General features: G+C 64.2%; 55 protein-coding genes (2 of these 55 only partly in view). 34 read left to right on the top strand and 21 right to left on the bottom strand.

The features are described from left to right. From EAE28_RS06315 to EAE28_RS06295, 5 genes are all read right to left on the bottom strand, one after another. Window positions 1-348: the 5' portion of a type 2 periplasmic-binding domain-containing protein gene (locus tag EAE28_RS06315; RefSeq protein WP_127104984.1), read on the bottom strand. Its footprint begins 21 nt before the window's first position; 348 of the gene's 369 nt are visible here — the first part of the coding sequence; its start codon is at window positions 346-348; the stop codon falls past the left edge of the window. 89 nt (window positions 349-437) lie between these two features. Further along, on the bottom strand, window positions 438-848 hold the full coding sequence (locus tag EAE28_RS06310; protein ID WP_127104983.1) for a LysR family transcriptional regulator: 411 nt from the start codon (window positions 846-848) through the stop codon (window positions 438-440). Window positions 849-1040: 192 nt separating this feature from the next. Further along, window positions 1041-2048, bottom strand: coding sequence for a LacI family DNA-binding transcriptional regulator (locus EAE28_RS06305; RefSeq protein ID WP_246022291.1), 1008 nt, complete (start codon window positions 2046-2048; stop codon window positions 1041-1043). A 44-nt stretch (window positions 2049-2092) separates the two neighbouring features. Continuing rightward, window positions 2093-3085: an ABC transporter permease gene (locus EAE28_RS06300; protein WP_127104982.1), complete on the bottom strand. Its 993-nt coding sequence runs from the start codon at window positions 3083-3085 to the stop codon at window positions 2093-2095. 16 nt (window positions 3086-3101) lie between these two features. Further along, the gene (locus EAE28_RS06295) at window positions 3102-3842 is read right to left on the bottom strand and encodes an ATP-binding cassette domain-containing protein (RefSeq protein WP_127104981.1); all 741 of its coding nucleotides are present in this window, start codon (window positions 3840-3842) and stop codon (window positions 3102-3104) included. A gap of 184 nt (window positions 3843-4026) precedes the next feature. Here EAE28_RS06295 and EAE28_RS06290 point away from each other — a divergent pair, with 184 nt between their 5' ends. The 16 genes from EAE28_RS06290 to EAE28_RS06215 all read left to right on the top strand — a co-directional run bounded on the left by EAE28_RS06290 (window position 4027) and on the right by EAE28_RS06215 (window position 19985). Beyond that, window positions 4027-5007, top strand: a complete 981-nt coding sequence (locus EAE28_RS06290) for an NAD-dependent epimerase/dehydratase family protein (RefSeq protein ID WP_127104980.1) — start codon at window positions 4027-4029, stop codon at window positions 5005-5007. Window positions 5008-5056: 49 nt separating this feature from the next. Further along, window positions 5057-6043, top strand: coding sequence for a substrate-binding domain-containing protein (locus EAE28_RS06285; RefSeq protein ID WP_127104979.1), 987 nt, complete (start codon window positions 5057-5059; stop codon window positions 6041-6043). Between the two features lie 130 nt (window positions 6044-6173). Then, window positions 6174-7121: a sugar-binding protein gene (locus EAE28_RS06280; protein WP_127104978.1), complete on the top strand. Its 948-nt coding sequence runs from the start codon at window positions 6174-6176 to the stop codon at window positions 7119-7121. Window positions 7122-7212: 91 nt separating this feature from the next. Next, the gene (locus EAE28_RS06275; protein ID WP_127104977.1) at window positions 7213-8709 is read left to right on the top strand and encodes a sugar ABC transporter ATP-binding protein; all 1497 of its coding nucleotides are present in this window, start codon (window positions 7213-7215) and stop codon (window positions 8707-8709) included. 10 nt (window positions 8710-8719) lie between these two features. After that, the gene (locus EAE28_RS06270; protein ID WP_127104976.1) at window positions 8720-9712 is read left to right on the top strand and encodes an ABC transporter permease; all 993 of its coding nucleotides are present in this window, start codon (window positions 8720-8722) and stop codon (window positions 9710-9712) included. A 168-nt stretch (window positions 9713-9880) separates the two neighbouring features. Beyond that, complete coding sequence (locus tag EAE28_RS06265) at window positions 9881-10384, top strand: DMT family transporter (protein WP_220443896.1); 504 nt, start codon at window positions 9881-9883, stop codon at window positions 10382-10384. After that, on the top strand, window positions 10381-10797 hold the full coding sequence (locus EAE28_RS06260; RefSeq protein WP_127104974.1) for a DMT family transporter: 417 nt from the start codon (window positions 10381-10383) through the stop codon (window positions 10795-10797). Before EAE28_RS06265 ends, EAE28_RS06260 begins: the two co-directional genes overlap by 4 nt. A 325-nt stretch (window positions 10798-11122) precedes the next feature. Continuing rightward, the gene (locus tag EAE28_RS06255; RefSeq protein WP_127104973.1) at window positions 11123-12226 is read left to right on the top strand and encodes an ABC transporter substrate-binding protein; all 1104 of its coding nucleotides are present in this window, start codon (window positions 11123-11125) and stop codon (window positions 12224-12226) included. 64 nt (window positions 12227-12290) lie between these two features. Further along, entirely contained in the window at window positions 12291-13160 is an 870-nt protein-coding gene (locus EAE28_RS06250) for an ABC transporter permease (protein ID WP_127104972.1), read from the top strand. Next, window positions 13157-13939, top strand: a complete 783-nt coding sequence (locus EAE28_RS06245; protein WP_127104971.1) for an ABC transporter permease — start codon at window positions 13157-13159, stop codon at window positions 13937-13939. Before EAE28_RS06250 ends, EAE28_RS06245 begins: the two co-directional genes overlap by 4 nt. Then, entirely contained in the window at window positions 13939-15015 is a 1077-nt protein-coding gene (locus EAE28_RS06240; protein ID WP_127104970.1) for an ABC transporter ATP-binding protein, read from the top strand. Before EAE28_RS06245 ends, EAE28_RS06240 begins: the two co-directional genes overlap by 1 nt. 133 nt (window positions 15016-15148) lie before the next feature. Further along, on the top strand, window positions 15149-15847 hold the full coding sequence (locus EAE28_RS06235) for a VIT1/CCC1 transporter family protein (RefSeq protein WP_127104969.1): 699 nt from the start codon (window positions 15149-15151) through the stop codon (window positions 15845-15847). A 47-nt stretch (window positions 15848-15894) separates the two neighbouring features. Continuing rightward, the gene (acuR, locus tag EAE28_RS06230; protein WP_127104968.1) at window positions 15895-16563 is read left to right on the top strand and encodes an acrylate utilization transcriptional regulator AcuR; all 669 of its coding nucleotides are present in this window, start codon (window positions 15895-15897) and stop codon (window positions 16561-16563) included. Further along, the gene (acuI, locus tag EAE28_RS06225) at window positions 16545-17537 is read left to right on the top strand and encodes an acrylyl-CoA reductase (NADPH) (protein ID WP_127104967.1); all 993 of its coding nucleotides are present in this window, start codon (window positions 16545-16547) and stop codon (window positions 17535-17537) included. Before acuR ends, acuI begins: the two co-directional genes overlap by 19 nt. Before the next feature lie 9 nt (window positions 17538-17546). Continuing rightward, the gene (locus tag EAE28_RS06220; protein WP_127104966.1) at window positions 17547-18230 is read left to right on the top strand and encodes a dimethylsulfonioproprionate lyase family protein; all 684 of its coding nucleotides are present in this window, start codon (window positions 17547-17549) and stop codon (window positions 18228-18230) included. A 111-nt stretch (window positions 18231-18341) separates the two neighbouring features. Continuing rightward, on the top strand, window positions 18342-19985 hold the full coding sequence (locus EAE28_RS06215) for an alpha-glucosidase (RefSeq protein ID WP_127104965.1): 1644 nt from the start codon (window positions 18342-18344) through the stop codon (window positions 19983-19985). Window positions 19986-20030: 45 nt separating this feature from the next. Here EAE28_RS06215 and ggpS read toward each other — a convergent pair whose 3' ends face one another. The 3 genes from ggpS to EAE28_RS06200 are packed head-to-tail and all read right to left on the bottom strand — an operon-like array spanning window position 20031 to window position 23473. After that, window positions 20031-21542, bottom strand: coding sequence for a glucosylglycerol-phosphate synthase (gene ggpS, locus EAE28_RS06210; RefSeq protein ID WP_127104964.1), 1512 nt, complete (start codon window positions 21540-21542; stop codon window positions 20031-20033). 9 nt (window positions 21543-21551) lie between these two features. After that, on the bottom strand, window positions 21552-22334 hold the full coding sequence (locus EAE28_RS06205) for an HAD family hydrolase (protein WP_127104963.1): 783 nt from the start codon (window positions 22332-22334) through the stop codon (window positions 21552-21554). After that, entirely contained in the window at window positions 22331-23473 is a 1143-nt protein-coding gene (locus EAE28_RS06200; RefSeq protein ID WP_127104962.1) for an NAD(P)H-dependent glycerol-3-phosphate dehydrogenase, read from the bottom strand. Before EAE28_RS06200 ends, EAE28_RS06205 begins: the two co-directional genes overlap by 4 nt. Before the next feature lie 383 nt (window positions 23474-23856). Here EAE28_RS06200 and EAE28_RS06195 point away from each other — a divergent pair, with 383 nt between their 5' ends. After that, entirely contained in the window at window positions 23857-24744 is an 888-nt protein-coding gene (locus EAE28_RS06195; RefSeq protein WP_127104961.1) for a UTP--glucose-1-phosphate uridylyltransferase, read from the top strand. Here EAE28_RS06195 and EAE28_RS06190 read toward each other — a convergent pair whose 3' ends face one another. Continuing rightward, window positions 24745-25191, bottom strand: a complete 447-nt coding sequence (locus EAE28_RS06190; protein WP_127104960.1) for a winged helix-turn-helix transcriptional regulator — start codon at window positions 25189-25191, stop codon at window positions 24745-24747. Window positions 25192-25287: 96 nt separating this feature from the next. Here EAE28_RS06190 and EAE28_RS06185 point away from each other — a divergent pair, with 96 nt between their 5' ends. The 7 genes from EAE28_RS06185 to EAE28_RS06155 all read left to right on the top strand — a co-directional run bounded on the left by EAE28_RS06185 (window position 25288) and on the right by EAE28_RS06155 (window position 31115). Then, the gene (locus EAE28_RS06185; RefSeq protein ID WP_127104959.1) at window positions 25288-25818 is read left to right on the top strand and encodes a PaaI family thioesterase; all 531 of its coding nucleotides are present in this window, start codon (window positions 25288-25290) and stop codon (window positions 25816-25818) included. A gap of 4 nt (window positions 25819-25822) precedes the next feature. Continuing rightward, complete coding sequence (locus EAE28_RS06180) at window positions 25823-27211, top strand: MATE family efflux transporter (RefSeq protein ID WP_246022290.1); 1389 nt, start codon at window positions 25823-25825, stop codon at window positions 27209-27211. Between the two features lie 11 nt (window positions 27212-27222). Next, window positions 27223-27669: a MaoC family dehydratase gene (locus EAE28_RS06175; RefSeq protein ID WP_127104957.1), complete on the top strand. Its 447-nt coding sequence runs from the start codon at window positions 27223-27225 to the stop codon at window positions 27667-27669. A 136-nt stretch (window positions 27670-27805) separates the two neighbouring features. Beyond that, window positions 27806-28363 (top strand): DedA family protein, encoded by a 558-nt coding sequence (locus EAE28_RS06170; RefSeq protein ID WP_127104956.1) that lies wholly within the window; start codon window positions 27806-27808, stop codon window positions 28361-28363. Window positions 28364-28599: 236 nt separating this feature from the next. Beyond that, the gene (locus EAE28_RS06165; protein ID WP_127104955.1) at window positions 28600-30018 is read left to right on the top strand and encodes a cytochrome ubiquinol oxidase subunit I; all 1419 of its coding nucleotides are present in this window, start codon (window positions 28600-28602) and stop codon (window positions 30016-30018) included. Window positions 30019-30021: 3 nt separating this feature from the next. Further along, on the top strand, window positions 30022-31026 hold the full coding sequence (gene cydB / locus EAE28_RS06160) for a cytochrome d ubiquinol oxidase subunit II (RefSeq protein WP_127104954.1): 1005 nt from the start codon (window positions 30022-30024) through the stop codon (window positions 31024-31026). Then, window positions 31026-31115: a DUF2474 family protein gene (locus tag EAE28_RS06155; RefSeq protein ID WP_127104953.1), complete on the top strand. Its 90-nt coding sequence runs from the start codon at window positions 31026-31028 to the stop codon at window positions 31113-31115. Before cydB ends, EAE28_RS06155 begins: the two co-directional genes overlap by 1 nt. Here EAE28_RS06155 and EAE28_RS06150 read toward each other — a convergent pair whose 3' ends face one another. Further along, entirely contained in the window at window positions 31116-31436 is a 321-nt protein-coding gene (locus EAE28_RS06150; RefSeq protein ID WP_127104952.1) for a YidH family protein, read from the bottom strand. A 66-nt stretch (window positions 31437-31502) separates the two neighbouring features. Then, window positions 31503-32606, bottom strand: coding sequence for a patatin-like phospholipase family protein (locus tag EAE28_RS06145; RefSeq protein ID WP_127104951.1), 1104 nt, complete (start codon window positions 32604-32606; stop codon window positions 31503-31505). 297 nt (window positions 32607-32903) lie between these two features. Here EAE28_RS06145 and EAE28_RS06140 point away from each other — a divergent pair, with 297 nt between their 5' ends. The 5 genes from EAE28_RS06140 to EAE28_RS06120 are packed head-to-tail and all read left to right on the top strand — an operon-like array spanning window position 32904 to window position 38463. Beyond that, complete coding sequence (locus EAE28_RS06140) at window positions 32904-34577, top strand: amidohydrolase (protein ID WP_127104950.1); 1674 nt, start codon at window positions 32904-32906, stop codon at window positions 34575-34577. Then, a complete protein-coding gene (locus EAE28_RS06135) occupies window positions 34574-35659 on the top strand; it encodes an ABC transporter ATP-binding protein (protein WP_127104949.1) in 1086 nt (361 codons plus the stop codon). The genes EAE28_RS06140 and EAE28_RS06135 overlap by 4 nt, the downstream gene beginning before the upstream one ends. A 4-nt stretch (window positions 35660-35663) precedes the next feature. Beyond that, entirely contained in the window at window positions 35664-36596 is a 933-nt protein-coding gene (locus EAE28_RS06130) for an ABC transporter permease (RefSeq protein ID WP_127104948.1), read from the top strand. Then, window positions 36589-37389, top strand: coding sequence for an ABC transporter permease (locus EAE28_RS06125; protein WP_127104947.1), 801 nt, complete (start codon window positions 36589-36591; stop codon window positions 37387-37389). The genes EAE28_RS06130 and EAE28_RS06125 overlap by 8 nt, the downstream gene beginning before the upstream one ends. 42 nt (window positions 37390-37431) lie before the next feature. After that, window positions 37432-38463, top strand: coding sequence for an extracellular solute-binding protein (locus tag EAE28_RS06120; protein WP_127104946.1), 1032 nt, complete (start codon window positions 37432-37434; stop codon window positions 38461-38463). A gap of 54 nt (window positions 38464-38517) precedes the next feature. Here the strand turns inward: EAE28_RS06120 and EAE28_RS06115 are convergent, their stop codons facing one another. Further along, complete coding sequence (locus EAE28_RS06115) at window positions 38518-40425, bottom strand: FAD-binding monooxygenase (protein WP_127104945.1); 1908 nt, start codon at window positions 40423-40425, stop codon at window positions 38518-38520. A 167-nt stretch (window positions 40426-40592) separates the two neighbouring features. Between EAE28_RS06115 and EAE28_RS06110 the strand changes: the two genes are divergently transcribed. Beyond that, window positions 40593-41015, top strand: a complete 423-nt coding sequence (locus EAE28_RS06110) for a MarR family winged helix-turn-helix transcriptional regulator (RefSeq protein WP_127104944.1) — start codon at window positions 40593-40595, stop codon at window positions 41013-41015. Window positions 41016-41021: 6 nt separating this feature from the next. Here the strand turns inward: EAE28_RS06110 and EAE28_RS06105 are convergent, their stop codons facing one another. Beyond that, window positions 41022-41924, bottom strand: coding sequence for a LysR family transcriptional regulator (locus EAE28_RS06105; RefSeq protein ID WP_164736561.1), 903 nt, complete (start codon window positions 41922-41924; stop codon window positions 41022-41024). Between the two features lie 107 nt (window positions 41925-42031). On the opposite strand from EAE28_RS06105, the gene mdlC reads away from it, so the two are divergent. Continuing rightward, entirely contained in the window at window positions 42032-45151 is a 3120-nt protein-coding gene (gene mdlC / locus EAE28_RS24320) for a benzoylformate decarboxylase (RefSeq protein WP_281279578.1), read from the top strand. 150 nt (window positions 45152-45301) lie between these two features. Further along, window positions 45302-45652 (top strand): DMT family protein, encoded by a 351-nt coding sequence (locus EAE28_RS06090; protein ID WP_127104942.1) that lies wholly within the window; start codon window positions 45302-45304, stop codon window positions 45650-45652. A gap of 23 nt (window positions 45653-45675) precedes the next feature. Here the strand turns inward: EAE28_RS06090 and blaOXA are convergent, their stop codons facing one another. The 4 genes from blaOXA to EAE28_RS06070 all read right to left on the bottom strand — a co-directional run bounded on the left by blaOXA (window position 45676) and on the right by EAE28_RS06070 (window position 49458). Continuing rightward, window positions 45676-46482 carry a class D beta-lactamase gene (gene blaOXA, locus EAE28_RS06085; RefSeq protein ID WP_127104941.1) on the bottom strand — a complete coding sequence of 269 codons (807 nt, stop codon included), beginning with the start codon at window positions 46480-46482 and terminating at the stop codon, window positions 45676-45678. Window positions 46483-46545: 63 nt separating this feature from the next. Beyond that, window positions 46546-47841, bottom strand: a complete 1296-nt coding sequence (locus tag EAE28_RS06080) for a TRAP transporter large permease (RefSeq protein WP_127104940.1) — start codon at window positions 47839-47841, stop codon at window positions 46546-46548. 1 nt (window position 47842) lies between these two features. Beyond that, window positions 47843-48355: a TRAP transporter small permease gene (locus EAE28_RS06075; RefSeq protein ID WP_246022289.1), complete on the bottom strand. Its 513-nt coding sequence runs from the start codon at window positions 48353-48355 to the stop codon at window positions 47843-47845. 80 nt (window positions 48356-48435) lie between these two features. Continuing rightward, on the bottom strand, window positions 48436-49458 hold the full coding sequence (locus EAE28_RS06070; RefSeq protein WP_127104939.1) for a TRAP transporter substrate-binding protein: 1023 nt from the start codon (window positions 49456-49458) through the stop codon (window positions 48436-48438). Window positions 49459-49921: 463 nt separating this feature from the next. On the opposite strand from EAE28_RS06070, the gene EAE28_RS06065 reads away from it, so the two are divergent. Both EAE28_RS06065 and EAE28_RS06060 read left to right on the top strand, forming a co-directional pair. Then, window positions 49922-51577 (top strand): thiamine pyrophosphate-requiring protein, encoded by a 1656-nt coding sequence (locus tag EAE28_RS06065; RefSeq protein ID WP_127104938.1) that lies wholly within the window; start codon window positions 49922-49924, stop codon window positions 51575-51577. After that, window positions 51574-52950 (top strand): FAD-binding oxidoreductase, encoded by a 1377-nt coding sequence (locus EAE28_RS06060; protein ID WP_127104937.1) that lies wholly within the window; start codon window positions 51574-51576, stop codon window positions 52948-52950. The genes EAE28_RS06065 and EAE28_RS06060 overlap by 4 nt, the downstream gene beginning before the upstream one ends. A gap of 1169 nt (window positions 52951-54119) precedes the next feature. Here EAE28_RS06060 and EAE28_RS06055 read toward each other — a convergent pair. The 4 genes from EAE28_RS06055 to EAE28_RS06040 form a co-directional block, all read right to left on the bottom strand. Further along, window positions 54120-54683, bottom strand: a complete 564-nt coding sequence (locus EAE28_RS06055; protein ID WP_246022288.1) for a chemotaxis protein CheD — start codon at window positions 54681-54683, stop codon at window positions 54120-54122. Further along, window positions 54680-55513, bottom strand: a complete 834-nt coding sequence (locus EAE28_RS06050) for a CheB methylesterase domain-containing protein (RefSeq protein WP_164736560.1) — start codon at window positions 55511-55513, stop codon at window positions 54680-54682. The genes EAE28_RS06055 and EAE28_RS06050 overlap by 4 nt, the downstream gene beginning before the upstream one ends. Before the next feature lie 178 nt (window positions 55514-55691). Then, on the bottom strand, window positions 55692-56837 hold the full coding sequence (locus EAE28_RS06045; protein ID WP_164736559.1) for a methyl-accepting chemotaxis protein: 1146 nt from the start codon (window positions 56835-56837) through the stop codon (window positions 55692-55694). Beyond that, on the bottom strand, window positions 56794-57016 hold the end of the coding sequence (locus tag EAE28_RS06040) for a HAMP domain-containing protein (protein ID WP_127104934.1). It continues 1058 nt past the right edge of the window; the window shows 223 of its 1281 coding nt (coding positions 1059-1281); its start codon lies beyond the right edge, outside the window — the gene reads right to left on this strand; its stop codon occupies window positions 56794-56796. Before EAE28_RS06040 ends, EAE28_RS06045 begins: the two co-directional genes overlap by 44 nt.

The raw sequence follows: 57016 nt of genomic DNA, 5'->3' as shown, positions 1-57016 counted from the left end.
ATGGTCGCCGCATTCGTGGGGTTGTTCAGCGCGACCGCGATATTCTATCTGCTGTTCGGCGCGTGTCATGGACCGATCGTCGGCATTCTGCCCGCACTTGGTGGCGCTGCCTGACTGTCGCTGCTGATCCCTGTTATCTATGGCATGGACCAGCCGCCCGCTTACCAGATCGTTCAGCGCCAACTCGACCTGCGCGATGGCGACGCCAGGCCCAGACAGCGCGGATTCGTACACCAGCGTCGAGTTCGAGAGCGCCAGCATCGGCCGCTGATCAATCTGGGGATCGCCCGCAGCATCCAGCCATTGCTGCCAATCCGGCATCCGGTTGCGCGAGGCGATGCGGGCCACCTGCGCCAGATCTTCGGGTTACGACATACGCGCCGCAAGGATCGGGGCGCACACCGGCGTCAGGCGCGGCGTCATGATTTGTCTGCGCCTCAGCTTTCGCGTTGGCGCCGCCTGCACGGACAAAGCCAGATCCGCGTCTGTGCGGCTGAAATCCACGGCCTCGATGCCGGTCTCAGTCTCGACCGCGACATCGGATGGGTGCGTGTGAAGCTTTCCAGCCGCGGCACCAGACAACGGTTCGGCCAGGTCTGATACAGCCGGATCTTGACCGATTGCGCGCCCCCGTCGGTCATCGCCTGTCGCACCCCGGCTTCAACCAGCGCGAACGTTTCTGACAGCGCATTGCTCAGGCTGTCTTCGATGCGCTTGATCTGCTGGCTGACCGCGCTCGGCGTGACATTCAGTTCCTGCGCGGCCAGATCAATCGAACCGAGCCTGACCGAGGGCTCAAGATACCGCAACGAGCGCAAGGGTACTCGTACAGGGGTGTCGGATTTCATGGCTGAGGTTAGCAGACCTGAATCAAGGAATGCATGCACAGATTGCCGGGCGTCTCCGCTTCACAGCCTTGCGCGCGCACGCGCTGTCGCCAGCATTTTGGCATGACTGAACCGAGACAGCATGTGGCTGCGCGACTGGAAAGCTTAGTTGCCCACCGCCTTTTTTTGCCGCGGCCGCGTGTCGTGGCCTGCTCAGATCGACTCGCGCTCGATCAGTTCGCATTCGACCTTGATCTGGTTGTGCCGTGGCGTGAGGCCGGCTGCGATGTCGAGGATCTGATCCGCCGCCGTGGCGCCCATCTCGTAATGGGGCAGGATGAGCGAGGTGAGGGGCGGGCGCATGAACTGGGCGATCTCGCGGTTATCGAACCCGATCACGGCCATGTCCTGCGGTATCCGCAGTCCGGCCTCTTTCAGCGCGTCGTAGCACCCGGCAGCCATCATGTCGTTGGCGCAGAAGATCGCATCGGGCGGTGTGTCGAGCGCGAGGAACGCCCGCGTGCCGTCATACCCCGATGGCGGTTCCCACGAGCCGTTATAGACAAGCGCGGGGTCGAAGCTGATGTCATTGCTTGCCAGCGCCTGCCGGTAGCCGCGCAGCCGGTCGCTGGACGCGTCAATTCCTTCCTGGCCGTTGATGAAGCCGATCCGTTTGCGCCCGGAATCAATCAGCTGTTGTGTCGCTGTGCGTCCGCCCTCGAGATCGCCGGGCATCACCGACGGAAGCCGCCGTTTCGCGTCATAGCAATTCAGCAGGACCGTCGGTGCCTGCGGGAAAACGGCCTGCGACGAAATCTCGCGGGTGAGCATGGTGCCATAGATGAAGCCGACGACGGGAATCTGGCTGTATTGGCGCACCAGATCGTCGTCGATGACATTGGCGTTGCGGCAGACGGCGAGGGACATCGACACCCCACGTTCAAGCGCACGCTCGCGCGCACCCTCGAACGCAAGGGCCATCCATGGATCGCTGGTCAGTTCATCGACCACAAAGACGATGAGATTGGCCGCCGAGGTCATTTGCACCGGGCCGCGCTGCGTCAGGCGATAGCCTAGGGCCTGCGCCGCTTCGCGGACTTTCAGGCGGGTTTCCTCGCTGAAGCGAGCGCCCGGGCTGCCGTTCAGGATCAGCGAGACCGTCGCTTGCGACACGCCAGCCTTGGCGGCAACATCCATCATCGTCGGCTTCGGCAACTTCATGTCAGAACTTCCGCTTCCTGATCCTTTCGTCATCGTCGCCACGTTCAGGCGCTTCTCCGGTTTCTGAACCTGTCGAATGCAACGGCGACGATTATGAAGGTTCCTATGAACATGCCCTGCCAGAATGTCGAGATGCCGAGCAGGATAAGGGAGTTGCGGATTACCTCGATCAGGAAGGCTCCGACCACGGCTCCGACGGCTGTTCCCTCGCCGCCGGCAAGGTTGGCGCCACCGATGACCGCCGCTGCGATCACGGCCAATTCCATCGACTGGCCAAGGTTGGTGGTGACCGATCCCAGCCAGCCGGTCATCAGGATGCCGGTCAATCCCGCGGTGAAGGCCGCGAACATGTAGATCGTCACCTTCTGAAACTTGACCGATATCCCGTTGAGAATGGCCGCCTGTTCGTTGCCGCCAATGGCAAAGACATACTGCCCCCAGCGCGTCCATCGCAGGATCAGCGCCATCGCGACCATCAGGCCTGCAAGCACAAAGGTTGGATGCGGGATGCCCAGACTCGAGCCGCCGCCCAGCCACAGCAGCAGGGATTGATCGGGGCCGAATTCGTAGATCATCTGGTTGTTCGACAGCACCATCGCCAGCGACCGCGCGCCGGACAACGTTCCGAGTGTCACCACAAAGGGCGGCATACCGGCATAGGCGATCAGCACACCATTGAACGCACCGACCGCCAGCGCCGCGAGCAGGGCGACGAAGGCCGCCGCCGGAAAGCTCCAGCCTGCGGTCATCAGCACGCTGAGAACCATGGCCGTCAGCACCACGGTCGAGCCGACCGACAGGTCGATGCCCCCGGAGGCAATGACAACGGTCATGCCAATCGCGATGATCGCAACAAAGGTAAAGTTGCGCATCACATTGAAAACGTTGCGCTGGGTGGCGAAGGTATCGGTCAGCAGCGTCAACGCCACGCAGGCGGCGATGGCGGCAAGGATGACCCAGAAGACGGGGACCGAGGTGATGCGGTTGGCGGCGCTCTTGTGCTCAGACCGGCCGATGATGTCGTCGAGTGTCGTCATGTGATCTCTCCCTGCCTCACGCGGTCTCAATGGCGCCGGTGATCAGTCCGGTGACTTCTTCGGGTGACGAGGTTGCGGTTGCTTTGCTTGCAACCAGTTCTCCGCGCCGCAATACGGCGATCCGGTCGGCGACGCCGAAGACATCGGGCATCCGGTGGCTGATCAGGATCACGCTGATGCCGCGGTCACGCAGGCGTCGGATCAGGTCGAGAACTTCGGCCACCTGCCGGACCGAGATCGCCGCAGTCGGTTCGTCCATCAGCACGATCTTGGGTTCGGAGAGCAGGGTGCGCGCAATGGCGACAGCCTGCCGCTGCCCGCCGGACATCCGTCGCACAACGTCGCGGGCACGGGTTTCTGACTTCAGCACCTTGAACAGCTCGCCCGCCCGCCGGTTCATCGTCGGATAGTCCAGCAGCCGGAGCGGCCCGAACTTGCGCATCGCCTCGCGGCCCAGAAACACGTTCGAGGCCGCTGTCAGATTGTTGCAAAGCGCCAGATCCTGGTAAACGACCTCGACCCCGCCGGTCTGGGCGTCGCGCGGCTTGTGAAAGACGACAGGCGCGTCGTCGATCATTATCTGGCCCGAGGATGGGCGGAAGTTGCCGGCGATGATCTTCACCAGCGTGGATTTTCCTGCGCCGTTGTCGCCCATCAGTCCCAGAACCTCGCCGGGTGCGACGTCGAGCGTGACGCTGGACAGCGCCTGAATTGCTCCGAAATTCTTTGATATTCCCGTCAGTTTCAAGCGAGACACGTCTGTTTCCCCCCTCTCGTCGATCCCCGGTGTGGCGCAAAAAAGTGGCGCTGGCCGGGTTTGGTACGCCCAGGGCCTCCCGCCCCTGCATCCTCAAAGGCGTACTTGACTTAATATTATTAGTAAATATGAATTGAGGATATTATTAGCAAATATGAATCGGTCTTATGCCCGGGGAGGGGACATGAAACTGCTGATCACGGGGGCCACCGGCAAGGTGGGGCAGCATCTGCTGTCGTCGCTGCTTGCGGATCCGCGTCATGCGGAAACGCAGATGGTGGCCCTGTGTCACAATCGCAGCGTGTCGCAGGTGGACCGGCTGCGTGTGGTGCGCGGATCCATCGCCGATCCTTCCATCGTTGCGGAGGCGATGGCGGGCGTGACCCATGTGCTGCACCTTGCTGCCGTCAAGGAATCCCCCGATCTGGCCATCGACGTGTCGGTCAAGGGCATGTTCGTGCTGCTCGAAGCTTTTCGGGCCAATCCGACGGCCAAACGGTTCGTCCTGCTGAGCGGCGACTGCTCGGTCGGGCACATCTTTCAGGACTATCCCGCGCCGATCACCGAAACCGACCCGCGCCGTGCCTATCCGGGCTGCTACGCGCTGACCAAGGTGATCGAAGAGGTGATGCTCGAGCAATACGGGCATCAGTACGGCCTGGACGGCTGTATCCTGCGGGCGCCGTGGATCATGGAAAAGGACGATCTGCGCTATGCGATGAGCTTTGGTGAGGATCAGTTTGGCGGGCCTGCGTGGTCCGACCTGATGCCACCCGAGACGCTGGCGGCGGCGCGCGCGGGCGATCATGTGCCGTTGATACGCGACGTGAACGGCGCGCCCCTGCGGCGCAACTTCGTTCATGTGGATGATGTTGTCTCCGCGCTTCTGACCGCGCTCGACCATCCCGCCGCGGCACGGCAGACCTTCAACATCGCGATGGCTGAGCCGCTCGACTATGGGCAGTTCGCCGCGATCATGGGCCGCCGCACGGGCGCGCGGCCCGTCGATATACCCACATCGTTTCACAGCAACTGGCTCGACTGTTCCAAGGCGGGCTTGCGGCTGGGATGGCGACCAACGGTGGATCTCGAAACGCTCATCGAGCGGGCATGGAGTTACGAACGCGCGGCAAAAGACCCGCGTGTCGTGTGGTATCCCGGCTGACCGCGGGAGGCGGCTGGCCGGTGCAAGTCTTCAACAGGGAGAGAGAAGAATGACCTACAAACTTGGAGTGACGGCGCTTCTGGCGACAATGACGGCAAGCGCTGCGATGGCGCAGGACGCCAACACGCTGGCAATCGTCGTGAAGGGCCTCGACAACCCCTTCTTTGAACAGATCAACCTTGGCTGCCAGCAATGGATGGCCGAGAACCCGGACAGCCAGTACAATTGCCTCTACACCGGGCCTGCGTCCTCGTCGGACGAAGCCGGTGAGGTCCAGATCGTGGACGATCTGATCGCGGCGGGTGTTGCGGCCATTGCGATTTCGCCGTCGAACGCACCTGCCATGGCCAACCGCATCCGGGCGCTGGCCCCCGACATCCCGATCATGACCATCGACGCCGATTTCCTGCCAGCCGATGCCGATCTGCGCGCGACCTATCTGGGCACCGACAACTACCTGATGGGCGTGCAGATGGCCGAACAGGCGATGGCGCTCAAGCCCGACGGTGGGACGATCTGCCTGCAGCTTGGCAACGTGGCGGCGGCGAATATCAACGCGCGGGCACAGGGGTTCCGTGACACGGCGGGTGGCGCGGAAGGGCTGGACCGCCTGACCGGTGAAAACGGCTGGACCGAGATCGAGGGCTGCCCGGTCTTCACCAACGATCAGGCCGATCTGGCCAACCAGCAAATGTCGGACGTCTTCACCGCCAATCCTGACCTGGATGCGTTCATCCTGATCGGCGGCTGGGCGCAGTTCGCGCCGCAGGCCTATGCGCAGGTGACCGATCAGGTCATGGACCGCATGCAGTCCAATGAGCTGATCGTCATCGCTGGCGACACCCTGCCGCCGCAGACGCAGGCCTTCCGCGAGATGCGCAGTCACGCGCAGGTCGGACAGCGCCCGTTTGAGATGGGCCTGCGGGCGCCCGACGTGATGATCCAGTTGCTGAACGGCGAGACCGTCGAGGATCCGCTCTTCACCGGCCTTGACGTCTGCACCCATGCCGAACCCGGCTTCTGCGCCGACAACTGAGCTTGTCTCGGGCCGGACCTGAGCGTCCGGCCCGTCGCTCCCCATCCCCTTTTCGATCAGCAAGGCGACGCCGGTTCCGGTGCCGCACAGCATCTTACGGCCTTTCGGGGCCGCACAGAGGAGTACCGAAATGAAACGCTCATCCTTATTTCTGGCGTCCGTGGCGCTGTGCCTCGGGGCCGGGGCCGCTCGGGCGCAAGAGCAAACCTCGATGGCTTTCGTGGTGAACGCGGCGTCCGATTTCTGGAAACTGGCCGAGGCCGGGGTGCAAGCCGCGCAAGCCGAGATGCCGGACTATGACATGCAGTTCCGCTATCCGGCGCAGGGCACGGCGGCGGGTCAGAACCAGCTGATGGACGACCTCGTGGCCTCGGGCGTCGATGCCATCATGATTTCCTCGGTCGATCCGGGCAACTCGATCGACGCCTTCAACCGCATCGCGGCACAGATCCCGCTGTTCACCACCGACAGCGACGCCCCGCAGAGCAACCGCATCGCCTATCTGGGATCGTCAAACACGGCGGCGGGCATTCAGGCGGGCGAAATCGCCGTGGCGGCGATGCCCCAGGGCGGGCGCTGCATGGGCTTCGTCGGCTTCCTTGGCGCTGACAATGCGGTCGAGCGGATCGCGGGCTTCCGGCAGGCCGTTGAAGGCTCGGGCATCGAGCTGGTCGATGTGCGCGGCGATGACGTGGATTTTGCCCGCGCGCGCTCGAATGTCGATGACGTGCTGGCCGCCATGCCCGATATCGACTGCATGGTCGGTTTCTATTCCTACAACCCGCCCAAGATCTACGAAGCCCTGCAAGCGGCGGGTCAGCTGGGCGAGATCACGGTCATCGGCTTCGATGAAGACCCCATCACCCTGGGTGCCGTGCGCGAGGGCAGCTTTGCCGGCACCGTGGTACAAGACCCCTATCAGTGGGGCTATCAGGGCATGCATCTGATGGCGGCCTATTTGGGGGGTGATACCTCGGGCGTGCCTGAGGACGGGCTGATCATCGTGCCGACCGTGATCATCAACCAGAGCAATGTGGACGCCTTCGAAGCGCAATTGCGTGAGCGTCTCGGAGGCTGAGCGGACGTTCCTCCCTCCGCTCGGTCGAGCCGCACCGGTGCACCCTGTACCGGTGCGGTTTCGTCGCACTACCGGCAAAGGCTGACCCACGTTGACCCATGATCCGATCACCCTGACACTTTCGGGCATCACCAAGATTTACCCCGGCGCCGTGGCGCTCGACTCCGTCGAGCTGGGCATCCGGGGCGGGGAAGTCGTGGGGCTGGTCGGTGAGAACGGCGCGGGCAAATCGACGCTGATGAAGGTGCTCGGCGGGACGATCACGGCCGATGCGGGGCGGATCACCATTGACGGCGTGTCCCACGCCGCGCTGACCCCCGCGCAGGCCGCAGCGCTTGGCATCGCCTTTGTGCATCAAGAGCTGAACCCTTTCACCAATCTGGACGTGGCGGGCAATGTGTTGCTCGGGCGCGAGATCCGGCGCGGGCGTCTGGGCCGGATTGACCGCAGGGCGATGTCGCGCAAGGTCGCAGGCATCCTTGAGACGCTGGGCACGCGGTTTGGCCCCGACGATCCGGTGCTGGGCCTGTCGCTGGCCGATCAGCAGATGATCGAGATCGCCAAGGCGCTGTCGATGGACGCGCGCCTGATCATTCTGGATGAGCCGACCTCAAGCCTGACGCTGTCCGAAACCGAGCGGCTTCTCCAGGTCGTCTGCGACCTCAGGGCCCGGGGCGCGGCGGTCTTGTTCATCACCCACCGTCTGTCCGAGATCGAAGCGGTGGCGGACCGCGTGGTCGGTCTGCGCGACGGGCGTAACGCGGGTGGGCTGCCGCGAGACGATATTACCCGCGACGCCATGGTCCGGCTGATGATCGGTCGTGACGTGAAACGGGTGTGCCAGCCGCTGGATCATGCGCCCGGCAAGCCGGTGTTAGAGGCGCGGGGCATTCGCACCGAAGCCTTCCCTGAGCGTGACGTAGATCTGACCCTGCATGGCGGCGAAATTCTGGGCCTTGCCGGGCTGGTCGGCGCAGGCCGGTCCGAGCTTGCTCGGGTGCTGTTCGGCATCGACGGCGCGCGGGGCGGCACGATCACGGTGAATGGCCACCCTTTGGCGCGCCAGTCGGTGGCGGAGGCCATCGCCGCCGGTGTGTGTCTGGTCCCCGAAGACCGCAAGGGCCAAGGGCTGCTGCTGGATTTCCCCATTTGCGACAACATCGCGCTGCCCAGCCTGTCGCGCCTTGCGCCCGGCGGACGGCTGAGACCCAGGGCCGAAACGGCGCTGGCCGAGGCCTCGCGCGAGCGGTTGCACATCAAGGCCAGCAACCTGCGGCGCGCGGTGGCCGAGCTTTCGGGGGGCAACCAGCAGAAGGTCGTGCTGGCCAAGTGGCTGGCGATGGACCCCAAGGTGCTGATCTTCGACGAACCGACCCGCGGCATCGACGTCGGCTCGAAAGCCGAAGTCTACGCGCTGATGCGCGCGCTTGCTGACCGGGGCGTCGCGATCCTGATGATCTCGTCCGACATGGAGGAAGTCATCGGCGTGTCGGACCGCGTGGCGGTGATGTGCCGGGGGCGCATCGCCGGAACGCTGGATCGCGCCAAGGTGTCCGAAGAAGCAATTCTGCATCTGGCAGTGGAATAGGGAGACGATGATGGGGCGCAAGGATATCGGACTGCTGATGCTGGTCCTGACTGTCGGGGCGGTGGTGGCGCTGATCAATCCGCGCTTTCTGTCGGCGGTGAACCTTGCCAATACGGCCAATCTGATCGGGCTGTTCGGCCTGTTCTCCATCGCCGAAGCCTTTGTGATCGTGACCGCAGGCATCGAGTTGTCCGTCGGGTCGGTGATCGCGCTGCTGGGGGTGCTCTTTGTCGATATGGTCGCGCAAGGCGTGCCCTGGCCGGTGGCGGCACTGATCGTGCTGGCGCTGGGTGCGGTGATCGGCCTGACGCACGGCTGGCTTATCACCCGGCTGCGCCTGCAACCCTTCGTTGTCACACTCTGCGGGCTGTTGATCTATCGCGGCATCGCGCGGTTTTACACCAACGACGGCACGGCGGGCTTTACCTTCGGATCGCATTTCCCGACGCTGGAGTACCTCACGACCGGACGCACGGCGGGCGTGCCGCATTCGGTCGTGGCCTTTGTGATCGTGGCGGCGGGCGCGTGGTATCTGCTGCATCGCACCGTGTTCGGGCGCCACCTGTTCGCCGTGGGCAAAAATGAAGAGGCGGCGCGCTATTCGGGCATCAACACCAGCCGGGTCATCGTGCTCGCCTATATCCTATGCGCCGTCCTCACCGCCTTGGCGGCGATTTTCTTCGCGATGTACACGCGCTCGGTCCAGCCGTCATCGCATGGGAATTTCTACGAACTCTACGCCATTGCCGCCGCCGTGCTGGGCGGGTTTTCCCTGCGTGGGGGTGAAGGGTCGATCATCGGCGTTTGTCTGGGGGTCGTGCTGTTGCAGGAGCTGCAGAACCTCGTGAACCTCCTCGGCATCCCGTCGTCGCTGAATTTCGCGGTGATGGGCAGCGTTATCCTGATCGGGGTGATCGCCGACACCCAGTTCGAGCGCTTTCGCACGGCGCGACGGCAGGCCGCGACCCGGGCTGCGGTCGATGCGACATCAGCGAAGGGTTAGCCATAGAGACGCACAGAGTCGGGACATATGCCGATGGCCCCGCACCTTGTCAGCGGTTTTCCGTCTATCCAACCGGACCAGCCATGCGGGTGTTGCCTTGACGAAAGAAGTTGGGCATCACGACCGGGCTTTGGGGGCATAAGTGCCCTCCTGATCCAAGGACATCCCGTGGCTGTCACGCTTGCACCTTCTGAAGTGCCACCCAAGCGCCTGCGCGCGCTGGAAATTGTTCTGGCGTTGGCGGCGGGTAGCCTGTTGAGCTTCATGCTGCTGTGCAACAGCAGCCTCGCGGCCTATGGCACGCCTTTGTTCTCTTCGCTGACGGCGCATGGCGTCGGAACGGTGGTGGCGGGTCTGACGGTGGCCGGGCTGTGGCGCTGGCGCGTGCGGCCGGTGGGCCGTCGCGGTCGTGCGCCGCTTTGGGCGTATCTGGGTGGGTTGTCGGGGGCGTTGACCGTGCTGGCAACCTCGATCGCGGCCAATTCCCCGCTTGCACTGACCGGCACGCTGGCGCTGGGTATCGCAGGGCAGGTGTTTCTGGCCTTGGTGTTCGACGCGATGGGGGCGATGGGGCTGACCCGCCGTCTGCCCAGTCTGCGCGATCTTGCGGCGCTGGCGGCGATCCTTGCGGGCACCGGGCTGATCATTGCCGCGCGGGGGATGGGCGCATGATGGCGGCAGTGATATTCGCCCTTGGTGGGGGCATGCTGATCGCGCTGTCCCGGCAGGTCAACGGACGGCTGGCGCTGCAAAGCTCGGCGCTGGAGTCGTCATTTTGGAACCATCTGGTGGGTTTTGCCGCGCTCATCGCGATCACAGCCGCGGTCGGCAGCTTCTGGCCCGACGGCGTCGAAAATGCGCCGTGGTACGCTTGGGCCGGGGGCGCTGTGGGGGTGGTGTTCGTCGCTGCCGGCAGTTGGCTGATCCCGCGACTGGGGGCGACGATGACCGGCGCGTTGCTGGTGGCCGGGCAGATGCTGTCAGGCGTCACGCTGGATGTGCTGCGCGGTGTGGATGCCGTGTTGTGGATGCAGATCGGCGGCGTCGCGCTGATCCTCGGCGGGGTGCTTCTGGCCCGGCGTTAAGGGTGAACGCTTTACCCGGTCTGCCTGCCGTTGGCCGGGGCAGGGCGCTCGTGTCAAACCAAAAGCTCTCCTGACGTTACGGAAGGATCCGACCCGTCGCGGCCGTTTTGCCGGTCCGCAGCGGTCGATCTGACCCGTCAGCCGCGAATTTGGTCGTTTTTCGACAGGAATCCCGCAACTGAACGAAAAATTACAAAAACGAGGCGGTCCGCGCATCAGAATGATTGTCACGAATCTGTTTCCGATGTTCAGTAGCTGGTGTCAGTCGCGTCGCACCGGGCCCTCCGGGGCAGAAATGCGGCGGCTTTGCCAACAGGAGGCTACGATGAAAACGACGACCGCGCTGGCCGCGTCGGCCAGCATTCTGGCCATGATGACCACCACGCCGGGCATGGCCCAGAGCATGGACGACCTGATTGCCGGTGCCCGTGCCGAAGGCATGCTGACCACCATCGCGCTGCCCCATGACTGGTGCGGCTATGGCGCCGTCATCGATGGGTTCCGCCAGATGTACCCGTTCCTTGAGATCAACGAACTGAACCCCGACGCCGGTTCCGCCGACGAGCTGGAAGCGATCCGCGCCAACCGCGACAACACCGGCCCGCAAGCGCCCGACGTCATCGACGTGGGTCTGGCCTTTGGCCCGACCGCTGCCGCCGAAGGGCTGATCACGCCCTATATGGTCTCGACCTGGGACACGATCCCCGAGGGTGCGCGCGACGCCGAAGGCCATTGGTACGGCGACTATTACGGTGTGATGTCGTTCATCGTGAACACCGATCTGGTCGAAAACGTGCCGACCTCGTTCGCCGATCTGCTCAAGCCGGAATACGTGGGTCAGGTCGCGCTGGCGGGTGATCCGCGCGCCTCGAACCAGGCGATCCTGGCGGTAATGGCCGCAGGCATGGCGCAGGGTGCCGAGCCGGGTACGGCGGCCGCCGAGGCCGGTCTTGAGTATTTCGCGCAGCTGAATGCCTCGGGCAACTTCGTGCCGGTCATCGGCCGCACGGGCACGCTGGCGCAGGGCACCACGCCGATCCTGATCCAGTGGGATTACAACGCACTGTCCGCCCGCGACACGCTGGCCGGAAACCCGCCGGTTGAAGTGGTCGTGCCGACCGACGCCGTTCTGGCCGGTGTCTACGTGCAAGCGATCAGCGCCTTCGCGCCGCACCCGAACGCTGCGCGTCTGTGGATGGAGTACCTCTATTCGGACGAGGGTCAGCTGGGCTGGCTGGCAGGTTATTGCCACCCGATCCGCTTCAACGATCTGGCCGCACGCGGCGTGATCCCGCAGGACATGATGGACGCCCTGCCGCCGGCAGAAAGCTATGCCGCCGCTGTCTTCCCGACGCTGGATCAGGTGAACGCGAACCGTGATGCCGTTGTGGCGAACTGGGACGCTGTCGTCGGCGCCAACGTCAACTGATCGACGCATACGAACGGGGCCTGCCGCCACTGGCGGGTCCCTCTTTCGCTACCAAGGATCGCCGATGCCCGCCTCGCGCCCTGCACGCCGTCCCTTGCCGCTGACATGGCTGGGCGTGGCTCCGTTCTTCGTGTTCGTGGGTCTCTTTCTGCTGCTGCCCACCGCCTATATCGTCGTCGGCGCCTTCCGCACCCCTGAGGGTGGTTTCACCTTCGATAATATCCTCGCGCTTAACACGCCGACGATCCTGTCGGCCTATTGGGTGTCGATCAAGATCAGCTTCTGGTCGGCGCTGATCGGCTGTGTCGTGGGCTTTGCCATCGCCGCGGCACTGACCGTCGGGGGCCTGCCACGCTCGGTCCGCAACCCGATGATGACCTTCTCGGGCGTCGCGTCGAACTTTGCCGGGGTGCCGCTGGCCTTTGCCTTTATCGCCACGATCGGACCGGCCGGGATCATCACGCTGTACCTGCGCAGCGAGTTCGGCATCAACCTGCGTCTGATGGGCTTTAATCTGCTCTCGACCTTGGGTCTGGTGATCACCTACCTGTTCTTCCAGATCCCGCTGATGATCCTGATCATCACCCCCGCGCTGGACGGGTTGAAACGCGAATGGCGCGAAGCTGCGGCGATTCTGGGCGCAACCGGGTTGCAATATTGGCGCATGGTGGCGTTCCCGATCCTGTTTCCGTCAATCTTGGGCACGATGGCGCTGCTCTTTGCCAATGCGTTCGGCGCCGTGGCCACGGCGATCGCGCTCACCGGCCCCTCGCTGAACATCGCGCCGATCCTGCTCTATGCGCAGATCCGGGGTGACGTGCTGGGCTCGCCCAACCTTGGCTACGCGCTGGCCTTTGGGATGATCGTCATCACCGGCCTTGCCAATGCACTCTACATCGTGCTGCGCGCTCGCTCGGAAAGGTGGCTGAAATGACCAAGCTCTGGTCCTGGGGCGCGCTGCTTTTCGGCGTTCTGTTCTTCCTGATGCCGCTCTATGGCATGACCGAATTCTCGCTGAAAATGCGGCGCGGCGAGTATTCGCTGGACGCCTATACGGCGGTGATCAACAACCCTCAGTTTCAGGCGACGTTTTCCTATTCGGTGATCATGGCGCTGGTGACGATTGCCTTTGGCGTGCTGCTGGTGGTGCCAACCGCGTTCTGGGTGCGGCTCAAGATGCCGTGGCTGCGCCCGTGGGTCGAGTTCATCACGCTGTTGCCGCTGGTCATCCCCTCCATCGTCGTCGTGTTCGGCTATATCCGGCTCTACAACACCTCCAGCTGGCTGCCGCTGACGGGCACGGCGCTGGGCACCAATATCCTGCTGATGTTCGGCTATACCGTGCTGGCGCTGCCTTATATGTACCGCGCCGTGGACACCGGGCTGCGCACCATCGACGTTGCCACCCTGACCGAAGCCGCGCAATCGCTGGGCGCAGGCTGGGTGACGATCATCGCCCGGGTGATCCTGCCCAACGTGCTGGGTGCGGTGCTGTCGGGGGCCTTCCTGACCTTCGCCATCGTGATCGGTGAGTTCACCATGGCAGCACTTCTGGACCGTCCCGCCTTTGGGCCGTTCATGCAGCTGTTGGGTGCCAACCGCGCCTATGAACCCGCCGCTTTGGCGGTGATCGCCTTTGGCATCACCTGGGCCTGCATGGGGTTGATCCAGCTGGTCACCCGCTTTTCGAAACATAACAGACTGGCACGCTGATGGCTTTCCTCGATATTTCGCACCTCGAAAAAGCCTTTGGCACCATGCGGGTGGTCAAGGATTTCAATCTGGGGATCGAGAAGGGTGAGTTCATTTCGCTGCTCGGCCCCTCGGGCTGCGGCAAGACGACGGTGTTGCGCATGGTCGCCGGGTTCGAGCGCCCGGACATGGGCGCGATCACCATCGACGGCAAGGACATCACCGGGCTGAAATCCAACCAGCGCAATGTCGGCATGGTGTTTCAGTCCTATGCGCTGTTCCCCAACCTGACCGTGGCCGAGAATGTCGGCTTTGGCCTGAAGGTTGCCGGGGTCGCCCGTGATGAAGCCGCTGAGCGCGTGCGTGAGATGCTGGCACTGATCGGCCTGCCGGATCTGGGCGCGCGCTATCCGTTCCAGCTGTCGGGCGGCCAACAGCAGCGCGTGGCGCTGGCCCGCGCGCTGGCCCCGCGCCCGCAGGTGTTGCTGCTGGACGAGCCGCTCTCGGCGCTGGACGCCAAGATCCGCGTCAGCCTGCGCACCGAGATCCGCGAGATCCAGCAACGTCTTGGCATCACGACGATCTTCGTCACCCATGATCAGGAAGAGGCGCTGTCGATCTCGGACCGTATCGTGGTGATGAACGGCGGCATTGCCGAACAGGTCGGCGCGCCCTTTGACATCTACAACCGCCCCGAGACGCGCTTCGTCGCGAACTTCGTCGGCACGCTCAGCATGCTTGACGGCACGGTCATGCAGCCGGACACCGGCCAAGTGCGCCTTGGCGACACCGGGATCACGCTTGGCCGTCCGCTCACCCAAAAGAGCGGCAGCACCGTGACGCTGGCCTTGCGGCCCGAGACGGTGCATCTGGGCCGCGCGCCGGGCTGCGAGATCATCCTGCCCGCGCGTATTCTGGAAGTGCATTTCCTCGGCTCGGTGATCCGCATCCGGGTCGAGGCGGCGGGCACCCAACTGTCGCTCGACACCTTCAACCGCGCCGACATGCCCCCGCCGCCGGTCGGGGCTGCGACCGAAATCAGCCTCGCGCCCGGCGATATCATCGTGCTGGGCGACCGTCTTCCGGGCGGTGACTGAGGGAGCTTGCATCAAGCGAGGTTCACCGATTGCCGCGCGTTCCGAAAGGTGACAGGCTTGGCGGGCTCGCGTGATCCGAGCGCGTCGATCTGGCGGCTGTTGATCACACGCACAGCCCGAAAGGCCCCATCCCATGCGCAGATCGTTCCATGCCGAAACCCACCGGGTGCACCGTATCGGCTGGCTGCGCGCCGCTGTTCTGGGGGCGAATGACGGCCTCGTCTCGACCGCCAGTCTGGTGGTCGGGGTTGCGGCGGCCGGGTCAGGACGGCCCGAGATCCTGATCGCCGGGCTTGCCGGTCTGGTTGCGGGCGCGATGTCGATGGCGGCGGGCGAGTATGTCTCGGTCAGTTCGCAAACCGACGCCGAACAGGCCGATCTGGCGCGCGAAACCAAGGAACTGGCCGAAACGCCCGAGGCTGAGCTGGACGAGTTGACCCAGATCTACGTCGCGCGCGGGCTGGATCAGGGGCTGGCACGGCAGGTGGCGGTGCAGCTGACCGAAAAAGACGCGCTGGGCACGCATGCCCGCGACGAGCTGGGGATCTCCGAGACGGTGACTGCGCGGCCCATTCAGGCGGCGCTGGTGTCGGCGGTGACCTTTGCCGTCGGGGCGGTGATCCCGGTGGTCATCGCGCTGCTCGCCCCCGCCACGCTGATCAGCGCGGTCGTTGCTGTTACCACGCTGATCGCGCTGTCGGTGCTGGGCGGGCTTGGCGCTTCGGCCGGTGGCGCAGGGGTGGTCAAGGGCGCGATCCGCGTGACTTTCTGGGGGGCGCTGGCGATGGCGGCGACGGCGGGCGTGGGGCTGATGTTTGGTGTGGCCGCCTGAAAATACAGGCTTTGACATTAATGGACGGTTTGGTCTATTAATGCCGCATGACGGCAAATCACGCCCCCACTCCTGAACCCAAACGCCGGGGCCGGCCCAAGGCCGATCCGGCGACCTCGGACACGCGGGCGCGGCTTTTGCGCACCGGGATGATCCATCTGACCGAACGCGGTTATGCTGCGACGGGGGTGGACGAGATCCTTGCAAACGCTGGCGTGCCCAAGGGCAGCTTTTACCATCACTTCGGCTCAAAGGCCGCCTTCGGCGCTGCGTTGATCGAGGCGTATCACCTCTATTTCGTCGCCATACTGACCCGCGCGCTGGACGACACCGGCGTGCCCCCGTTGGACCGTCTTCGCCGCTTTACCAAGGACGCCGAGGCGGGCATGGCCCGGCACGGCTTCACGCGTGGCTGCCTGATCGGCAATCTGGGGCAGGAAATGGGCGCGCTGCCCGAAGAGTTCCGCGCCCGGCTGATCGAGGTGCTGGCTGACTGGCAGGCGCGCACCGCCACCTGCCTGCGCGCAGCTGAAGACGCGGGCGCGCTGAAACCCGCCATGAACCCCGACGCGCTCGCCGCCCTGTTCTGGACCGGGTGGGAGGGGGCCGTGCTGCGCGCCAAGCTGGAACGCAGGCCGGACCCGCTGCACCACTTCGCCGACACCTTCTTTGATCTTATCGCAACCGAGAGGCCCTCATGTTCGACGCCATCCTGATCGACAAAACCGGCGACGCGCAAACCGTGTCGCAAACCACCGTGTCCGAGGGCGATCTGCCCGAGGGCGACGTGCTCATCGACGTCGCCTATTCGACGTTGAACTACAAGGACGCGCTGGCGATCACTGGCGCGGCCCCGGTGGTGCGCCGCTTCCCGATGGTGCCGGGCATCGACTTTTCCGGCATCGTGCGTGAGAGCAGCCACCCCGACTACGCCCCCGGCGACGCGGTCATCCTGAACGGCTGGGGTGTGGGCGAGACGCATTGGGGCGGCTTGGGCAAAGTGGCGCGGGTCAAGGGCGACTGGCTGGTGCCGCTGCCCAAGGGGATTTCCCTGCGCCAAGCGATGGGGATCGGCACGGCGGGCTATACGGCGATGCTGTGTGTGATGGCGCTGGCGCAGCAGGGCATCACGCCGGACCAAGGCGAGATCGCCGTGACCGGCGCTGCCGGGGGTGTTGGCTCGGTCGCGACGGCGCTGCTGGCCTCGCGCGGCTATGACGTGGCGGCGGTCACTGGGCGCGCATCCGAGGGAGACTACCTGAAAGACCTCGGCGCCAAGACCATCGTGGACCGGGCCGAGCTGTCGGGCAAACCCCGCGCGCTGGGCAAAGAGCGTTTCGCCGGTGGCGTCGATGTGGCGGGCAGCACTGTGCTGGCCAACCTCTTGTCGATGACCCGCTATGGCGGTGCCGTGGCGGCCTGCGGTCTGGCGGCGGGGATGGATCTGCCCGCCTCGGTCGCGCCCTTCATCCTGCGCGGCGTCACCTTGGTGGGTGTCGATAGCGTCATGTGTCCGGCGGCGCGGCGACGCGAGGCGTGGCTCCTGCTGGCCAAGGAGCTGGATCTGGCCAAACTGGACGCGCTTTGCGTCGAGCTGCCCTTCGATCAGGTAATCGACACCGCGCCGAAATTCCTGGCCGGACAAGTGCGGGGCCGGGTGATCGTGCCCGTCTCGCCCGAACTGGGGTGAGCGAGCGCCATGTCCGAGACCGAGAGCCGGCTGTTCGAGCACCCCTCATGGCTCTATCTGCTGCGCGAGTTCGACTCGCTCTACCGGCACGGCTCGGCCGGGGGCAGTCGGCTGATCCGCGCGCATCGCAAGCGGGTGCGCGACACGCTGTCGATGGTGATCGATGCGAACCCCGCAATCACCCTGCGCGCACCTGAGGTGAAGCCGGTGAGCGCTCATTTGCCCCGCGCGCTGGATCTGGGCGAGCGGGGCGTTGTCGGCAGCATGGCCCGCGCGCTGTCGCGGGTCGCACCGCTGCTGACGTGGGAATACGGGTACGAGAAAGTGCCCAAGGCGCTGGCCCAGAAATACGCCTATTGCGAGGTTCTGGGGCCGCGTGGTCCGGTCCGTTCGGAACGGCTGGTGCTGGGGTTCGTGCTTTTTGCGCCCCGCACGACGTATCCGCAGCACAGCCATAAGGAGATCGAGGAAAGCTATATCTCGGTCGCTGGGGCGTGGTCTGAGAATGACACGGCGGTGCATGCGCCCGGCTCGCTGATCCTGAACCGCCCGGATCACGAGCACCGCATCACCACCGCTGATCTGGACCCCTGCCTGCTGGCCTATGCCTGGGTCGGGCCTGAGGAACGCCTCAGCGCGCCGGGCATGAAGCTGAGCGCCAGCCGCAAACAGCGGATGAGCGAAGGGATCTGAGCGGGCAGGGGTGCCGCATAAGGCGGCACTCCGGGACTGCATCGGCGCTAAACGGCCCGGTCGCCTTGCATCTGGGCGACCGGGCCCTACACTTGACCCATGTTGACACAAATGAATGAACCCGCCGGGCTTGTGAAAGCTCAGGACCGGGATTGGTGGCGCGGCGCGGTAATTTACCAGATTTACCCCCGCAGTTTTCAGGACTCCAATGGCGACGGGATCGGCGATCTGGCCGGGATCATCCAGCGCCTGCCGCATATCGCCGAGCTGGGCGTTGATGCGATCTGGATCAGCCCGTTCTTTCGCTCGCCCATGGTCGATTTCGGCTATGACGTCAGTGATTACCGCGATGTGGACCAGATTTTCGGCACGCTGGGCGATTTCGACGCGCTGATCGAGCGGGCGCATCAGCTGGGGCTGAAGGTGCTGATCGACCTCGTGCTCAGCCATACGTCGGAACAACACGCGTGGTTCCGCGAAAGCCGCTCTGGCCAGGATAACGCCAAGTCAGACTGGTACGTCTGGGCCGATGCCAAGCCCGACGGGACGCAGCCGAACAACTGGCTGTCGATCTTTGGCGGCCCGGCGTGGGAGTGGTCGACCGAACGGCAGCAATATTATCTGCACAATTTCCTTGTCGAACAGCCCGATCTGAACTTGCACAATCCCGATGTTCAGGACGAACTTCTGAACATCGTGCGTTTCTGGCTGGATCGTGGGGTTGACGGTTTCCGGCTGGATACGGTGAACCTGTATTTCCACGATCCCGAATTGCGCAATAATCCGGTTTTGCCAATTGGCGAGCGCAACGAGATCCTGACGCCCAGCGTCAATCCCTACAACTGGCAAGACCACCTCTACGACAAGAACCGGCCCGAGAATCTGGCGTTTCTCAAGCGGTTGCGGGCGGTTCTGGATGAATATCCGGCGACCACCAGCGTCGGCGAAGTGTCGGATGCGCAGCGCGGACTGGCGATCCAGTCGCAGTATACGTCCGGTGACGATATGTTGCATATGTGCTATGACTTCGCCTTTCTGTCGGGCACCTACCCGACCGGCGACCGGGTGGCGGATGTGCTGGACACGTTCGGCGAACTGGGGCCGGAAAGCTGGGCCTGCTGGGCTTTTTCCAACCATGACGTGATGCGCCACATCTCGCGCTGGGAGCTGCCCAAGCCCGCCATCCGCACCTTCGCCGCGCTGCTCCTCAGCCTGCGGGGCAGCGTGTGTCTCTATCAGGGCGAGGAGCTGGGGCTGAGTGAGGCCTACGTTCCCTTCGAGGAACTGCAAGACCCCTACGGCATCCGCTTCTGGCCCAAGTACCACGGGCGCGACGGCTGCCGCACGCCGATCCCGTGGGTGCATGACGGGGTGAACGGTGGTTTCTCGACGGCAAAACCATGGTTGCCGCTGCCGGTCGATCATCTGGAACATGCAGTTGCCCGGCAGACCGACGACTGGGACAGCATGCTGCGGTTCTATCGCAAGATGATTGCCTATCGCCAAAGCCGCGAAGCGCTGCGCACCGGCTCGTTCGAGGTGATCGAGCGACGGCCCGAGATGCTCAGTTTTATCCGCCGGTCAGAGAATGAAACGCTGTTTTGCGCCTTTGCGCTCAGCGACGAGCCGCAGGCGATCAGCCTGCCGCCGGGCCGGTGGCAGGCCGACGACAGCGCGCCATTCCGCGCAACGCTGCTGGGCCCCGAGCGGACGCTGGAGCCGTGGCAGGTGCTGTACGCGCTTAAGAAGGACTGAAGAAAAGCGGGGCGTTCGGAGCAAATATCCGAACGCCCCCGGCTTTTACGCGGCGGTTTGCGGCACCGAACGGACCGAAGCGCCCCCGGCGTGGTCATGGCTGTCGCGCACGGCGTTGCCCCAAGCCTTGACGTCATAGGTGCGCACCGTTTCGCGCAACTGGCGCATGCGCGACACGCGCTCTTCGGCGGGCATGGTCAGCGCGTGCAGGATCGCCGTGTCCATCGAGCGGTTCGAGAACGGGTTGGTGATCACCGCCTGATGCAGCTCGACCGCTGCCCCCGCGAATTCCGACAGCACCAGAACCCCGTCGTCATCGGTCCGCGCGGCGACAAATTCCTTGCACACAAGGTTCATGCCATCGGCCAGCGGGGTGATCCATGCCACATCGGCGGCGCGGTAATACGACACCAGTTCCTCGAACGGAATCGCTTGCGAGATCAGCGCGACAGGCTGCCAGTCCAGACGGCCATACCGCCCGTTGATCTGGCCTGCAGCCTGTTCAATCTCGCCCTGAATGTCCGAGTAGATCGTCATGTTCTTGTTGGCACTGACCGAAACATGCATGAGGCGAACCTTGCCGTGCAGCTCGGGATGCGCTTCGAGCAGGCGGCCAAAGCTGGCCAGCTGTTCGACGCCGCCCTTGGTGTAATCCGTGCGGCCCACCGACAGGATCAACTGTGCCTCGCCCAGATCCTCGCGGATTTCCTTGACGCGGGCGTCGGTCTCGGGCCGGCGCGCGCGGTCTTCGATGAAGCCGACATCCACGCCAACCGGCGTCACGCTCAGCGTGACCTGACGGCCCTCATAGCTGAGCGCCTTGGGCACGCCCCGTTCGGACAGCGCAGTGCCGTCGGAATAGAGATGCGGCGGCACTGGCGCGCGGGCCGCGACCACAACGTCGCATAGGCTGCGCGCGACCGAGGCGAAATTCTCGGCGTACCGAGGGATGTGGAAACCGACATCGTCGCAGGCCAGCAGGCTTTCGACGATCTCGCGCCGCCAGGGCAGCACGTTGAACATATCCGCCGCCGGGAAGGGCGTGTGGTGGAAAAAGGCGATGCGCACATCGGGGCGCAGTTTGCGCAGATAGCCCGGCACCAGCCACAGGTTGTAGTCATGCACCCAGACCAGCGCGCCATGCGCCGCTTCGCGCGCGGCGGCTTCGGCAAAGGCCCAGTTCACTTCGCGGAAATTGGGCCATTCGACCCGGTCGTAGTTATACTTTTCCTTGAAGCTGTGCAGGATCGGCCAGAACGCCTCTTTCGAGGTGACGTGGTAGAATTCGCGTACCTGTGCGGCGGAAAGCGGCAGCCGGGTGACCGAGTAGGTGCCGAAATCATCGGTGATCTCGATCACCGGCTCGAAGTCCGGGTTGGCGGGGTCTTCCGCCAGCTTCCACGCCACCCAGGACCCGCGATCGACCGCGCCGAAGAAGCTTTTCAGCGTCGGCACGATCCCATTGGGGCTTTTGTTCTCGCGAAGGACGATCTTGCCGTCCACTTCAACCTCTTCATAGGGTTGTCGATGATAGACGATGACCAGATCAGACGGCATGATGACCTCCTATGCTGCGGTTTGGGTGATGAAATTCTTGGCGATGATGGCTTCTGCGATGCCCCCTGCGCCATGAGCTTCAGCGATATGGACATGGTCCAGACCGGCCAGCTTGTCCAAAAGGCCCTGCTCGGAATTCCCCACCGCAACGGCCGGAAGGCCCAGCGACAGCATCGACAGATCGTTGAGCGTATCGCCCGCAACCAGACAGCGGCGGGTGTCGATTTCAAGATAGGTCAGCAGGCGCAGCAGCGACGGGCCCTTGCTCACGCCCTTGGGCAGAACGTCGAAGAAACGGTTGTCGGAAACCAGCGCGTCGAGGCCCATTTCGGCCACGATATCCAACGCGCGGGTATCGAACAATTCGGGGTCCATGTCATAGCTCAGACGGTAGCGGAAACCGGTCGATTGCAGGGACAGGCCGGCAAGGCCTTGCAGCGCCACTTGCGCGCGGGGGCCGGTGTTGACCCAGGCGGCTTCGATCTCGCGTTCCAGCTCAAGGATCGGCGCGACGAAGTTGTTGTCGTCGAACTCGGCAATCGTGGTGCCGACATCGCCGATAACGTAATCCGGCTTGGGCACTTCGCCCGAGCGCGTCAGATCGCGCACGAACTTGGGGTCGCGGCCGGTGACGAAGATCAGGCCGACCTGATGGCGGTTCTCTTCGATCCAGCGGTACAGACCGGCGCGGGCATTGTCGTTGCCGCCCAGAAACGTTCCGTCGAGATCGGTTGCGAGGACCAGCTGCTTTTGCGAGATGGCGCGAGGTTGAACGGAGGGAATGATGTTCATGAGATCCTTTCTGCAAGATTTTGGATAGCTTGCGCTGATGCCGGGTGGTCAAAGACCAGATCCATCGAGCGCGGTTCAGATTCAATCGGACGGGCCCAGAGCGCGGCAAAGGTCGCGCCCAGATCAGCGCCGTCGCGCAGGATGGTTTGTACGGCCACGCAGATCGGCATCGACACGCCGACACGGTGGGCAAGGTCAGTGACCGATTTGGCGTTCATTTCGCCTTCGACCACCACGGGTTTACCGTCAAAGCACTCGGCCCGTGGCACGCCTTCGCCCAGCTGAAAGCCCAGCGACATGTTGCGCGAGGTCGGGCTGGAGCAGGTCAGCGTCAGATCGCCGATGCCCGACAGGCCGGTCACGGTTTCGCGCCGCCCGCCCAGAGCCTCGGCCAGTTGCTTCATCTCATCAAGGCCCCGTGTGATCAGCGCGGCGCGGGTGTTTTCGGCAAAGCCCGCACCCGTCATCATGCCGCAGGCGATGGCGATGACGTTCTTGACCGCGCCGCCGACCTCGACCCCGACCAGATCGTCGGACACATAGGCGCGGAAGCTTTCGGTCGTCAGCGACAGGGCCAGACGCACCGCAGGGCTGGAGCCGGGGTTGATCCGGTCCGAGGGGCCAAAGGCGAAGGCAACGGTGGCGGCGGTCGGGTGGTTCAGCGCGGTTTCGCGGGCGAAGGTCGGCCCCGAGACGACGCCGACCGGGTGGCCCGGCAGTTCCTCTTCCGCCACTTGAGTCATCAAAAGGCCGGTTTCAGCCTCGATCCCCTTGGCGCAGACGGCAACCGGCATGCCCTTGGGCGCGAACAGCGCCACCTGACGCGCCACGCTGCGCACGCTGCGCGAGGGCACGACGATCAGCGCCGCATCGGCCCCGTCCAGCGCATCGCGCATTTCCTTGACGCCGAACAGCCCGTCAGGCAGCGGCACGCCGGGCAGATGGCGGGTGTTCTCGCGCTGGCGGTTGATGTCGGTGATGACCGCCGGATCACGGCCCCACAGCCGAGCGGTGGCGCCCGACCGGGCAAGCGTGGCGGCAAGGGCAGTGCCCCATGACCCGGCACCGATCACGGCGACGGTGTCATAACGGCGGGCGGGTTGCGGCAGCGAAGGACCGGGAATCGGTTGAAGCTTCATCGTCTTCCTTTCGTTCTGCTCGGCTCTGGGCGCATCGCGGCGACGCAGGATGCTCAAAGCCATGTGCGGCGGCAGGGGGGCACGCTATCGTCGGGTTGTGCGGTGCACCCCTCATCGAAATATGTTGCGGTGCGGCAAATCGTCGAGCGCAGGGCTAGCCAACGGCGCTCGACGGATCAGCGAAATGGGCTCCCGCCCATCCGTTGTGCACTATCATGCACTTGTTGCCAGCTCGATCCGCGTCTTTAGCTTAATATAGGCCGCTTTCGACATTCTCAACGTCGTTTTTTGACATTTCGTGACTATAGCCTAGTTTCTGCGGTGCAGCGGCACAATTCGCCCTCTGTTGACCCGTTACCGCAACCAGATCTCAGGAGACCCGCATGAGCACGACCGTCAGAACCGCAATTTTTCCGGTGGCAGGGCTTGGAACGCGGTTTCTGCCCGCGACCAAGGCGACGCCGAAAGAGCTGCTGCCGGTCATCGACACGCCACTGATCCAGTATGCGATCGACGAAGCGCGCGCGGCGGGGATCGAGCGGATGGTGTTCGTGAGCCACCCCAGCAAGGCCGCCATTGAGCGCTATGTGATGGACGACAAGCGCCTGAGGCGGAACCTTGAGGCCAAGGGAAAGCATGCGCTTGCCGAGCAGTTGCACGACAGCGCCTTGTCCGCGGCTGACGACGATGTGGTGTTCACCATGCAGGACGAGCCGCTGGGTCTGGGTCACGCCGTGCTCTGCGCGCGCCCGCATGTGCTGCCGGGGCCGGTGGCGGTGATCCTGCCCGACGATCTGATCCTCGGCGCGACTGGCGCGCTTTCGGAAATGATCGCGGCCTATGACTCCGCGCTCGTCGGGCACATGGTCGCCGCGATGACCGTCGACCGGGCCGAGACGCGGAAATACGGCGTTCTGTCGGTGACGGGGCAGGAGCGGGATGTCATCCTGGCGGACGGCATGGTCGAAAAGCCCGAGCCTGACGCAGCCCCGTCGCGTAAGGCGGTGGTCGGGCGCTATGTGCTGGACGCGTCGATTTTCGACGATCTGGCGCAGATTGCCCCCGGTGCTGGGGGCGAGATCCAGCTGACCGACGCGATTGCGCAGGGCGCGGCGCGACTGGGGTTGGGCGGTTTTGCCTTTACCGGGCGGCGCTTTGATTGCGGGTCCAAGGCCGGGATGCTGGAAGCGACCCTGCATCTGGCCCAGCAGGATCCCGAGTTTGCCGCTGTCCTCGCCGCCTTCAGCGCAGCACCACGCGCTGCCGCCTGATCACGCCTCGCGCGTTCTGGCTCGCACCGTGCGGTGGGTGATCTGGCTGCCTGTGCGCGCGTCGACCAGCACCGGCTGGATGGGTTCGTCGGTCTCGCGCGACATCAGCGTGACCGATGAGCCGCCCTCAGCCGGGACATGGGTATTCGCCCAGTCAATCAGCGTAACCAGCAGCGGATAGAGCGCCTTGCCCTTGTCGGTCAGGCGGTACTCGTGGCGCAGGGGCCGCTGTTGATACGCCTCGCGGCGCAGCACACCGTCGGCTTCCAGTTTGCGCAGCCGGTCGGCCAGGACGTGCCGCGTGATCCCCAGCCGTTCCTGCATCTGGTCAAAGCGGCGGATGCCAAAGAAGCACTCGCGCACGACAAGCATCGTCCAGCGATCACCGACCACGGACAGGCCGCGGGCGACGGGGCAGGCTTCGGTTTGCAGCTCGGTCCATTTCATCGGGCCAGTGTATCAGCGGTTGACAGGTTCCGAAAGAGAACTTACGCCATAAGGGTTCCGAAAGGGAACTTACCTAACCCCGACGGGAGAGATCGTATGACCACGCAAGACGCGCCCCGGACCAGAACCCGCAGCTACAGCTATGCGCTGGAGGTGCTCGATACCGGCGCCGCGCTGCGGATGTCGGGGCTCGAGTACATGCGTGCGCTGGCCGCCGGAGAGATCGGAGCGCCGCCGTCGATGATCACCACGCTGGGCTTTTCAAATCCGCTGGATCTGGAGGATGGCAAGGCCGCCTTTGAGGCGGACGCGGCCGATTTCCTGCTCAACCCGATGGGCGCGGTTCACGGCGGGTTTGCGGCGACGCTGCTCGATACGGTGATGGGCGCGGCGGTCCACACGTCACTGGCGCCGGGTCTTGGCTTCACCACCTCGGATCTGTCGGTGAAATACACGCGGGCGATCCTGCCGGGCACCGGCCGCTTGCGGGCCGAGGCGACGATTGTTCACCGGGGCCGCCAGATGGCGACAGCGCAAGGCACGGTGATCGGTCTGGCAGACGGCAAGCTTTATGCGCATGGGTCCACAACCTGCCTGATCTTCCCGCTGACCTCGGTAAAGGGCTGAGATCGTGAACCAGACCCTACCGCCCCTCGACCCCGCCGCCCGCGCGCGCGCTGCGCGCACACAGGCTCTGCTGAGCGCGCCCATCGGCCCGACGCTGGCCAAACTCGCCGCGCCCAATGTTCTGGCAATGGTCGTGCAGGCGGCGCAAAGCATCGCCGAGGCCTATTTCGCCAGCCGCATCGGCGTCACCGCGCTGGCCGGGCTGGCGCTGGTTTTCCCGCTGGTGATGCTGACGCAGATGCTGTCCGCTGGGGCGATGGGCGGCGCGATTTCGGCTTCGGTGGCGCGGGCGCTGGGGGCGGGAAACCCAGCCCGTGCTGCCACGCTGACGATCACCGCGTGGAGTCTGGCGGTCGGTTTTGCGCTGGTGATGGCGGCGATCATGCTGCTGTTTGGTCCGGCGATCTTCGGCACGCTGGGCGGCGGGCCTGAGTCAGTGGCAGCAGCCGTGACCTATGCGGCGGTGTTCTTCCCCGGCTGTATCGCGATCTGGATGTGCCACGCCTCGCTCAGCGTCATTCGCGGCACGGGCGACATGGGGATGCCGTCGCTGCTGTTGCTGCTGGTCTCGACGGTCTCGATCCCGCTGGCCGGTGGCTTCGCGCTGGGCTGGGGGCCGCTGCCCGCGCTGGGCATGGCGGGTCTGCCGCTGGGGCTGATCGTGGCCTACGGCGTCGGCGCGCTGGTGGCTGTCGGGTATATCGCCGCCGGGCGGACAGGGCTGGCTTTCAAGGGTGCGCTGGGGCGCATCGACGGCGGCATGTTCCGCGATATCATGAGCGTGGGCGCGATGGCCTCGGTCAATACGGTGCTGACCGTGCTGACGGTTGTGATGATGGTCGGCATGGTCGGCAGGCATGGCGAGGGCGCGCTGGCGGGCTATGGACTGGGCGCGCGGCTGGAATTTCTGATGATCCCGGTGATCTTTGGCATCGGTGCGGCAATGACGTCGATGGTCGGCGCCAATATCGGGGCAGGGGCCAAGGCCCGCGCGCTGCGGGTTGCGTGGACGGGATCGCTGGCCGGGGCGGCGATTGTCGGGGTGATCGGCACGGTGCTGGCCCTGTTCCCCGATCTGTGGCTGGGCATCTTTCTTGAGTCCACGAACACCGAGGCCCTGACTGCCGGGCGCGCATATTTCCACATCGTCGCGCCGTTCTATCCGTTCTTCGGGCTGGGTCTGGCGCTCTATTTCGCCTCGCAGGGGGCAGGGCGCATGCTGTGGCCGGTGATCGGGAGCTTCTCGCGTATCGGGGTGGCAATTGGCGGGGCGGTGCTGCTGAGCTCGATGACGACGCTCGGGGTCAACGGGGTGTTCATCGCGATTGCCTTTGCCATGCTGGTCTATGGATCGATCATCAGCATCGCCGTCTGGCGCGGTCGCTGGGCATAGGATGGAAGGCGATGCTCTATCTTGAGGATTTCGCACCGGGGCAGACCTATGGCTCGGGCACGCTGACCGTGACCGGGGCCGACGTGATCCGCTTCGCCACCGAGTTTGATCCGCAACCGTTCCATCTGGATGCCGAGGCGGCCAAGGGCAGCCTGTTCCGGGGACTGGCTGCAAGCGGCTGGCACACGGCGGCGATGACCATGAAGCTGTTGCAGGGCGGAGAGCTGACGCCGGCTGGCGGTATCATTGGTGCCGGGTTCGAGGAATTGAACTGGCCACGCCCGGTGCGCCCCGGCGACGTGTTGCGGGTTCACAGCGAAATCCTTGACGTCCGCGCCTCGCAGTCCCGCCCCACGCAGGGGCTGATCAAGGTGCGTGGCACGACGTTTAATCAGGACGACAAGCCGGTGCAGGTGTTCGTCGGTCATCTGATCGTGCAGGCCCGCCCGACGGTGTAAGCGGGCCCTTGCCGTCGGACCAGTCCCCTGTCTATCGTAACCTCAACGCGCGATGAGGGGGCGGGACGATGAACAAGGTTGAGACTGCTCGCGCTGTCGTTGCGGCCCGCCTCGGCGCGATCCCGTCAATCGCCGCATGACCCTTGATCACCTGATTTCGCAATACGGCCTGTGGGCGGTGTTCGTGGGCTGCTTTTTTGAGGGCGAGACCGCGGCCATCACTGGCGGTGTCTTTGCGCACCGGCATCTGCTGCTGTTGTGGCAGGTCACGCTGGTCGCGGGTTTTGCGGCCTTTCTGGCGGATATGAGCTTCTTTCTGGCAGGGCGGCGGTTTCGTGACCATCGGTTTGTGCGCAAGCTGGCTGCCCGCCCGCGTTTCGCGGTCGCGCTGCGCGGCATCGACCGGAACCCCGCGCGCTTTGCCACCGTGTTCCGCTTTATCCCCGGCATGCGGATGATCGGTCCGTTGGCGCTGGCGCAATCGACGATCTCGACCGCGCGGTTTGCCCTGCTCGACGCGCTGGCAGCGGCGGTCTGGTCGGTGCTTTATGCTGCGCTCGGGCATGTCATCGGGCAGATCCTGGCCGCGCTGTTCGGCCCGATCGAGCGGGTCGAGGTGCTGTTGATCGGCGCGCTCATTGCCGCGCTTGCCGTCGCGGCTGTGATCCTGTGGCGTCGCCACCGTCGGGGTTGAACGCAGAGCCTTGCTGCGACAGACTGTCCTGTGAGGGGCGTTTTGGGCGGAAAGATGAGCAAAGTCAGGGCTCTGTCGGTGCGACATGAACGAACCTACCCGGTGCTAACCTGGAGGCGTATGGTCTGCCTAAGACTCAGGTATAGTACCTGAGAGGGGCTGCTGCCGCGTCGATGCGTCGATCAGGGCGCGGCCGCGCCCGGTGGGGTGCTCAAGAACCTGAGTGAGGTGTCCGAATGTTCAACGATTTCGCCGCGATTGATCTGGCCCGTTTCCAGTTCGCCTTTACCGTGTCGGCGCATATCATTTTCCCGGCCTTCACCATCGGTCTGGCCAGTTTTCTGGCGGTCTTGAACGCCCTGTGGCTCTGGTGGCGCGACGACGTATATCTGCGGCTCTTCGACTACTGGAAGACGATCTTCGCCGTGACTTTCGGCATGGGCGTCGTGTCGGGGATCGTGATGTCCTACCAGTTCGGCACCAACTGGTCGGTGTTCTCGGACCGTGCCGGGCCGGTGATCGGGCCGCTGATGGGCTACGAGGTGCTGTCGGCCTTTTTCCTCGAGGCGGGCTTTCTGGGCATCATGCTGTTTGGCCGTCAGCGCGTCGGCGAGAAACTGCACATGGCTGCTACGGCGATTGTCGCGGTGGGCACGCTGTTCTCGGCCTTCTGGATTCTCAGCGCCAACAGCTGGATGCAAACCCCGGCAGGCTACGGGATCAACGAGCTGGGCCAGTTCGTGCCCGAAAACTGGTGGGCGATCATCTTCAACCCCTCGTTCCCGTATCGTCTGGTGCATATGGTGCTGGCCGCCTACCTGACCACCGCCTTTGTCGTCGGCGCGGTCGGCGCGTGGCATCTGCTGCGCACGCCAGAAAGCCGGGGCGCGGCGATCATGTTCTCGATGGCGATGTGGATGGCGCTGATCGTCACGCCGATCCAGATCTTTGCCGGGGATGCGCACGGGTTGAACACTCTGGCGCACCAGCCCGCGAAAATCGCTGCCATCGAGGGGCATTATGAAAGCTACCCCGAGGGGCGCGTGCCGCTGATCCTGTTCGGCCTGCCCGACGATGACGCGGGCGAGATGCGCTATGCGGTCGAGATCCCGCTGCTCGGCTCGCTGATCCTGACGCATGACCTGAACACGCCGATGCAGGGGCTTGATGCGTTCCCCGAGGATGAGCGCCCGAAATCCGCGCTGATCTTCTGGACCTTCCGTATCATGGTCGCCGTCGGCTTCGCCATGTTGGGCCTTGGCCTGTGGGCCGCTTTCGCGCGCTGGCGCGGACACTTGACCACGTCGCCCTGGCTGCACCGCGCGGCGGTGTTGATGGGGCCGACCGGCTTTCTGGCCGTGCTCTGCGGCTGGATCACCACCGAGGTGGGCCGTCAGCCCTATACCGTCTACGGGCTGCTGCGCACCACCGACAGCGTCGCGCCCTTGCAGGCCGAGGCTGTCGCCACCTCGCTCATCGCTTTCATCATTGTCTATTTCTTCGTCTTCGGGTTCGGCACGCTTTACGTCCTGCGCCTGATGAGCAAGCGGCCCAAGGACCGGGTCGATATCGAGGAAATCGGCCCGACCCGCTCGTCCGGGATCACCCCGGTTGCCGCCAGTCCCTCAGCACCGCACACGACGGCCAAGGAGTAAGCCATGGTCTTTGACCTTTCCTTCATCTGGGCCGGGCTGATCGCCTTTGGTGTGCTGGCCTATGTCCTGCTAGACGGGTTCGATCTGGGGATCGGCATCCTGTTTCCTTTCCTCAAGGACCGACAGGAACGACATCTGGCGATGAACACCATCGCGCCGGTCTGGGATGGCAACGAGACATGGCTGGTGCTGGGCGGCGGCGGGCTGTTTGCGGTGTTCCCGCTGGCCTATGCCATCGTCATGCCCGCGCTCTATCCGCTGATCATCGCCATGCTGCTGGGGCTGGTGTTTCGCGGTGTGGCGTTCGAGTTCGTGCACCGCACGGCGCGGATGCAGGGGTTCTGGGAGATCGGCTTCTGGGGCGGCTCGCTTGTTGCCACGCTGGCGCAGGGCATGGCGCTGGGCGCGCTAGTGCAGGGCATCACGGTCGAGGGGCGGGCCTATGCCGGGGGCAACTGGGACTGGTTCACACCGTTCTCGGTGCTGACGGCGCTGGCGCTGCTGGTGGGCTATGCGCTGCTCGGCGCGACATGGCTGATCCTGAAGACCGAAGGCGAAACGCTGCAACGCGCGCAGCGCTTCGCGCGCCCGCTGGCGCTGGCGTTTCTGGTGGCGATTGCAGCGGTCAGTCTGGCGACGCCCTTCCTGCACCCGCAGTACCTTGAGCGCTGGTTCGGCTGGCCGAGCGGCCTCTACAGTGCCATCGTGCCGGTGCTGCTGGCGCTCGCCGTGTGGCAACTGTGGAGCGGCTTGTTCCACGGCCACCCTATGCGCCCGTTTCTGGCCACGGTGGCGATTTTCGTGATCTCGTTCGCCGGGCTGGGGGTCAGCTTTTACCCCAATCTGGTGCCCCCGAGCCTGACCATCGTCGAGGCCGCAGCACCCGATGCCTCGCTCAAGTTCCTGCTGGTCGGTGCTGTGGTGCTGATCCCGGTCATTCTGGCCTATACCGCGTTCTCGTATTGGGTGTTTCGCGGCAAGGTGAAGCACAGCGACGGGTATCACTGATGCGCTGGCTGTGGTTCGTCGGGCTCTATGTCGGCAGTGTGCTGGCGCTGGGCGCGGTGGCCTATGCGATCCGCTCGGTGCTGATGTAGTCAGCTGACATGGATGGCGAACAGCGCCAGCAGCACGAAGACGGCGGCGACCAGCAGTGCCAGAAACGCGTCGCTGGCCATCGCGCCGTCATCAAAGCTGTCCTGCGCGTCGATGCGTTTGCGCAAGTGGCGCATGCGCAGATAGGCGACCAGCACCACCACGCCGCCCGCGATCAGCATCAGCACCTCGGACCACAGCGGCGCGGGCGTGTCGCGCAGCCGGGCCGAGGCCAGACCGAAGCCGACAATCGCCACCGCCGTGCGCACCCATGCCAGAAAGGTGCGCTCATTCGAGGAGTGGTCCGCGTAATTGGTGATCATGGCCGCATCCTTGTGTCACCGCCCTGTACCTGTGCCATGGCGCGCGCGCGGCGCACAAGACAGCGCTCAAGAGGCGTGCTCGGCCAGATCGAACACCTGCAACCCGTCCAGCCCGGTCTGCCGTGCGATCCAGTCCGGGTGGTGCAGGGTCGTCTGCGCATCCTTGGCCCCGGCTGCCCAGTGCTCATGCATGCTCAGGCGCGAGAATTCGTAATCCTTTGACTGCGTCTCGAACCGTTCCTTGCGGTGGATCAGATGCACCAGCGTCCGTGCGCTGCCGCCGCCGATGGCACAAAGCGCGGCCAGATCGGGGTCGTCGCGCAGATCCTTGGGCAGGCGGTCACGCAGGCGCAGGGCGGCAGCGCGCAGGTCATGCAGGGTCTTGTAGCGGTCGGTGGTCAGCCGGGTGCGGCTGGAATACTGAATGTCCTTTTGCCGCTGCGCCACCGCGCCCAGATCCGGCGGCAACGGCCCGCGCGCGCTGAACAGGTCGATCTGGAAGACACAAAGCGGCTCATCCCCGGCGCTTTCCATGACGTATTGCAGCGGCGTGTTCGACACGAGGCCGCCGTCCCAATAATGCCGTCCGTCAATCTCGACCGCCGGAAAACCGGGGGGCAGGGCGCCGCTGGCAAGGATGTGTTCCGGGCCGATCCGCGTTGTGGCGCTGTCAAAATAGGTGAAGTTGCCGGTCTCGACATCGACCGCCCCGACAGACAGGCGCGGGCCCTTGTCGTTGAGATAGTCGAAATCGACCAGCGACTGCAGCGTCTCGACCAGCGGGGCGGTGTCATAAAGGCTGGCGGCGGGGTGATCGAGCATCGGCCAGAAGGCGGGCAGCGGGCGGGGGCGGAAGAAACCGGGCACCCCGGTCGAGGCAACGGCCATCGCTGCCGCTTCGGTATAGGCCCGGCGCGCCGCGTCACCGCCCAGCCAGAGCGGGGCGCGCAATTCCGACGTGATCGTCTCCCAGAAGGCGGTCAGGCTGGCACGGCGCTCGGTAGGCGGGTTGCCACAGATCAGCGCCGCATTGATCGCGCCGATCGAGATCCCCGCAACCCAGTCCGGCTGGTATCCGCCCGCCGCGAGGATCTCGTACGCACCCGCCTGATACGCCCCCAGCGCGCCGCCGCCCTGAAGGACCAGTACCGTTTTCTCACCGTTATTCATGGCTTTGCTTCCTGTGTCTCCGGCACCTTTGAGTCGTCTGCGGGTGCCTTCGGGCGGGAAAAGACCCCTTGTAACCTCTAAATAGGGGCGGTGTCCGCTTTGGTCGAGATTGACGGACAGTCAGCGCCCTTGGCATCAGCGCACCTTGCCGTGAACGTCCCTGAGAACCGCCCCATCAGGGCACTGCCGCTTTTCGCGGCGATCTGCGCACTGCGCGTCCCGGCCCCTGCGGTCGGCTCGTCAGCAGGGTTGCAATTTGATCAAAATGTTGCTCAAGTTTGAGTCGGACCAACGGAAATGAGTATTTCAGGCATGGCACTGGCGACGCTGATCATCACGAATGGCCGCGTATTGACGATGGATGCGCGCCACCCCCGCGCCGAGGCGGTCGCGCTGCAAGGCGATCAGATCATGGCGGTGGGCGACACGGCGAGCATCGCCGCACTGGCCGGTCCGGGTTGCCGGATGATTGACGCGGGCGGGGCTACGGTCCTGCCCGGTTTCGTTGAAAGCCACCTGCATCTGTTCATGGCGGGCAACGAACTGGCGCATCTTCAACTGCTGGGCATCGAAGGACCCGAAGCGCTGGGCGCCGCGCTGACCGCCTATGCCGCCGCCAACCCCGATGTGCCGGTGATCCGGGGGCAGGGGTGTGATTACGCGATCTACGGCCGCTCGCTGACCCGCCACGACCTTGACGCCATCGTCGCCGATCGCCCGGTGCTGCTCAGCGCCGCCGACCATCACACCGCCTGGGCCAACACCAAAGCGCTGGAAATGGCGGGCATCCTGCGGGGCCGTGACCTGCCCACCGGCAATGAGATCGTCATGGCCGAGGATGGGCTTGCTGCGGGCGAGCTGCGCGAGTTCAACGCTTTCGAGCCGGTGCTGGCGCTGAGCGGCGAGGAGCGGATCTCGGCGGGGATTGCCACGGGCGAAGAGCCGAACCCGATGCCCGGCTACGCCGACCTGATGCGCGATCTGGAGCCGATGGAGCGCGGGTTGAAGCATTGCGCCAAGCACGGCTTTACCTCGCTGGTGAATATGGATGGCAACCGCTACACGCTGCTGGTGCTGTCCGAACTGCGCCGTCAGGGCCGTCTGACCGCCCGTGTGCGTGTGCCGTTCCACTACCGCCCGCACCGCACGCCCGCCGATCTGGAACAGGCCAGTATTCTGAGCGCCGAGTTCAACGATGACTGGCTGTCCTCGGGGTTCGTCAAGCTGTTCATGGACGGCGTGATCGACAGCGAAACTGCCGTTCTGGTTGATGACTATCCCGCCACCCCCGGCTGGAAAGGCGACGCCCTGCACAGCGACGCCCGCTTCAAGGAGATCGCAATCGAGGCTGACCGACGCGGCCTGCAGATCGCCGTTCATGCCATCGGTGACGGGGCGGTGCGCCGCGTGCTCGACGGCTATGAGGCCGCGCGCAAGGCCAATGGAAAGCGCGACTCGCGCCACCGGATCGAGCATATCGAGCTGATCAGCCGTCAGGACGTCCCGCGTCTGGCGGAACTGGGCGTCGTCGCCTCGGTCCAGCCGGTACATGCGCCGGGCGCAATGGATTTCCCGGTTTTCCCGACCATGGACAAGATCGCCCGCGACCGCTGGGTTGATGCCTATCTGTGCCGCGATCTGGCCGAGGCGGGGGCGAAGCTGGCCTTCGCGTCGGACTGGCCGGTGGCCGATGTGAACCCTTTGCGCGGCATTCAGGCGGCAATGACCCGGCCCACTTATGAGGGCGCGCGCGATCAGCGCATCCCGCTGCTCGACGTGCTGGCCGCCTATACCACCGGCGGCGCCTATGCCGAGCATACCGAGGATCGCAAAGGCTGCCTGCGCCCCGGCTATCTGGGCGATGTGGTGATCCTGTCGGACGACATCGAGTCTGTGCCGGTCGATCAGATCGGCGCGATGCAGGTTGCGAAAACCATTTGCGGCGGTCGCGTCGTCTGGGAGGGTGAATGACCCAAGAAATCGAGATCGCCGGACTGAGCAAGGTTTTCGGACAGGGGGCCTCGGCCTTTCGGGCGCTGACCGACATCAACCTGAGCATCGACACCGGCGAGTTCTTTACGCTGCTTGGCCCATCGGGTTGCGGCAAGACCACGCTGCTGCGGATGATCGCCGGGTTCGAGCATCCGACCGGCGGCACGCTCAAGATCGCGGGCGAAGAGATGGCGGGCAAGGGGCCCAACGCCCGCCCGGTCAACACGGTCTTCCAGTCCTACGCGCTGTTTCCCCATATGACCGTGGCGCAGAACATCGGCTTTGGCCTGAAGATGCTGGGTAAATCGCGCAGCGAGGTGGACACAACGGTGGCCGAGATGCTGCGGCTGGTGCGCATGGAGCCGATGGCCGACCGCAAACCCAGCGAGATTTCCGGCGGTCAGCAACAGCGGGTCGCATTGGCCCGCGCGCTGGCGCCGCGTCCGCGCGTGCTGCTGCTGGACGAGCCGCTGAGCGCGCTGGACCTCAAGCTGCGCAAGGAGATGCAGAGCGAGCTGAAACGCCTGCAGACCGAGACCGGCATCACCTTTGTCTTCGTCACCCATGATCAGGAAGAAGCCCTGACCATGTCCGACCGCATCGCGGTGATGAGCGCCGGACGCATCCTGCAACTGGGAACGCCGCATGACATCTACCATGCGCCCGCCGAGCGGTTTGTGGCGGATTTCATCGGCGATACCAATTTCCTCGACCTGCCGGTCACCGCGATCAGCGGCGATGTCGCGACGCTGACCCTGCCGGGCGGCCAGTCAGCCGAGGCGCGACTGCCCGCAGGCTATCTGCCCGTGATAGGCGAGACGGTCACCGCCGTGGTGCGCCCCGAGCAGGCCGTGCTGGGCGAGCCGGGCAGCGGGATGCTGTCGGGCACGGTGGCTTCGAGCGTGTTCTTCGGCACCGACACCCACCTGCATCTGACGCTGTCCGACGGGCAGGACTTTATCCTGCGCCGTCAGAACACCGCCGATCTGCCCGTGCCGCAACCCGGCACGCCGGTCGGCATCACCCTTGGCGCGGGCACCCTGCGCGTGCTGAGGAGCTGAGCGCATGGCAGCCCAAACCCCCGACCCGGCCCCTGAGGGCGAACCGCAAGAGCGCCACGGCTGGAAATGGGCGCTGAACGCGCCCGCGCTGGCGGTGTTGATCCTCGCAGCCTCGGGCCCGTTGATCATCGTCGCCGTCTATTCCTTCCTCAGCCCCGGCAATATGGGGGGCGTGGCGTGGGATTTCTCGCTGGATGGCTGGTTCAAGGTCTTCTGGACGCGGGACATTTTCGACCCTGAAAATGTCAGCTGGAACTGGGGCAACCTGACGGTGTTCTGGCGCACGGTCTGGCTGTCGATCCAGACGACGGTGATCTGCGCCGTGCTGGGTTTTCCGACCGCGTGGTTCATCGCCACCCGCCCGCCGCACCGCCGCGCGCTCTGGTTGTTCCTGATCACCATCCCGTTCTGGACCAACCTGCTGATCCGTACCTTTGCCATTCAGGAACTGATCCGGGGTACGGGTCTGCTCAACACCGTGATGATGGGACTGGGCATCGTCAACGAGCCGGTGCAGATGCTCTACAGTGATTTCGCCATCCTTCTGGGCATGGCCTATGTGTTCCTGCCGCTGATGGTGCTGCCGCTCTACGCCGCGATGGACAAGCTGGACTTCCGGCTGGTCGAGGCGGGCTATGACCTGTACGCCAGCCGGTTCCGCGTGCTGTGGCACGTGATCCTGCCGCTGGTGAAACCGGGTTTTGTAGCGGGGTCCATTCTTGTCTTCATACCCTCGATCGGGGCCTATGTGACCCCGCGCGTGCTGGGCGGCGGGCGCACGATGATGCTGGGCAACCTGATCGGGCTGCAATTCGGGCAGGGGCGCAACTGGCCTTTGGGTGCGGCGCTGTCGATGCTCTTGCTGATCATCGTGATGATCGCGCTGATCGCCTATCTGCGCACTGTCAACCGTGACGACGGAGGCCGCCGTGGCTAAATCCTTTTCCGTCCGCCGCCTGCCCGGTTTCGGCGCTATCGCGTTGGCAACCTTCGTCATGCTCTACCTGCCGATCGTGGTGCTGGTGGTGTTCTCGTTCAACGCGGGTTCATCGCAATCGCAGTGGGAGGGTTTCTCGCTGCAATGGTACGCCGCCGCCTTTGCCAATCAGCAGGTGCAGGAAGTCTCGATCCGCTCGCTCTGGCTGGCGGCTGTGGCTGCCGGGGTGGCCACGGCGCTGGCCGTGCCTGCGGCACTGGGGACCACCCGGGTCAGCCGCTTTCCCGGCCAGACGATGATCTATGCGCTGATCAACCAGCCGCTGATGGTGCCCGAGATCGTCACCGGCATCGCGCTGCTGATCGTGGTGGCGTGGCTCAAGGTCCACACCGGCTATACCGGCATGGGCTATCTGGTGCTGGCGCATACCGCGTTTTGCATTCCCTTCGCCTATCTGCCCATTCGCGCGCGGCTTGAGACACTGGATGCGACGCTGGAATCCGCCGCCTCGGACCTTTACGCCAGCCCGTTTCAGGCGTTCCGCTTCATCACGCTGCCCCTGCTGGTGCCGGGGATCGCGGCGGGGTTCATGCTGAGCTTCGTGATCTCGCTCGATACCGTGGTGATCACCGAGTTTGTAAAATCGGCGGGACAGGATACGCTGCCGACCTACATGCTGGGCCAACTACGGCGCATCATCACGCCCGAGATGAACGCCATCGCTACGCTGTTTCTGGCGCTGTCGCTGATCTTTGTGACGGCGTTCTTCCTGATCACCCGCAAGCGCGGGTGATCCAACAAACCGCTACAAAAACCAACCAACCGGGAGTTACCAATGAACAAGACACTCGTATCGGCACTGGCGCTGATCGTGGCTTCGGCCTCGACCGCATCGGCGGATGGCGTGCTCAACATCTATAACTGGGGCAACTACACCAGCCCCGAACTGATCGAAAAATTCACTGCCGACACCGGCATCGAAGTCACCATCACCGATTTTGACAGCAACGAGACGGCACTGGCCCGTGTGCGTCAGGGCGGCCACGGCTTTGACATCGTCGTGCCGACGCACAGCTATGTGCAGGCGTGGATTTCCGAAGGGCTGCTGGCACCGCTCGACCCCGAGATCGTCACCGACCGGGGCAACATCGCGCCGCAATGGGTGGATGTCGATTTCGACCCGGGCCGCGAATACACCGTGCCGTGGCAGTGGGGTACGACCGGTATCGCGGTGAACACCTCGGTCTATACCGGCGATATCAACAGCGCCGACATCATCTTCAACCCGCCCGAGGAACTGGTCGGCCGGATCAACGTGATCCCTGAGATGTCGGACGTGCTGGCGATTGCCGTCTATGCGGTCGGCGGTGACGATGTGTGCACCACCAACATGGACACCTGGCGCGCGGTGCGCGACATGCTCGAAGCGGCCAAGCCCAGCTGGCTGTCGCTGGATTACGGCACGATCGACAACTACACGGCGGGCGACATTCTGGCCGGAGTCTACTGGAACGGCGCGACGATGCGCGCGCGCCTTCAGAACGCCGATGTTGCCTATGGCTATCCGGCGACCGGCTATCCCGTCTGGATGGACAACGCCGCCGTTCTGGCTGATGCGCAGAACAGCGAAAACGCGATGATCTTCATCAATTACATCCTGCAGCCGGAAAATGCGGCGATGCTGTCGAACTTTGCCCGTTACGGTAACGGTGTGGCCGGGTCCGAAGAGTTCATGGATGCCGACATGCGCGACGCGCCCGAGATCGTGATCCCCGAAGCGCTGGTTTCGGCAGGTCATTTCAACGTCCCCTGCTCGCAAGAGATCCAGGACGTGCGCACCCAGATCTGGACCGAGCTGCTGCAATAAGCCCTCGGGGCCTTGACTGCGAAAGGGGGGCCGGTTGGCTCCCCTTTCTTGTGCTCAGTTGGCGCTGCGCAGGATGCCCGCGAAGAACGCGGACAGGCCCGCGAAATCGTCCAGCGGCAGGATATGGGCGACATGCTGGTCCGGGCGCATCACCACCAGACAGCCTGTCTGACGGTTGATGCCGCGCATCGCAAAGATATCCTGATCGCCGCTGTGGTCGGCGCAGAACACCTTCTCATAATCGGTCAGTGCATAGATCCCGGTCGCGGGCCGCAGAAGGGCTGGCATCGCCTCGAAAGCCAGCTCGCGGAAGCCCTGCTGGAACACCGCGCGGGTGTCGATGACCGAGTCGAGGTCCGCGCCCTTGGGCGTGTGGCGCAAGATGGGCGAGGCTGGGTCGCTGTCCAGATACCGGCAGAGTGCCGCGATCGCACCGCCTTCAGCGCCGGTATCCGCAGCCCCGGCAAAGGCGAACAGCCGCCAGCGCGCGTCAGCCTCGACGCAATGGCCCAGATGCATCGGCTTGGCATCCGCCAGCCGGATCACCGGGGCCGAGTGGAAGCGCATGCCGATGTCGAACCCGGTCGCCAGATCTTGCCGTGCGTCGGCCGACGTGAGGGCGGAAGGCGCGTACTCAACCGTCAGCCCGCAGGTGAAGGGCAGGTTGTTGACGAACTCGCGCGCCACTTTGGGCAGGCCCGCCGTTTCCTCGGTTTCGGTCTTTTCCCCCACCACGCGCGACCATTTGTGGTCAAAGTCCACCAGCCCCTTGGCCGCCGCCAGCCGCTCGGACGAGTAGCTGTGCAAGAGCGACGCCTCGGACCGCCCGGTCAGCACCGAGATCAGCTTCCAGCCCAGATTGAACGTATCGCCCATCGACACGTTCATGCCTTGCCCGGCCTTGGGGCTGTGAGTGTGGCAGGCGTCCCCCGCCAGCATCACCCGCGGCGCGCGGGTGGTGATCTGGTCGTGGGGCACGTCGTCGAACTTGTCGGTCAGGCGGTGGCCCACCTCATAGATCGACCACCAAACGGTTTCCTTTACGTCCAGCCGGTAGGGCGCAAAGATGCGCTGCGCCTTGTCGATGATGGTGTTCTCATCCATCCCGCGATCCGCGACGCGCTCGTCCTCGCCCAGCCGGTCCAGCTCGACATAGAGCCGCACCAGATGCCCGCCTTCGCGCGGCAGGACCATCAGCGTGCCCTCGGCTTGTGAGCGCACAAATGCCTTCATCCGCCAGTCGGGGAAATCAGTTACGGCCAGCATGTCGATCACGCCCCAGGCGTGGTGCGCCGCGTCGCCATGCAGCGCGCCGCCAATGGCGCGGCGCACGTTCGAGCGCGCGCCGTCGCAGCCGACAACGTAATTGGCGCGCACGGTTTCGGTCTGACCTTCATTCCCCGGGGCGGTATGCTCCAGCGTCACTGTGACGGGGTATTCGCTGGCGTCTGGGTCGATGGTCAGATCGGCGACCTTGAGGCCGTAGTCGGGCACCAGACGGGTCGGCGCGTTCTTCATGACATCGAGGAACATGTCATGCACCCGCGCCTGATTGAGCAGGACGTGGGGCATTTCCGAGATCCCCTCGGGCACGTCCTGAACCCGCCCGACGCGGGTGATGCCGCCATCGCCGCCGGGGGTCCAGAAAGTTGCCTCGTTGATCCAGACCGACTCGCGCTTGACCTTCTCGGCAAAGCCGAACGCCTGAAACATCTCCATCGAGCGCACATTGATCCCGTCCGCCTGACCCTTTTCCATCGGCCCCATTTTGGGCTCGACGATCATCGTGCGGATCGAAGGCACGCCAGCCAGTTGCGCCGCAAGGCACAGACCCGCCGGGCCACAGCCCGCGATCAACACGTCAACCGTCCTGGGCAGCCCGTTAGTGCGGTCATGCGCGCCGGGGGCGGCGGCATGGATGTCGGGGTCGCCGGGGCGGAATCCGTTGAGATGGAACTGCATGCACACTCTCCGTTTGGTCGTCTGGGCGCCCTGCGGGGCGCTGGATGGTGAGATAGTTGCTATACTTATCATTTTGGGTCAATGGAAAAGATATGTGTACTTTCTATTTCTTCCAAGAGGCTGTAAAACTGCGAAAACCATGGCAGCACAGAGTGCAGGAGGGTCCGATGGAAGCCTACGACATGGCCGGGCACCTGATTCGCCGGCTGCACCAGATCTCGACTCAGGTGTTCATGGCCCGCGCGCGTGAGGCCGGGTTCGACCTGACGCCCGTGCAGTTTGCAGCGATGGATGCGATCCGCGTGAACCCCGATATTGATCAGGCCGGGGTGGCGGCGCTGATCGCCTATGACCGCGCAACCATCGGCGGCGTGATCGACCGGCTGGTGACCAAGGGCTATGTCGCGCGGACCGTCAGCGCCCGCGACCGCCGCGCGCGCGAGGTGCGACTGACCGACGACGGCGAGGCGCTGTTCACCGCGCTCTTGCCGGTGGTGCGGGATTTGCAGAGCGATATTCTGGCGCGGCTCAGCGAGGAGGAGCGCGCGACCTTTATGGCGCTGGCGCGCAAATCCATCGCCGAAGACTGAGCAACCTCACGCCACCTGCGCGTGACGGCGCAGGGCGTTAAGCAGAAGCTCAGCCGAGGGCGGCAGCAACCCCCGGCGACGGCGATAGATCTTGAACCCGCGTCGCCAGTCCAGCCTCGCCACCTGCAAGGCGCAAACCTGCCCGCGCTCGACATCCGCGCGCAGGATCGGCTCGGGCATCCAGCAGGCCAGATCGCCCGACAGCACCGCCGCCCGGATCACCGGCACCGAGCGCGATTGCAGCACCGGCGCGCGCGGCTCAAGCCGCTGGGCGTGGAACCGGCGCAGCCATTCGCGCGTCACGGGGGTCGGTTGCGGCGGCATCGCCCAGTCGAGCGTTGCAGCCTCGGCCAGCGTAATCGGGCGACCGGCGGCGGGGTGGCCGGTGCGGATATAGGGGTGGACGAGGTCGTGGAAGGTCTCATCCGTCGCCAGCCGCACCTCGTCATCCAGAGTCGGATCGGGCAGCACCGCCAGATCGACCAGCCCGGTTTTCAGCCCGTCGAGCAGACGGTCCTCCAGTTCTTCGACCACCACGAACGCGACCTCGGGGTGGCTGGCGCGCAGCTCGGTGATGGCGCTGACCAAGAGCCCGCTTGCGACCGATCCCACACCGCCAATGCGCACCACCCCGCGCCCCGCGCCGCGCATCTGGCGGATCAGGATTTCGGCCTGACTGGCCTCGGACACCAGCAATTCGGCATAGGGCAACAGCGCCGCGCCATACGGCGTCAGCTCGACCCCGCGCGTGGTTCGCTCGAACAACGGCGCGTCCAGCGCCGCCTCAAGCCGCGTCAGCGCGCGGGTCACGGCAGGCTGGGCCATGTTCAGCGCGCGCGCGGCGCGGCCGATGCTGCGGGCCTGCGCGCAGGCCAGAACGATGCGGGCGGAACGGACATCCAAAGTCATGCGAATAGGGTATGACTTTAGAACAAACATAGCAATTCTGCGCAGGGGGCGAATCGTGCAAGACTTGGGCTCCCACGGCGGGAGGGCCGCTCGGGTGGAGGAATGACATGAATGAACAAATGCGCCCGGCTCCGGTCGGCGTGAATGCCGGTCGCCAGACCGTCGCGCAGGCCGTGTTCGACCTGCTGCGCGCGCATGGAATGACGAAGATCTTTGGGAACCCCGGCTCGACCGAGCTGCCGATGTTCGTCAATTTGCCCAGCGATTTCAGCTATGTGCTGGGGCTGCAGGAATCCGTCGCCGTGGCGATGGCTGACGCGCATGCGCAGATCACCGACAACGCCAGCTTCGTGAACCTGCATTCGGCGGCGGGGTTGGGGCATGCGATGGGCAACCTCTATACCGCGATGAAGAACCGCACGCCGATGATCGTGACGACGGGTCAGCAGACCCGCGCGCTGCTGCCGGGCGATCCGTTTTTGGGCAATGAGAACCCGGTCGACATGCCCAAGCCTTGCGTGAAATGGGCGATCGAACCGGCGCGGGCGGCGGATGTGCCGCGCGCCTTGGAGCGCGCCTACTGGATGGCGATGCAGCCGCCGCGCGGGCCGGTGCTGGTCTCGGTGCCGCTGGACGACTGGGACGAACAGGCCGCGCCGGTCGAGCCGCGCGCGGTGTCGCTGCGGCTGGGCGGCGATCCGGTGGCGCTGGATCAGGTCGCGCAGGGGTTGGAGGCAGCGGCGCAGGTCGCCATCGTCGTCGGCCCGGGCGTTGACCGTGACGGCGCGTGGGAGGCCGTGGTCGCGCTGGCCGAACAACTGGCCGCGCCCGTCTGGGTCAGCCCGATGTCGCCGCGCTGCTCGTTCCCCGAGACGCACCCGAATTTCGCCGGCTTCCTGCCCGCCAAACAACCCGCGCTGTCGGATTGTCTGGCCGGAGCCGATGCCGTTCTGGTGCTGGGCGCGCCGGTCTTCACCTACCATTTCGCCGGGCCGTTGGAGCATGTCCGCCCCGGCACCGCGCTTTACCACATCACCGACGACGCCCAGCAGGCGGCGGGGGCGGCGATGGGCATGTCGGTGCTCGCCGACTGCCGCCTTGCCGCCGAGGTGCTGGTCTCCAAACTGACGCCACGCCCCCGCCCGACCCGTGCGTTTCGCGATGTACCGGGCGTGGCGCGGCCCGAGACGATCACGAATGAATGGTTCATGCAGGTGCTCTCGGATCTGCGCGATCCCGACAGCATCGTGGTCGAGGAAGCCCCCAGCGCACGCGGCGCGTTGCACGATTATTTCCCCATCGACCGGCCCGGCGGCTTCTTTGCCACGGCCTCGGGCGGGCTTGGCTATGGCCTGCCCGCCGCCGTGGGGGCTGCGCTGACCGGGCAGGACCGCCCGGTGGTGGCGATCATGGGCGACGGGTCGAGCCTGTATTCGATCCAGGCGTTGTGGTCGGCGGCGGAATATGACGCCGATGTGTGCTTTTTGATCCTGAACAACGGCGGCTACGCGGCGCTCAAGGGCATCGCCGAGCAGACGCAGGCGCAGGCGATTGCCGGGGTCGAGATCGGCCATCTGGATTTCGTCGCCATCGCGCAGGCTCAGGGCGTGCCCGCGCTGCGCTGCGCCGATCCGGGCGAGCTGCCTGCGGCCATCAAGGAAGTGCTGGCGCGCAAAGGACCGCGCCTGCTGGAAGTCATGATCGGGCAAGCGCCCGAGCCTTCAACAGATCAACGGGAGGAAACACCGATGAACGTGATGAACAACCCCACCGCCACGCGCGGGACAGGCGGGCTGAAGTCGCCCGAGAAATTCTTTATCAACGGTCAGTGGGTCGATCCGCTGTCCAAGTCAATGATCGAGGTCGTCTCGCCGATGACCGAAGAGGTCATCTTGCGCTACCCCGAAGCCGGGACCGCCGACATGGACCGCGCCGTCAACGCCGCGCGCCACGCGTTCGACGAGGGCCCCTGGCCGCGCCTGTCCCCGACCGAGCGCGCGCGCTATCTGCGCAAGATCGCCCGCAACATCGAGGACCGGCTGGAGGATATCGTCGAGGCCTGGGTCGCGCAGGTCGGCGTGCCGGTGATGCTGGCCAAGAAACTGGCGCCGCAGAACGCGCAGCTGTTCGACTATTATGCCGATGTGATCGAAAGCTATCCCTTCGTCGACGCCCGCAAACGCGCCGATGGCGGCACCACGCGGGTGGTGCAGGAGCCGGTCGGTGTCTGTGCGGCGATCTCGCCGTGGAACGCGCCGATGGTGCTGTTGACCTACAAGATCGCCGCCGGTCTGGCGGCGGGCTGCACCTTTGTCGCCAAGCCGTCGCCCGAAACCCCGCTTGAGGCCTATATCATGGCCGAATGCATCGAAAAGGCCGGGCTGCCGGCGGGCGTGTTCAACCTTGTGCCCGCCGGGCGTGAGAGCGGCGATTACCTGATCCGCCGTCCGCAGATCGACAAGGTGGCCTTCACCGGCTCGACCGCCGCCGGAAAGCATATCGCCGGGGTCTGCGCCGAGCGTCTGGCGCGGGTGTCGCTGGAGCTTGGCGGCAAATCGGCGGCCGTGCTGCTGCCGGATGCCGATTTCAGCAAGGCGATGATGCCGCTGATGATGTACTCGATGCCGATCTCGGGGCAGGTCTGCTTCTCGCTCACGCGCATTCTGGTGCCCGAGGCGCGTAAGCAGGAATTCCTCGATATGTTCGTGCCCGCGGTGAAAAGCATCAAGCTGGGCGATCCGGCCGATCCGTCCACGCAGATGGGCCCGCTTACCATGGACCGCCAGCGCGAGCGGGTTGAGGGCTATATCCGCGCCGGTCTGGATGGAGGCGCACGGCTGATGTGCGGCGGCGGGCGTCCGGCGGGGCGTGACAAGGGCTACTTTATCGAGCCGACGGTGTTCGCCGACGTGACCCCCGGCATGAAGATTTTCCAGGAGGAAATCTTTGGCCCGGTCGTGTCGGTCATCGGCTACCGCGATGAGGAAGATGCGGCGCGCAAGGCCAATGACTCGGTCTATGGTCTGGCCGGCGCGGTCTTCTCGCAAGACCCTGAGCGCGCCTATTCCTTCGCCCGCCGCGTGCAGGCCGGGAACATGAGCGTCAACAGCATGATCGTGGATATCACCATGCCGTTCGGCGGGTTCAAGCAGTCCGGCATGGGCCGCGAGGGCGGGCTTGAGGGCTTGGGCAACTATCTGGAAACCAAGTCGATCCACATGGGCTGAGCATCGTTTGGGTAGAGACGGCGAGGGCCCGGCGGAAACGCCGGGCCTTTTTCATCGGTGCGCAGGTGACGCTGAAAATGGCAGCGCCGTATCGTGCATTCTTGACAGAAAATTCGGCGCATGACGATGTTCGGGCCAAAGGATACCCCAATGACATCTCCGGCCATACTTCCGATCCTGCTGCTGATCTGTTCCAACGTCTTCATGACCTTCGCGTGGTATGGCCACCTGAAGTTTGCCAGCAAACCGCTGCTGATCGTGATTCTGGTCAGCTGGGGCATCGCCTTTGTCGAATACTGCTTTGCTGTCCCCGCCAACCGCATCGGCCATCAGGTCTATTCGGCGGCGGAACTGAAGGTGATGCAAGAGGTCATCACGCTGACGGTTTTCGTCATCTTTTCCGTCATCTATCTGGGCGAGCGGATCACGATGAACCACCTTGTCGGCTTTGGCCTGATTTTCGCCGGGGCCTTCTTTATCTTCAAAGGCCCGTTCAGCTGAGCCAGCGGCGAACAGGCCGTTGGTCAGTCCAGCGGCAAGCGCTGCACCAGCTCGGGCCATCCCGCCAGAAACGCCGCGCGCGCCATGATGCCCGGCGACTCCGCTTGCCGGGTCTGCGTGCGCGTCAGCCGGACGAAGACCACGCTCTGATCGCCCCGCTCCGCCCAGCCTACGTACCAGCCCCAGCCATGCGCATAGTCAAAGCTGCGGTCGGCGCGGCGGGGATAAGCGCCGCCGGTTTTGCCGTGGATGACCCAGCCGCCGCTCTGGTGCTGTTGGGTGCTGGCGCGGGTGTTGGCCATGGCCTGCGCGCTGACCGGCAGGGTGTCGGTGACAAGGCCGCGCAGGAAATGGGCTTGCTCGCGCGGCGAGACCAGCAGCGACGAGGCGATCCACGCGCGCTCTAACCCGTTGTCAAAGCCCGCATCGCCGCTGAAATCGGCGTTGCCATAGTCAAAGGCGCGGGCGTAGCGGGTCAGCGTATCCGCCCCCAGCGCGCGGGTGATGCGTTGCGAGTACCAGACAACGGAATAGCGCAGCCAGTCGGTGGGGTTGGTGTCGCGCCGCCAGTTTTCGCCGCCCCAGTCGGGATCGCCGGGCTGAAAGGACAGGGCGGGGTGCTGCGGGTCTTGCAGGAAGCCGGTGTCAAAGCCGATCACCGCCAAAGGCAGCTTGAAGGTCGACGCCGGAGTGACGCGGGTGTCGCAGTCGCCTTCAATCAGCAGCACCGCGCCGGTGTAGGCGTCCAGCGCCAGCGTGCAGAGCGTATCAACCTGCGCCAGCGCCGGAGAGGCGAGGCACAGGCACAGAGCAAGCAAGATCGCGCGCATGGAAGGCTCCCTTTTTGCCCCCCGTCCTATGGGGACGAAAGGCGCGGGGCAAGCCGCCCCCCTTCACCCCATCGTGCGCGGCAACCAGAGCACAATCGCCGGGAAAGCCACCAGTATCCCCAGCCGGAACACATCCGCGACGATGAACGGCAGCACCCCCCGAAAGATCACCGGCAGTTTGACGTCCTTGGCTATCATATTGATCACATAGACGTTTATCCCCACCGGTGGGGTGATCAGCCCCAGTTCAGCGGTCATCACGATGATGATGCCGAACCAGATCGGATCAAAGCCCAGATGCACGATCACCGGATAGACGATCGGCACCATCAGGATGATCATTGCCATGGAATCTAGGATGCAGCCTGCCACCACGAACACCAGCAGGATCAGCGCCAGCGTGCCCATCGGGCCGTAATCCAGCGCCACCAGCCATGCGGTCAGCTTTTGCGGCGATTGGGTGATGGCCAGGAAATAGCCAAACAGGATCGCGCCGATCAGCACCGTGTAGACCGAGACCGAGGTCCGCAGCGCCTCGGTCAGGCTGTCGACGATCTGGCGGAACGTCAGACGCCCGCGCACGATGCCGACGATCATGGTCAATAGCGCCCCGATGGCCGAAGCCTCGGTCGGGGTGGCAACGCCCCAGTAGATCGAGCCGATCACCATCACGAAGAGCAGCACAACGGCCCAGATCCCGGCCATGGAGCGCATGGCCTCACCCAGATTGAACGGCGTGCCCGGCGGCAGTGATTTGCGGTGGCCGATCAGCAGCGCGGCCATATACATGGTGATCGCCAGAATGCCCGGCACGATCCCCGCGATGAACAGCTTACCCACATCGGTTTCGGTGATGTAGGCATAGACCACCATCACCACCGACGGCGGGATCAGGATGCCCAGCGTGCCGCCCGCAGCAATCACGCCCGAGGCGGCGTCGTCCTTGTAGCCAAAGCGGCGCATCTCGGGCAGGGCGATCTTGGTCATCGTCGCGGCGGTGGCGACGGAGGATCCGCAGATCGCGGCAAAGCCACCACAGGCGGCGATGGTGGACAGGCCCAACCCGCCCTTGAACTGCCCGAGCCACGCGTTCCCGGCTCGAAACAGCTCGCGGCTGATGCCCGAGTTGGTGGCGAAGATGCCCATCAGGATGAAGAAGCTGACCAGCGTCAGGTTGAAGTCGGTGATCACGCGGATCGGCGAAGTTGCCAGCAGGTTCAGCGCCGGGTTGATCCCGCGGACCGCGGCAAAGCCGAACACCCCCACCAGCCCCATGGCCACGCCAATCGGCACGCGCAGCGCCATCATGCCGAACAGCGCAAGGAAGCCGACAACGGCGATCAGATCGGTATAGGCCATGTCAGTCCACCTTTTGCGCGGCGTCGCGCTCGAATTCAGGGTCGGCCTTGCCGGTCGCCAGCAGGAACATCCGCACGGTAATGGTAACGATGCTGATTGCCGTGCCAGCCCAGATCAGCGCCATCAGCGGCCAGACCGGGAAGCGCAGATCAAATGTCGCCTCGTTCGAGCGCATGGCGCTCTCAACGCGGGTGAACATTTTCCACGTCAGCAGGATGACGAAGAACAACAGCACCAGCCATGCCAGCAGCTCGACCCAGCGCCGCACGCGTTCGGGCATCATCTCGACAAACAGGTCAACGGTGATGTGTCCGCCGCGATACCCGACCGAGGCAAAGCCCCACATGATGCAGGCCCCCAGCAGCAGGCGCGACACGTCGAAACTGTCAGGGATCGGGCTGGTTAGGGCATAGCGTCCAATCGCGGACGCGACGATCAGGATCGTGCAGAGGCCGAGCAAAAGCCCGGCCAGCATTTCCACGACCCGGCAGAAATTTTCGAGGATCTTGACCAAGGGATACGTCCGTTCGTCAGAAGAAAGGCCCGGGCGGAAGGTCTCCGCCCGGTGCTCAGAGGGTCAGATCGACCGATGGTTCACTCGGCGTAGAGGCCGTCATACCGCGCCAGCGAGTCGCGCAGACCCTGCAGGATCGCTGGGCCGTCCTGGCCCTGGCTCTCCATCAGCGCCAGCCATTCTTCGGTCAGCGGTGCGGCGGCTTCCTGCCACATTGCGACCTGCTCGGCGTTGGGGGTGTACATCGTGTGCGCCGGATCGGCGGCGATGCGTTCACGGCCCGCAGCTTCAGCACCCGCCCAGCCGGTCGACATCTGCTCGGCCATTTCGGGCGTGCAATGGTCCATCATGACCTGACGCAGATCCTCGGGCAGCCCGTCGATCATGCCGCGGTTCATGACGAACGCGTTGATCGAAGCGTAGAAGGGCATGTCGAGGTGATGCGTGACCAGACTGTCGGCGCCGAAGATATAGAGCGACTCCCACGGGCTTTGCGTGATGTCAGCGGTGCCGTTCGACAGCGCCTCACGCATCGCAGGGGCGGGCACCTGAACCGAGGCACCACCCAGCAGGTTCACAAACCGCGCTTCGGTGGCGTTGGCCGGGCGCACGGTGTGGCCGCGCACGTCTTCGGGGACCAGAATCGGGGACTTGCCATGCATGGTTCCCGGATCATGGGTCAGGGCCATGCAGAAGTAGGTCTCGGACATCTCCTGATCGTCGTAGTTCTGATACCATTCGGTCAGGCCCCGCACCGCGCCTGTGGCGTTGGCGAACAGGAACGGCAGTTCGGCCGCCGCCAGAATCGGGAAGCGGCCCGGCTGATAGCCCGGGTTGATAAAGGCGATGTCGGCGATGCCGTCGCGCGCCATATCATAGTGGTCTGCTGCCGCGCCGAGCTGCTGTGCCGGGAAAATGTCGATCGCGATGCGCCCTCCCGACGCCTCCGAAATCGACTGGATCCACGGCTCAATTCCCAGCGTCTGCAACGGGTGCGTACCGGGCACCCAATGCGCGAGGCTGAGCGTGTATTCCTGTGCGAGAGCCGTTTGGCCAAGGCATAGAGCAACGGCCGTGGCAACTGCCAAGGTTCTGGTGTTCATTGATTTCCTCCCTCGAAGTCCGGGCTGCCACCTGTCAGAGCGCGGCGGCAGGGCTTCACCTGATATGTGTACATGTCGCAGGCCTCCTGACAAGGAATTTTCATGAACCATTCTCAATCTTCACTGTAATCCGGCGTGCGACTTCGGCGGTCGTGGCGGCAATTTCGGGAAAGCCGGAAACAAGGATCGGTCTTTGATTCCGGCGTCTTGCAAGGTTCTGCGATGATCCGGATCGGGAAAAGACAGCAAATTCCCGGCGTGAGCGGTTTTTCTGTCGGTGAGAACTGCGGCGCTGAAGCTGCGGCAAGGAAACCTGCCGCCGAATCAGTATCAGGGGCCCGAATAGGTCGCGCCCGTGCCCGATTTCTGCCGTGAAGCCGGACTAGCCAGCATCTGGCCCGTTGCGAAGGGCTCTTTTGTCAGGCAGACTGACAAGTGATGTATACATTCTGGGAGGGGTGGCATGAAAGTCGGAGATGCAATCGCCGAGATTCTCAAACGCGAAGGCGTTGAGATGGTCATCGGCTATCCGGTCAATCACGTGCTCGAATACGCCGCAATGGCCGATATCCGGCCGATCATCGTCCGGCAGGAACGCACCGGCGCGCATATGGCGGATGCCATCAGCCGGATGACCAGCGGCGAGAAAATCGGCGTATTTGTCATGCAATCGGGACCGGGGGCCGAGAACACCTACGGCGCCATCGCGCAGGCCTTTGCGGAATCCGTGCCGCTGTTGGTCATGCCGGGCGGGTATCACCGGCGGCTGGCGCATGTCTCGCCGAACTACAATTCGTCCATCTCGATGCGCGACATCACCAAATCAGCCGAGCCGATCAACGATGCCCGCGAGATCCCCAGCATCATGCGCCGCGCTTTCTCGCGGTTGAAAAACGGGCGCGGCGGGCCGGTTCTGGTCGAGATCCCCAACGACATCTGGAACGATGACGTGCCTGAGCCGCTGAACTACACCCCGGTTCTGCGCACCCGCTATGGCCCCGATCCGGCAGCCGTGGTGCAGGCCGTTGACCTGCTCGCCGGGGCGAAACGCCCGGTAATCTATGCGGGGCAGGGCGTGCATTACGCCAAGGCCTGGCCGCAACTCAAGGCGCTGGCCGAGCGGTTGTCGATCCCGGTCTGCACCTCGCTCGAAGGAAAAAGCGCCTTTCCTGAGGACCACCAACTCGCGCTCGGCTCGGGCGGCGCGGCGCTGCCGCTGACTGTTCGGCATTTCCTCGATAATGCGGATGTGATCTTTGGCATCGGCTGTTCGTTCACTGAAACCGCCTTTGGCGTCGAGATGCCTTTGGGCAAGCGGGTGATCCATGCGACGCTGGACCCCGACCACGTCAACAAGGACATCGAGGCCGAAATCGCACTGGTCGGTGACGCCGCGCTGATGCTCGACGCCGTGCTGGCCGAGGTTAACGCCCGCCGCCTGCCGACCCCCGACCCGCGCGCCGTGGCCGACGAAATCCAGCGCGTCCGCGCGCCGTGGATGAAGAAATGGATGGTCAAGCTCCGCTCGGACGAGGCCCCGTTCCGCCCTTACCGCGTGCTCTGGGATCTGCAGCACACCGTCGACGTCGCCAACACCATCATCACCCATGACGCCGGCAGCCCGCGCGACCAGCTCTCGCCTTTCTGGGTCTCAACCACGCCACTCAGCTATATCGGCTGGGGCAAATCCACCCAGCTTGGCTATGGTCTGGGGCTGGCGATGGGCGCGAAACTGGCCTGCCCGGACAAGCTGTGCATCAACGTCTGGGGCGATGCGGCGATCGGCTTTACCGGCATGGATTTTGAAACGGCGGTGCGCGAGCGGATCCCGATCCTGTCGATCCTGCTGAACAACCACTCGATGGCGATGGAACTGCCGATCATGCCGGTTTCGACGGAAAAATACCGCTCGACCGACATCGGCGGCGACTATGCCGCCTTCGCCCGAGCCATGGGCGGCTACGGCGAGCGCATCACCGAGGTGGCCGAGATCATCCCGGCGATCAAACGCGGCATCGCGGCGACCGAGGCGGGGCAACCGGCTTTGCTGGAGTTCATCACCTGCCAAGAGATTGAATCGTCGAAATATCCGCGCGGCAGCGGGAGCCTGTATCCGTGAACCTGACCAATACGATCACCGCGCTGCAAGCGCTGCTGGGCGAGCGTCTGGCCACCGCCAAAGCCGTGCGCGACCACCACAGCCGCGACACCGGCTGGCACGCCGCCGCGATGCCCGACGCTGTCGCGTTTCCGCGCACGGTTGAAGAGGTGCAGGAAATCGTGCGCCTTTGCGTCGAAAATGATGTGCCTATGGTGCCCTACGGCGCGGGTTCATCGATGGAGGGCCACACGATCCCCGCGCGGGGCGGCATCACAATCGACACCCGCGAGATGAACCATATCCTTGAAATCCGTCCCCAGGACGGGTTGGCCGTTGTGCAATCGGGTGTCACGCGCAAGCAGCTGAACACCGAACTGCGGGCCACGGGCCTTATGTTCTCGGTCGATCCGGGCGCGGATGCGTCGCTGGGCGGCATGGCCTCGACCCGCGGGTCGGGGACGATGGCCTACCGCTATGGCACGATGCGCGACAACGTTCTGGCGCTGAAAGTGGTGACGCCCGACGGCAAGCTGGTGAAAACCGGCAGCCGGGCGCGGAAATCCTCGACCGGCTATGATCTGACGCATCTCTTTGTCGGGGCCGAGGGTACGCTGGGTGTGATCACAGAACTCACTGTGCGCCTGCACCCGATCCCCGAGGCGATTTCTTCGGCGGTCTGCGCCTTTCCCGATGCCGCCAGCGCGGTCGAAACCGTGATCGAGGCGGTGCAATACGGCGTCCCGATGGCGCGGGTGGAGTTTCTGGACGCCGTCGCCGTGGCCGGGGTGAACGCGTATTCCAAAACCACGATGAAAGTCGCGCCGACCCTGATGTTCGAATTCCACGGGACCGATGCCTGGGTTGCCGAACAGGCGCAGATCGTCGCCGGGATCGCCGCCGACCACGGTGCCGAAGATTTCGTCTGGACCGCCGATGCCGAGGAACGCGCGAAACTCTGGCAAGCGCGGCATGATCTCTACTGGGCAACCAAGGCGATTCGCCCGGGCAGCGAACTCTATACCGGCGATATCTGTGTGCCGATTTCGGAATTGGCGGGCCAGATTGAAGCCGCCCGTGCCGATATCGAGGACAGTTTCCTGTTGGGGCAGATCATCGGCCATGTCGGCGACGGCAATTATCACGCGGCGTATATCATCCAGCCCGATGATCCCCGCGAGCTGGCCGAGGCCGAGCGTCTGGCCGAGCGTCTGGTTGAGCGGGCTCTTACGGTCGGTGGCACGGCGAGCGGCGAGCACGGGATCGGCACCGGCAAGTTGAAATACCTGCGCGCCGAGCACGGGGATGCGGCGGTCGATCTCATGAAGACGCTGAAATCGGCGATTGACCCCAAAGGATTGATGAACCCGGGCAAGTTGGGACAGGGCGGCTGACTGTCCCAGCCCGATTTGAAGAGATGCCGGTCCATGCGGGCCGGCATCCTCTTTTGGCGGCGCGCGGGCTGACGGCTGTTGCGCGGATCCATCACCGCGCAAAGCCCGAAGTTTTACCTTTCGGTTAGATACCGACTTTCCCGGGATTTGCTGACCGTCGGGACTGCCGGCTCATATTCGTCGTTCGCCAATGTTGGCTGGCGGTCGAAAAGGCCTCTCGTTCGCGGCAATGCGGGCCACGGCACGTTGTCCGCACCAAGTTGAGGAGATCCGTGATAGCTGATGCTCCCTTTCTCGGCGACATAAAGGTCGAAACCCCCGCGGATCCGGTGTTGTAAGAGTGCACTTGCCGGTTTGAGGACTGCACGAAAACCGGTGTCCACCAGACAGCGACCGCGGGCCGTCTGACCGACGTCATGATGGGGTTGTGCGATCCGCCGGTAGTCGCGCGCGACGCTTAACGCATTCGTTGCCAGATAAAGGCACGCCGTCAGACGTGGCCGCGATCGTCTATTGGCAAGCAGTGCTGGAACAGGCGCGCTGCGCTCACAATTGGGTTGGGATACTTCCGGGCAGCACTAATGTAGCCGCAAAGTCGCAAACCCTGCAGTTCGAAAGTCTGGCCAGCGTTATGAGGTGACCATGTTTGGCCGGGGTAAAATTCCGGGCCGTCCCGGACAATCGCGCCATTTCTCTGCCCCGTGCCGAACGTAGGGCCGGCGCCAGTGGCGTCAAGTAAATGCCACTTCATCTCTCCGCGCGGCTCAATGCTGCGAACCGCTAACCGGGCGAGGGAGGTTCGGGCTTCAGGGCAATCTTTGATGGTGGCTTAAGCGGGTTTCGTTCGGGTTTCTGTGGTCGTGTCGCTTGGTTCTGTGTGGTCAACAGCGGGTCGGCGTCCGGCAAGGCTTTGCTTTTGCACCTTATCCGACGCGGCGTTCCCAACGCGTTGAGCTACGCCCAACGCCGGTGAGGCGCGTGGTCTGCCCTCTTTGGTTGCAAGATAAGCCGCTAACCCGGCGCCGCAATCCCTTGGAAAAGCCGCGTTCTTGACCGACCCCATGGTGTAGATACCCTGATCGTTGCTTAGCTCAGGCAATGGCGCCTCGCTCCCTATGCCAGCTTCAGTAGCGGCAGATCGCACGGATCTTTTCGGCAGATTTTTCAAGCTAAAACAGTGTGATTCCTTCAGTGCGCGACGCGGGCGGCCGCACGGGTGCGCGCGCCGGCGTGACCGTTGTCTCTTCGTCGGGTGCTGTATGAATGACGCGGGCATACCCGGTCACGGGGTGGAAATTAACGCGCCGGGCGGCATTCCCGCCAAGATCGTGCGACTGAACCTCGAAATCCTCTGCCGCGAGATAGCGCAGTGCAAATTCGGCATTGCGCGGGCCAATATCGGCGAACCGTCCGGTCATTCGACTGCCACCAAACACCTTTGCACGCAGGGCGCCACGCTTGGCGCCTTGTTTGAGCAAGTTGTTAATCAACAGTTCCATAGCATGCGCTCCGTACTTCAGACTGCTTGCGTCAGACTCTGTCCCTTCAGCCAGCAGGTAGTGGTTCATCCCACCTATTTTCGCGCCGGGGTCGAACATGCAAACGGAGACGCACGACCCCAGAACCGTTGACAGGACAACAGACGGGTCCGACGAGACTTGAAAATCTCCGCGAATGACCGCGACGGTGCGGGTCTGAAAACCCGGTGGCCAGTGTTGCAAGGGTTGTTTCACGCCGTGTTCCTCTGCGCGGCTCGCAGCACTGCGGGCCCAATGTCACCGATTGGCAGTTCACTCCCGACAGCGCCCAGTTCAGCGGCTTGACCTGGCATGCCGTAGACCACCGAAGTCGCTCGATTCTGGCCAATGGTGCGCGCGCCGGCTTGGCGTAGCGCGAGCATTCCGTCGGCACCATCGCGGCCCATCCCGGTCAGGATTGCCGCTGTAACTTTTTTGGCGATCGGAACCGCCGAGGCAAAAAGCGCATCGACTGATGGCCTGTGGCCGCTGACGCGCGGGCCCTCAACCAAACGACATGACTGACCTTGTCGCGTGTGCAAGACGAGGTGCTGGTCCGAACCCGGTGCGAGCAGCACGGACCCACGGCGCAAAGGCTCGCCGTCGCGCGCTTCGCGGACCTGTGGGGCGACATTTCGGTCAAACAGGCGGGCAAGGCCACTGCTGAAGGCCGCACCGGTATGCTGCACGATCAACGTTGGCGGGCAATCTTCGGGAAAGCTACCAAGGACTTGAAGAAGCGCATCAATTCCACCGGTTGATGAGCCGATCAGAATTACTCCATCGTCAGAAGGTTGTCCCACGGACCGCAGCAATCCTGTATTTGCACGCGGCATTGGTGCGTTCCCGGAAGCAAGCCGAGCCCGCAGATTCTGCTGCAGCGAAACGTCATCGCTGGAAAGATCAGCAACAAGTTGGGTGCCCAAACGGGCTGCATTGCTGCGACTGAACACCAAAGGCATCCATCGTACCGAAAGCGAACGGAAAAGCATCTCCATCATTTCGAACTCGGGCTGCGCCACCAGTTCAGGCGCGATGAGAGCCAACGTCGGTGGCCTGTGCTCGACAGCGTTGAATGTAGCGGTTAGGTCAGCGCAAATGTCGGACACACGAATACCCGGAATCGCGCCCAGTCTTTCCGATGCCGCGCGTCTGTGAGGACAATCCGGGTCGGCTATCAGCAATCGCATTCTTTATCCTTTCCCGACCTGGATATTATTCACCTCAAAAGTCCTGCCAGCGCGCGAGATTGGCCGCGATCGGCGGTGCAGCTTGTGCCTGTCTTGGCGCTTGAACTGCGGTTGCGAAGTCGTCGTCCTCGCTCTCAGCCGGTCTGGGCGGGTTCTGGCGGGCGACAGGGTCCGTGAAAGCCGGGGCATCCCTGCTGACCTCGCTGTCGTTCAGTCTGAAGCGCGAAACGATCTGCGTAAGTGCCGAAGATTCCGTGTTGAGGGTTGTCGCCGCGGCGGTCACCTCTTCAACCATTGCGGCATTCTGTTGTGTGACCTGGTCGAGTTGTGAAACCCCAACATTGATTTCACCAAGACCGGCGGATTGCTCGCGTGAGCCGGTGGCGATGCCACCAATCAGTTGATCGATGTTGCTGACGCGTTCGATGATCATTCGGAGCGTGTCGCCGGCGCGGCCAACCAGGCCAACACCCGTTTCCACCTGTTCCGCACTACCGGTGATCAAGGTCTTGATCTGTTTGGCAGCTTCAGAGGACCGCTGCGCCAGGGCGCGCACTTCGGAGGCAACGACGGCGAAACCACGCCCTGCGTCGCCGGCTCGTGCGGCTTCGACACCCGCATTCAGCGCCAATAGGTTGGTCTGGAAAGCAATGTCGTCAATCACACCGATGATCTGAGAAATCTCATTCGACGATTGCCGGATCATCGACATTGCTGAAACCGCTTCCGAGACAACCTGGCCGCTTTTCTCTGCCTCTTTGCGTGCATCAGCGACCACGGACTCGACCTCTGAGGCGCTCTCGGCCGCCGTCCGCACGCTGGCCGTCAGTTCATCAAGCGCTGCGGCGGTCTCTTCGAGCGTCGCTGCCTGGTTCTCGGTGCGATGTGACAAATCATCGGACGAGGCGCTGATCTCTTCTGCACGGGCACGAATTTCCATGGCATTGGAGGCGATTGATCGCATCAAGCTTTCCATGGTTTCAACGGTCTCGTTGAAATCCGCGCGCAGCTGCTCATAACTGCCAGAATACGCGTCGGTCAGCCGCGTATCGAGATACCCGCTGGCAAGGCCGCGCAACCCACGGCCCAGGTCCTTGACGACAAGCTCTTGCTCGACCTGCGACTGGCGCTGTTGTTCATTTGCATTTTGCCCCCCCGATAAGCTTTTTGCGAAAGACATCGAGCCGACGCGACAGTTCGCCGAGTTCATCCCGTCGTTCAATGTCGACAACCGGCGTTTCGTAGTCTTCCGCGGCGATACGCTCCATGGAGTCTTGGAGCGCGCTCAAAGGCTTGGTGATGGCGCGCGCAATCAGGTAGCCAACAGCTAGAAAAACAGCAATTCCGATCACCATGAAG

The sequence above is a fragment of the Pararhodobacter zhoushanensis genome (genome assembly GCF_003990445.1).
GTDB lineage: Bacteria > Pseudomonadota > Alphaproteobacteria > Rhodobacterales > Rhodobacteraceae > Pararhodobacter > Pararhodobacter zhoushanensis.
Note: the sequence above shows the minus strand (reverse complement) of the source record. Positions and strands in the feature narration are given on the sequence as shown.

Coding starts and splice junctions, on each gene's coding strand:
- EAE28_RS06305 (WP_246022291.1), bottom strand. CDS start 2,048: ATGAAGTTGCCGAAGCCGACGATGATGGATGTTGCCGCCAAGGCTGGC.
- EAE28_RS06310 (WP_127104983.1), bottom strand. CDS start 848: ATGAAATCCGACACCCCTGTACGAGTACCCTTGCGCTCGTTGCGGTAT.
- EAE28_RS06140 (WP_127104950.1), top strand. CDS start 32,904: ATGAGTATTTCAGGCATGGCACTGGCGACGCTGATCATCACGAATGGC.
- EAE28_RS06130 (WP_127104948.1), top strand. CDS start 35,664: ATGGCAGCCCAAACCCCCGACCCGGCCCCTGAGGGCGAACCGCAAGAG.
- EAE28_RS06260 (WP_127104974.1), top strand. CDS start 10,381: ATGATGGCGGCAGTGATATTCGCCCTTGGTGGGGGCATGCTGATCGCG.
- EAE28_RS06200 (WP_127104962.1), bottom strand. CDS start 23,473: ATGAAGCTTCAACCGATTCCCGGTCCTTCGCTGCCGCAACCCGCCCGC.
- EAE28_RS06145 (WP_127104951.1), bottom strand. CDS start 32,606: ATGAATAACGGTGAGAAAACGGTACTGGTCCTTCAGGGCGGCGGCGCG.
- EAE28_RS06065 (WP_127104938.1), top strand. CDS start 49,922: ATGAAAGTCGGAGATGCAATCGCCGAGATTCTCAAACGCGAAGGCGTT.
- EAE28_RS06115 (WP_127104945.1), bottom strand. CDS start 40,425: ATGCAGTTCCATCTCAACGGATTCCGCCCCGGCGACCCCGACATCCAT.
- EAE28_RS06280 (WP_127104978.1), top strand. CDS start 6,174: ATGAAACGCTCATCCTTATTTCTGGCGTCCGTGGCGCTGTGCCTCGGG.
- EAE28_RS06170 (WP_127104956.1), top strand. CDS start 27,806: ATGACCCTTGATCACCTGATTTCGCAATACGGCCTGTGGGCGGTGTTC.
- EAE28_RS06165 (WP_127104955.1), top strand. CDS start 28,600: ATGTTCAACGATTTCGCCGCGATTGATCTGGCCCGTTTCCAGTTCGCC.
- EAE28_RS06195 (WP_127104961.1), top strand. CDS start 23,857: ATGAGCACGACCGTCAGAACCGCAATTTTTCCGGTGGCAGGGCTTGGA.
- cydB (WP_127104954.1), top strand. CDS start 30,022: ATGGTCTTTGACCTTTCCTTCATCTGGGCCGGGCTGATCGCCTTTGGT.
- mdlC (WP_281279578.1), top strand. CDS start 42,032: ATGAATGAACAAATGCGCCCGGCTCCGGTCGGCGTGAATGCCGGTCGC.
- blaOXA (WP_127104941.1), bottom strand. CDS start 46,482: ATGCGCGCGATCTTGCTTGCTCTGTGCCTGTGCCTCGCCTCTCCGGCG.
- EAE28_RS06250 (WP_127104972.1), top strand. CDS start 12,291: ATGCCCGCCTCGCGCCCTGCACGCCGTCCCTTGCCGCTGACATGGCTG.
- EAE28_RS06120 (WP_127104946.1), top strand. CDS start 37,432: ATGAACAAGACACTCGTATCGGCACTGGCGCTGATCGTGGCTTCGGCC.
- EAE28_RS06185 (WP_127104959.1), top strand. CDS start 25,288: ATGACCACGCAAGACGCGCCCCGGACCAGAACCCGCAGCTACAGCTAT.
- acuR (WP_127104968.1), top strand. CDS start 15,895: ATGACGGCAAATCACGCCCCCACTCCTGAACCCAAACGCCGGGGCCGG.
- EAE28_RS06300 (WP_127104982.1), bottom strand. CDS start 3,085: ATGACGACACTCGACGACATCATCGGCCGGTCTGAGCACAAGAGCGCC.
- EAE28_RS06205 (WP_127104963.1), bottom strand. CDS start 22,334: ATGAACATCATTCCCTCCGTTCAACCTCGCGCCATCTCGCAAAAGCAG.
- EAE28_RS06155 (WP_127104953.1), top strand. CDS start 31,026: ATGCGCTGGCTGTGGTTCGTCGGGCTCTATGTCGGCAGTGTGCTGGCG.
- EAE28_RS06190 (WP_127104960.1), bottom strand. CDS start 25,191: ATGAAATGGACCGAGCTGCAAACCGAAGCCTGCCCCGTCGCCCGCGGC.
- EAE28_RS06090 (WP_127104942.1), top strand. CDS start 45,302: ATGACATCTCCGGCCATACTTCCGATCCTGCTGCTGATCTGTTCCAAC.
- EAE28_RS06150 (WP_127104952.1), bottom strand. CDS start 31,436: ATGATCACCAATTACGCGGACCACTCCTCGAATGAGCGCACCTTTCTG.
- EAE28_RS06220 (WP_127104966.1), top strand. CDS start 17,547: ATGTCCGAGACCGAGAGCCGGCTGTTCGAGCACCCCTCATGGCTCTAT.
- EAE28_RS06235 (WP_127104969.1), top strand. CDS start 15,149: ATGCGCAGATCGTTCCATGCCGAAACCCACCGGGTGCACCGTATCGGC.
- EAE28_RS06255 (WP_127104973.1), top strand. CDS start 11,123: ATGAAAACGACGACCGCGCTGGCCGCGTCGGCCAGCATTCTGGCCATG.
- EAE28_RS06270 (WP_127104976.1), top strand. CDS start 8,720: ATGGGGCGCAAGGATATCGGACTGCTGATGCTGGTCCTGACTGTCGGG.
- acuI (WP_127104967.1), top strand. CDS start 16,545: ATGTTCGACGCCATCCTGATCGACAAAACCGGCGACGCGCAAACCGTG.
- EAE28_RS06175 (WP_127104957.1), top strand. CDS start 27,223: ATGCTCTATCTTGAGGATTTCGCACCGGGGCAGACCTATGGCTCGGGC.
- EAE28_RS06290 (WP_127104980.1), top strand. CDS start 4,027: ATGAAACTGCTGATCACGGGGGCCACCGGCAAGGTGGGGCAGCATCTG.
- EAE28_RS06285 (WP_127104979.1), top strand. CDS start 5,057: ATGACCTACAAACTTGGAGTGACGGCGCTTCTGGCGACAATGACGGCA.
- EAE28_RS06245 (WP_127104971.1), top strand. CDS start 13,157: ATGACCAAGCTCTGGTCCTGGGGCGCGCTGCTTTTCGGCGTTCTGTTC.
- EAE28_RS06105 (WP_164736561.1), bottom strand. CDS start 41,924: ATGACTTTGGATGTCCGTTCCGCCCGCATCGTTCTGGCCTGCGCGCAG.
- EAE28_RS06240 (WP_127104970.1), top strand. CDS start 13,939: ATGGCTTTCCTCGATATTTCGCACCTCGAAAAAGCCTTTGGCACCATG.
- EAE28_RS06070 (WP_127104939.1), bottom strand. CDS start 49,458: ATGAACACCAGAACCTTGGCAGTTGCCACGGCCGTTGCTCTATGCCTT.
- ggpS (WP_127104964.1), bottom strand. CDS start 21,542: ATGCCGTCTGATCTGGTCATCGTCTATCATCGACAACCCTATGAAGAG.
- EAE28_RS06215 (WP_127104965.1), top strand. CDS start 18,342: ATGAATGAACCCGCCGGGCTTGTGAAAGCTCAGGACCGGGATTGGTGG.
- EAE28_RS06045 (WP_164736559.1), bottom strand. CDS start 56,837: ATGTCTTTCGCAAAAAGCTTATCGGGGGGGCAAAATGCAAATGAACAA.
- EAE28_RS06135 (WP_127104949.1), top strand. CDS start 34,574: ATGACCCAAGAAATCGAGATCGCCGGACTGAGCAAGGTTTTCGGACAG.
- EAE28_RS06110 (WP_127104944.1), top strand. CDS start 40,593: ATGGAAGCCTACGACATGGCCGGGCACCTGATTCGCCGGCTGCACCAG.
- EAE28_RS06080 (WP_127104940.1), bottom strand. CDS start 47,841: ATGGCCTATACCGATCTGATCGCCGTTGTCGGCTTCCTTGCGCTGTTC.